This window comes from Xanthocytophaga agilis, from assembly GCF_030068605.1.
In the GTDB taxonomy this organism is placed as follows: Bacteria; Bacteroidota; Bacteroidia; order Cytophagales; family 172606-1; genus Xanthocytophaga; species Xanthocytophaga agilis.
The window spans coordinates 173015-230685 of record NZ_JASJOU010000006.1; the positions used below are offsets into that span (position 1 = coordinate 173015).

At 41.6% G+C, this 57671-nt stretch carries 62 protein-coding genes; 30 read left to right on the forward strand and 32 right to left on the reverse strand.

The genetic code is table 11. From position 1 onward, the window contains the following. Nucleotides 1–560: 560 nt before the first annotated feature. Nucleotides 561–761, forward strand: a complete 201-nt coding sequence (locus tag QNI22_RS18815) for a hypothetical protein (protein ID WP_314513008.1) — start codon at nt 561–563, stop codon at nt 759–761. 297 nt (nt 762–1058) lie between these two features. On the opposite strand, the gene QNI22_RS18820 is transcribed toward QNI22_RS18815, so the two are convergent. Continuing rightward, a complete protein-coding gene (locus tag QNI22_RS18820; RefSeq protein WP_314513010.1) occupies nt 1059–1232 on the reverse strand; it encodes a hypothetical protein in 174 nt (57 codons plus the stop codon). A gap of 175 nt (nt 1233–1407) precedes the next feature. Between QNI22_RS18820 and QNI22_RS18825 the strand changes: the two genes are divergently transcribed. Further along, complete coding sequence (locus QNI22_RS18825) at nt 1408–1692, forward strand: hypothetical protein (protein ID WP_314513012.1); 285 nt, start codon at nt 1408–1410, stop codon at nt 1690–1692. Here the strand turns inward: QNI22_RS18825 and QNI22_RS18830 are convergent, their stop codons facing one another. Then, complete coding sequence (locus QNI22_RS18830; RefSeq protein WP_314513013.1) at nt 1693–1824, reverse strand: hypothetical protein; 132 nt, start codon at nt 1822–1824, stop codon at nt 1693–1695. Nucleotides 1825–2336: 512 nt separating this feature from the next. On the opposite strand from QNI22_RS18830, the gene QNI22_RS18835 reads away from it, so the two are divergent. From QNI22_RS18835 to QNI22_RS18875, 9 genes are all read left to right on the forward strand, one after another. Beyond that, on the forward strand, nt 2337–2483 hold the full coding sequence (locus QNI22_RS18835; RefSeq protein ID WP_314513015.1) for a hypothetical protein: 147 nt from the start codon (nt 2337–2339) through the stop codon (nt 2481–2483). 74 nt (nt 2484–2557) lie between these two features. After that, entirely contained in the window at nt 2558–2917 is a 360-nt protein-coding gene (locus tag QNI22_RS18840) for a hypothetical protein (protein WP_314513017.1), read from the forward strand. Nucleotides 2918–2951: 34 nt separating this feature from the next. Continuing rightward, nucleotides 2952–3119, forward strand: a complete 168-nt coding sequence (locus QNI22_RS18845) for a hypothetical protein (protein ID WP_314513019.1) — start codon at nt 2952–2954, stop codon at nt 3117–3119. 319 nt (nt 3120–3438) lie between these two features. Continuing rightward, a complete protein-coding gene (locus QNI22_RS18850) occupies nt 3439–3768 on the forward strand; it encodes a hypothetical protein (protein ID WP_314513021.1) in 330 nt (109 codons plus the stop codon). Nucleotides 3769–3840: 72 nt separating this feature from the next. Then, nucleotides 3841–4164: a hypothetical protein gene (locus tag QNI22_RS18855; protein WP_314513023.1), complete on the forward strand. Its 324-nt coding sequence runs from the start codon at nt 3841–3843 to the stop codon at nt 4162–4164. 52 nt (nt 4165–4216) lie between these two features. After that, entirely contained in the window at nt 4217–4357 is a 141-nt protein-coding gene (locus tag QNI22_RS18860) for a hypothetical protein (protein WP_314513025.1), read from the forward strand. A gap of 27 nt (nt 4358–4384) precedes the next feature. Continuing rightward, nucleotides 4385–4714 carry a hypothetical protein gene (locus QNI22_RS18865; RefSeq protein ID WP_314513026.1) on the forward strand — a complete coding sequence of 110 codons (330 nt, stop codon included), beginning with the start codon at nt 4385–4387 and terminating at the stop codon, nt 4712–4714. 48 nt (nt 4715–4762) lie between these two features. After that, the gene (locus QNI22_RS18870) at nt 4763–5059 is read left to right on the forward strand and encodes a hypothetical protein (protein WP_314513028.1); all 297 of its coding nucleotides are present in this window, start codon (nt 4763–4765) and stop codon (nt 5057–5059) included. A 484-nt stretch (nt 5060–5543) separates the two neighbouring features. Beyond that, a complete protein-coding gene (locus QNI22_RS18875; RefSeq protein WP_314513029.1) occupies nt 5544–5909 on the forward strand; it encodes a hypothetical protein in 366 nt (121 codons plus the stop codon). 120 nt (nt 5910–6029) lie between these two features. On the opposite strand, the gene QNI22_RS18880 is transcribed toward QNI22_RS18875, so the two are convergent. The 3 genes from QNI22_RS18880 to mazG form a co-directional block, all read right to left on the reverse strand. Further along, nucleotides 6030–6563, reverse strand: a complete 534-nt coding sequence (locus QNI22_RS18880) for a DUF4385 domain-containing protein (RefSeq protein ID WP_314513031.1) — start codon at nt 6561–6563, stop codon at nt 6030–6032. Between the two features lie 125 nt (nt 6564–6688). Continuing rightward, nucleotides 6689–7159, reverse strand: a complete 471-nt coding sequence (locus QNI22_RS18885) for a 3-oxoacyl-ACP synthase (protein WP_314513033.1) — start codon at nt 7157–7159, stop codon at nt 6689–6691. Nucleotides 7160–7228: 69 nt separating this feature from the next. After that, a complete protein-coding gene (mazG, locus tag QNI22_RS18890; protein ID WP_314513034.1) occupies nt 7229–8029 on the reverse strand; it encodes a nucleoside triphosphate pyrophosphohydrolase in 801 nt (266 codons plus the stop codon). A 199-nt stretch (nt 8030–8228) separates the two neighbouring features. Between mazG and queG the strand changes: the two genes are divergently transcribed. Further along, nucleotides 8229–9170 carry a tRNA epoxyqueuosine(34) reductase QueG gene (gene queG / locus QNI22_RS18895; protein ID WP_314513036.1) on the forward strand — a complete coding sequence of 314 codons (942 nt, stop codon included), beginning with the start codon at nt 8229–8231 and terminating at the stop codon, nt 9168–9170. Nucleotides 9171–9296: 126 nt separating this feature from the next. On the opposite strand, the gene QNI22_RS18900 is transcribed toward queG, so the two are convergent. Next, a complete protein-coding gene (locus QNI22_RS18900; RefSeq protein ID WP_313981209.1) occupies nt 9297–10229 on the reverse strand; it encodes a DUF4097 family beta strand repeat-containing protein in 933 nt (310 codons plus the stop codon). A 151-nt stretch (nt 10230–10380) separates the two neighbouring features. Next, nucleotides 10381–12765: an ABC transporter permease gene (locus QNI22_RS18905; protein ID WP_314513039.1), complete on the reverse strand. Its 2385-nt coding sequence runs from the start codon at nt 12763–12765 to the stop codon at nt 10381–10383. Nucleotides 12766–13034: 269 nt separating this feature from the next. Here QNI22_RS18905 and QNI22_RS18910 point away from each other — a divergent pair, with 269 nt between their 5' ends. After that, nucleotides 13035–13862, forward strand: coding sequence for an RpnC/YadD family protein (locus QNI22_RS18910; protein WP_314513041.1), 828 nt, complete (start codon nt 13035–13037; stop codon nt 13860–13862). Between the two features lie 131 nt (nt 13863–13993). On the opposite strand, the gene QNI22_RS18915 is transcribed toward QNI22_RS18910, so the two are convergent. The 5 genes from QNI22_RS18915 to QNI22_RS18935 form a co-directional block, all read right to left on the reverse strand. Then, the gene (locus QNI22_RS18915; RefSeq protein WP_314513043.1) at nt 13994–15352 is read right to left on the reverse strand and encodes a glycine-rich domain-containing protein; all 1359 of its coding nucleotides are present in this window, start codon (nt 15350–15352) and stop codon (nt 13994–13996) included. 161 nt (nt 15353–15513) lie between these two features. Further along, the gene (locus QNI22_RS18920) at nt 15514–15735 is read right to left on the reverse strand and encodes a hypothetical protein (protein WP_313981201.1); all 222 of its coding nucleotides are present in this window, start codon (nt 15733–15735) and stop codon (nt 15514–15516) included. A gap of 121 nt (nt 15736–15856) precedes the next feature. After that, nucleotides 15857–16294, reverse strand: a complete 438-nt coding sequence (locus QNI22_RS18925; protein ID WP_313991977.1) for a DUF4259 domain-containing protein — start codon at nt 16292–16294, stop codon at nt 15857–15859. Between the two features lie 976 nt (nt 16295–17270). Continuing rightward, the gene (locus tag QNI22_RS18930; RefSeq protein ID WP_314513045.1) at nt 17271–19658 is read right to left on the reverse strand and encodes an ABC transporter permease; all 2388 of its coding nucleotides are present in this window, start codon (nt 19656–19658) and stop codon (nt 17271–17273) included. A gap of 555 nt (nt 19659–20213) precedes the next feature. Continuing rightward, the gene (locus tag QNI22_RS18935; protein WP_314513047.1) at nt 20214–20588 is read right to left on the reverse strand and encodes a DoxX family protein; all 375 of its coding nucleotides are present in this window, start codon (nt 20586–20588) and stop codon (nt 20214–20216) included. Between the two features lie 125 nt (nt 20589–20713). Between QNI22_RS18935 and QNI22_RS18940 the strand changes: the two genes are divergently transcribed. Continuing rightward, on the forward strand, nt 20714–21049 hold the full coding sequence (locus QNI22_RS18940) for a winged helix-turn-helix transcriptional regulator (RefSeq protein WP_313981188.1): 336 nt from the start codon (nt 20714–20716) through the stop codon (nt 21047–21049). Nucleotides 21050–21081: 32 nt separating this feature from the next. On the opposite strand, the gene QNI22_RS18945 is transcribed toward QNI22_RS18940, so the two are convergent. The 5 genes from QNI22_RS18945 to QNI22_RS18965 all read right to left on the reverse strand — a co-directional run bounded on the left by QNI22_RS18945 (nt 21082) and on the right by QNI22_RS18965 (nt 25194). Next, nucleotides 21082–21588 carry a hypothetical protein gene (locus QNI22_RS18945; RefSeq protein WP_314513048.1) on the reverse strand — a complete coding sequence of 169 codons (507 nt, stop codon included), beginning with the start codon at nt 21586–21588 and terminating at the stop codon, nt 21082–21084. A gap of 51 nt (nt 21589–21639) precedes the next feature. Continuing rightward, nucleotides 21640–22266: a class I SAM-dependent methyltransferase gene (locus QNI22_RS18950; protein WP_314513051.1), complete on the reverse strand. Its 627-nt coding sequence runs from the start codon at nt 22264–22266 to the stop codon at nt 21640–21642. Nucleotides 22267–22958: 692 nt separating this feature from the next. Further along, nucleotides 22959–23612, reverse strand: a complete 654-nt coding sequence (locus QNI22_RS18955) for a DUF5066 family protein (RefSeq protein WP_314513053.1) — start codon at nt 23610–23612, stop codon at nt 22959–22961. A gap of 143 nt (nt 23613–23755) precedes the next feature. Beyond that, nucleotides 23756–24559 carry a hypothetical protein gene (locus QNI22_RS18960; RefSeq protein WP_314513054.1) on the reverse strand — a complete coding sequence of 268 codons (804 nt, stop codon included), beginning with the start codon at nt 24557–24559 and terminating at the stop codon, nt 23756–23758. Nucleotides 24560–24582: 23 nt separating this feature from the next. Beyond that, the gene (locus tag QNI22_RS18965; protein WP_314513056.1) at nt 24583–25194 is read right to left on the reverse strand and encodes a transposase; all 612 of its coding nucleotides are present in this window, start codon (nt 25192–25194) and stop codon (nt 24583–24585) included. Between the two features lie 534 nt (nt 25195–25728). Between QNI22_RS18965 and QNI22_RS18970 the strand changes: the two genes are divergently transcribed. The 5 genes from QNI22_RS18970 to QNI22_RS18990 all read left to right on the forward strand — a co-directional run bounded on the left by QNI22_RS18970 (nt 25729) and on the right by QNI22_RS18990 (nt 32932). Next, nucleotides 25729–25977 (forward strand): hypothetical protein, encoded by a 249-nt coding sequence (locus QNI22_RS18970; RefSeq protein WP_314513058.1) that lies wholly within the window; start codon nt 25729–25731, stop codon nt 25975–25977. Between the two features lie 920 nt (nt 25978–26897). Then, nucleotides 26898–27248, forward strand: coding sequence for a helix-turn-helix domain-containing protein (locus QNI22_RS18975; protein WP_314513060.1), 351 nt, complete (start codon nt 26898–26900; stop codon nt 27246–27248). 3 nt (nt 27249–27251) lie between these two features. Further along, nucleotides 27252–28820 (forward strand): DEAD/DEAH box helicase, encoded by a 1569-nt coding sequence (locus QNI22_RS18980; protein ID WP_314513061.1) that lies wholly within the window; start codon nt 27252–27254, stop codon nt 28818–28820. Between the two features lie 460 nt (nt 28821–29280). Then, nucleotides 29281–31452, forward strand: coding sequence for a VapE domain-containing protein (locus tag QNI22_RS18985; RefSeq protein ID WP_314513064.1), 2172 nt, complete (start codon nt 29281–29283; stop codon nt 31450–31452). A 1246-nt stretch (nt 31453–32698) separates the two neighbouring features. Next, nucleotides 32699–32932, forward strand: a complete 234-nt coding sequence (locus QNI22_RS18990; protein ID WP_313991935.1) for a helix-turn-helix domain-containing protein — start codon at nt 32699–32701, stop codon at nt 32930–32932. A 61-nt stretch (nt 32933–32993) separates the two neighbouring features. Here QNI22_RS18990 and QNI22_RS18995 read toward each other — a convergent pair whose 3' ends face one another. Then, entirely contained in the window at nt 32994–33491 is a 498-nt protein-coding gene (locus QNI22_RS18995) for a CPCC family cysteine-rich protein (RefSeq protein WP_313981163.1), read from the reverse strand. Nucleotides 33492–33889: 398 nt separating this feature from the next. Between QNI22_RS18995 and QNI22_RS19000 the strand changes: the two genes are divergently transcribed. The 4 genes from QNI22_RS19000 to QNI22_RS19015 all read left to right on the forward strand — a co-directional run bounded on the left by QNI22_RS19000 (nt 33890) and on the right by QNI22_RS19015 (nt 35816). Then, nucleotides 33890–34306, forward strand: coding sequence for a hypothetical protein (locus QNI22_RS19000; RefSeq protein ID WP_313991929.1), 417 nt, complete (start codon nt 33890–33892; stop codon nt 34304–34306). 136 nt (nt 34307–34442) lie between these two features. Then, on the forward strand, nt 34443–34697 hold the full coding sequence (locus QNI22_RS19005) for a hypothetical protein (protein WP_314513067.1): 255 nt from the start codon (nt 34443–34445) through the stop codon (nt 34695–34697). Nucleotides 34698–35076: 379 nt separating this feature from the next. Continuing rightward, complete coding sequence (locus tag QNI22_RS19010; RefSeq protein ID WP_313981155.1) at nt 35077–35262, forward strand: hypothetical protein; 186 nt, start codon at nt 35077–35079, stop codon at nt 35260–35262. 62 nt (nt 35263–35324) lie between these two features. Then, complete coding sequence (locus tag QNI22_RS19015; protein ID WP_314513068.1) at nt 35325–35816, forward strand: N-acetylmuramoyl-L-alanine amidase; 492 nt, start codon at nt 35325–35327, stop codon at nt 35814–35816. Between the two features lie 32 nt (nt 35817–35848). Here QNI22_RS19015 and QNI22_RS19020 read toward each other — a convergent pair whose 3' ends face one another. Further along, on the reverse strand, nt 35849–36817 hold the full coding sequence (locus QNI22_RS19020; RefSeq protein ID WP_314513070.1) for an aldo/keto reductase: 969 nt from the start codon (nt 36815–36817) through the stop codon (nt 35849–35851). Between the two features lie 109 nt (nt 36818–36926). Here QNI22_RS19020 and QNI22_RS19025 point away from each other — a divergent pair, with 109 nt between their 5' ends. Both QNI22_RS19025 and QNI22_RS19030 read left to right on the forward strand, forming a co-directional pair. Then, nucleotides 36927–37286 (forward strand): winged helix-turn-helix transcriptional regulator, encoded by a 360-nt coding sequence (locus QNI22_RS19025; RefSeq protein WP_314513072.1) that lies wholly within the window; start codon nt 36927–36929, stop codon nt 37284–37286. Between the two features lie 51 nt (nt 37287–37337). Beyond that, nucleotides 37338–38144, forward strand: a complete 807-nt coding sequence (locus tag QNI22_RS19030; RefSeq protein WP_314513074.1) for an alpha/beta fold hydrolase — start codon at nt 37338–37340, stop codon at nt 38142–38144. A 452-nt stretch (nt 38145–38596) separates the two neighbouring features. Here QNI22_RS19030 and QNI22_RS19035 read toward each other — a convergent pair whose 3' ends face one another. The 5 genes from QNI22_RS19035 to nudC form a co-directional block, all read right to left on the reverse strand. Next, complete coding sequence (locus tag QNI22_RS19035; RefSeq protein WP_313991910.1) at nt 38597–39319, reverse strand: hypothetical protein; 723 nt, start codon at nt 39317–39319, stop codon at nt 38597–38599. Nucleotides 39320–39502: 183 nt separating this feature from the next. Continuing rightward, a complete protein-coding gene (locus QNI22_RS19040) occupies nt 39503–40057 on the reverse strand; it encodes an SUKH-4 family immunity protein (protein ID WP_314513077.1) in 555 nt (184 codons plus the stop codon). Nucleotides 40058–40130: 73 nt separating this feature from the next. Next, complete coding sequence (locus tag QNI22_RS19045; protein WP_314513079.1) at nt 40131–40481, reverse strand: element excision factor XisI family protein; 351 nt, start codon at nt 40479–40481, stop codon at nt 40131–40133. Beyond that, entirely contained in the window at nt 40469–40879 is a 411-nt protein-coding gene (locus tag QNI22_RS19050; protein WP_314513081.1) for an element excision factor XisH family protein, read from the reverse strand. The genes QNI22_RS19045 and QNI22_RS19050 overlap by 13 nt, the downstream gene beginning before the upstream one ends. Before the next feature lie 475 nt (nt 40880–41354). Continuing rightward, nucleotides 41355–42311, reverse strand: a complete 957-nt coding sequence (nudC, locus tag QNI22_RS19055; protein WP_314513083.1) for an NAD(+) diphosphatase — start codon at nt 42309–42311, stop codon at nt 41355–41357. 467 nt (nt 42312–42778) lie between these two features. On the opposite strand from nudC, the gene QNI22_RS19060 reads away from it, so the two are divergent. From QNI22_RS19060 to QNI22_RS19070, 3 genes are all read left to right on the forward strand, one after another. Next, nucleotides 42779–43348: a Crp/Fnr family transcriptional regulator gene (locus QNI22_RS19060; RefSeq protein ID WP_314513085.1), complete on the forward strand. Its 570-nt coding sequence runs from the start codon at nt 42779–42781 to the stop codon at nt 43346–43348. Between the two features lie 95 nt (nt 43349–43443). After that, entirely contained in the window at nt 43444–44238 is a 795-nt protein-coding gene (locus QNI22_RS19065; protein WP_314513087.1) for an SDR family NAD(P)-dependent oxidoreductase, read from the forward strand. 81 nt (nt 44239–44319) lie between these two features. Then, a complete protein-coding gene (locus QNI22_RS19070) occupies nt 44320–44625 on the forward strand; it encodes a putative quinol monooxygenase (protein ID WP_314513089.1) in 306 nt (101 codons plus the stop codon). Between the two features lie 67 nt (nt 44626–44692). Here the strand turns inward: QNI22_RS19070 and QNI22_RS19075 are convergent, their stop codons facing one another. The 8 genes from QNI22_RS19075 to QNI22_RS19105 form a co-directional block, all read right to left on the reverse strand. After that, complete coding sequence (locus QNI22_RS19075) at nt 44693–45676, reverse strand: DMT family transporter (RefSeq protein WP_314513091.1); 984 nt, start codon at nt 45674–45676, stop codon at nt 44693–44695. Between the two features lie 58 nt (nt 45677–45734). Next, nucleotides 45735–46604, reverse strand: a complete 870-nt coding sequence (locus QNI22_RS19080; RefSeq protein ID WP_314513092.1) for a helix-turn-helix domain-containing protein — start codon at nt 46602–46604, stop codon at nt 45735–45737. A 793-nt stretch (nt 46605–47397) separates the two neighbouring features. Then, a complete protein-coding gene (locus QNI22_RS19085; protein WP_314513094.1) occupies nt 47398–49716 on the reverse strand; it encodes a TonB-dependent receptor in 2319 nt (772 codons plus the stop codon). Nucleotides 49717–49938: 222 nt separating this feature from the next. Beyond that, nucleotides 49939–50148, reverse strand: coding sequence for a cysteine-rich CWC family protein (locus QNI22_RS40305; protein ID WP_419836234.1), 210 nt, complete (start codon nt 50146–50148; stop codon nt 49939–49941). Between the two features lie 87 nt (nt 50149–50235). After that, nucleotides 50236–52305, reverse strand: a complete 2070-nt coding sequence (locus QNI22_RS19090; RefSeq protein WP_314513096.1) for a heavy metal translocating P-type ATPase — start codon at nt 52303–52305, stop codon at nt 50236–50238. Between the two features lie 81 nt (nt 52306–52386). Continuing rightward, complete coding sequence (locus QNI22_RS19095; protein WP_313981074.1) at nt 52387–52995, reverse strand: hypothetical protein; 609 nt, start codon at nt 52993–52995, stop codon at nt 52387–52389. A 206-nt stretch (nt 52996–53201) separates the two neighbouring features. Continuing rightward, nucleotides 53202–53528 (reverse strand): hypothetical protein, encoded by a 327-nt coding sequence (locus QNI22_RS19100; RefSeq protein ID WP_314513099.1) that lies wholly within the window; start codon nt 53526–53528, stop codon nt 53202–53204. Between the two features lie 335 nt (nt 53529–53863). Next, the gene (locus QNI22_RS19105; RefSeq protein WP_314513101.1) at nt 53864–54187 is read right to left on the reverse strand and encodes a hypothetical protein; all 324 of its coding nucleotides are present in this window, start codon (nt 54185–54187) and stop codon (nt 53864–53866) included. 205 nt (nt 54188–54392) lie between these two features. Between QNI22_RS19105 and QNI22_RS19110 the strand changes: the two genes are divergently transcribed. Further along, nucleotides 54393–56774: a TonB-dependent receptor gene (locus tag QNI22_RS19110; protein WP_314513102.1), complete on the forward strand. Its 2382-nt coding sequence runs from the start codon at nt 54393–54395 to the stop codon at nt 56772–56774. After that, a complete protein-coding gene (locus QNI22_RS19115; RefSeq protein WP_314513104.1) occupies nt 56771–57637 on the forward strand; it encodes a DUF4249 family protein in 867 nt (288 codons plus the stop codon). The genes QNI22_RS19110 and QNI22_RS19115 overlap by 4 nt, the downstream gene beginning before the upstream one ends. The last annotated feature ends 34 nt before the right edge of the window (nt 57638–57671 follow it).

Here is a 57671-nt window from a genome sequence, read left to right on the forward strand (position 1 = left end):
GAGCTTGTTATTTGGGAATGCGTTGATGGCGACAACTCGTCTTTAAACGGCATTCAATAGTTGATTTGCTTGTAATTCAAGCATGATAATTTTGTTTTCTGCTTCAGGAGCAGTAATTTTGCTTCGCATTTGGATAAGGGTTTTGAGATAACAATGAACTAAATGCATAGAGGGGGCTGCTCGAACAGCTTCTCTCACCTACTTCAACTTAACATATAGCTGCTTTTTAGATTGGTAGTCCGGGAAGCAGTCAAAGAATCTACTGAGACCCTGGTTATGCCAGGGTTTTTGTATTTATCAGGCTTTCCATAGCAGGTAAAAGGATACAATGCCAAGCATGATTGATACAAACAGAGCCTATGATGACTCTGAAGTGATAGGCATACAAGGCTTGGGGTTGTAAAAAAGCATACTGTTTTTCATAAAAGATTTACTCGTTTCAGCGTTTGGATTTTTTCTTCTCTTTTTGGTAACATGCTGATAATCTGGCTTATTTGCTTGCGTTTGTCTGCATTTTTTCGTATATTGTAGACTTATTCTTATTTTAAACTACTTAGCCTATGACCGAAAAAGTAATTACCGTCCAGATCAATGAAATTAATTATGGGGACTACCCAGGTCGTATACCCCCAGTGGAACTGATCCCACATCCAGAACTAAATACAGCCCTTAGGGATGGGTATAAAGTTGTAGAGATTGTTGATGCAACTCCTAAAGACATCAATCATTCCATTATAATATTCCATTTAGAAAAGGGCTAAGCAATCATTTGGGAGTTCCAGCTAAAGCCGAATATCTATGCAATGGGACTCCCAATAATATAATTACCTTCCAAATATCCTTCCAGACTATAATCTCGCCTATAGAGCAACTACTTGTCATACTCTTTGTAGTCTAGGATGCCCGATGCATTTTCATGCTCTTAAAGACAGAAGTGGTTTTCGGATCTTTCCCTTTTTTGTGGATTTAGACGTTTTTTTCTCATTAGGTGGGACAACAAACACCCATAAGATCTCAGGCGTTTTGTCCTTTGCCTAGCGCATCTTGGGGCGAGCCACCTAATGCTCTACACCTCTGAGAGCAAGTATCATATCGCTCATTGGGATAGGCTCTGATAGTAGCAGAAATTGCTCTACATACCGACGGATATAATCTGTAGTAAACAGATTCTTGGATGGATTAGAAGAAAATAGCGTTTTGACTGTTTCCTGAATTTGTTCAATTGATATCATAGAAAAAAGTACTAAGTATGAGTTAAATAAATGTCTGTATATCTGTTTGTTGTCGACTAAGTGGTATTATTTTTTATGTCTTGTAGTATTGTACTGTCTGCCTGTCTGCAAAAAATGCTATACTGTAATGCGTCAAAATCTACTAGACATAATTCTATTAAATTCTATCAAATTCATGATTAAGGATCGGGAGATCTACTCTCTCTTTTGTGACTATCTCCGCAAATCGCTTGCTTGCCATAAAATTGCTCAATTACCTATTTCACTTTCACAGATTCGTAAACTGCATAAGGCAAAAGAAGAACTAGAGATAAGCCGTGAGTTGTTAGACGTTACCCTTCAGTTTAATGCTAATCTCAGATCTTACGCTCCTTTTATCATACAGTTGGAAACCCTGCCAGCTAATGAGCTGGAAAGATTACTGGAGATATACGATGACAAGAACACATCTGCTTCTTAATCAATCTGTAGCCTCTTCCGTTGGTATAGTCCCTATAAAGTTCTCTGGTTGGTATTCATTGAGCATTCCATTCTCTTTTGCCCAGTTCTCAAGCCAGTCAATCTGTTGATTACTAAAGAAAGATCCTGGCAAACGAGTCTTTGCAGTTTTATTAAAAAAGGTCTGCTCTGGTATCTTAAAATGATTACAAAAGCCTAATCTCCTATGCTGTTTCTCCCCTACATCGAAATAGGAAAGAATCCTGTTGACTCAGTCACTATTTGGCTTTATGGTGTATTTAAGTTTGTGGTTTATTGATTTTTATTTAGATTTATAAAGCGGAGCTAAACGAAAGTTCGATATGAAGCAAAAGTTTAGTGACTAAAATTTAGGTTTTACTATACTTTCTTCTTTAAGCTCTTGAATTACAGCCGTATAAAAGAACTGGCTCAATCAAAAATATTACTATTTTGACTATCTGTAAGCAAATTGATATGTCGGAACAGGGTTTCTATAGAGCTATAAAGAATGAGTCTTTGAAAGTAAGGACTATAGAAGAAATTGCTAGCGTACTAAATGATTAGTTCAACAATTTTTTTGAGGATTCTGGCAGTCCCAATAATATTCAGAATGCAACTCATACAATTGGAGATGTAAGCAAGAAAATGCATGTAGGAAAGCTTACTAATTTTAGAGATTGTGAAAAGGAGTTAGAAAAAGCACTTCAACGAATTGTAGATCTGGAAGCCAGAATAGCCGATAAGGACGAACTAATTGCTGTTTTAAAGGAAAGATTGATAGAGAGGGCTTAAAGAAGTCTTTTAAACGCCACCACTATACTAGCTCATTCAATTCAGAATTTTTATAACTTCTAATTGAATGGTGAATGAAGGATGAACAGATGGCAGGACAATTGTATGAGCGATTCATTACCTGGGTATATGAAAAGAATAAACATGCAAATCCATATATAGAGGGGCAGGATGTGAAGGCATCAGACATGATAGATCTGCTTAGAGCAGAACATACACATGCAAGCCCAGAACTGATAAATAACCTGAGACAGGTTGTTGCCAATCAAATGCTTTTGGCTCTTTCAATGTTGTATAAAATGAAAGAGTATGAATTAAGAAAGAATTGGATCGCCGACTTAATTGCAAAGACAGTCAATGCAGAGTCCTCGGATAGTCTATTGTATATCATCAATCAAATCGTTGCTGAGATATATTTCGGACAAGCAGAATAATAGCAGGAAGTAGTCACAGTTTACTTAATCAAAAATGAAGGTAAGAAAAAAGCGATTTGAAAGTAGCCCACCCATTTATAACCAGGACGGACAATCCGAATATTCCAAAATTAGAAATATTATTAAAGGTTCTGTAGATAATAAAGGCCGCAAAAAGAAAGACCCTAATGAAGACGAAAGTCTACATACCAGTACCAATTAACCACTTTTTTAGTTACGCATGTCATAAGCCATCAACATTAAGAATCTAAGTAAATTAAATTTTCAAAACGCTGAAACACTAGGTAACATTCAACCGGAGATACGAGAAGAGGTGGAATTGCCTGGAAACAATGTAGAGACAAAAAAAGAACTAAAAATTAACATCAGTATACGGATTGCGAATATTTTATTTTTTAAATTGTTAAGATATACCTGAAAGTAGGTAATTATATAAGTTACCGCCTACCTATTTTTGATGAGAAACCACCTCGAACAAATAAGATGCAAGTCTATTACTTACCATTTTATCATAGTTCAGTATGGATACAGAAGATAGAGAAATGCTTACAAATCTTAGAAGTAGGATGGATGAAATGATGCGATATCCTACAGAGGTGTATACTCATGATGATCTGCACCAATTTATTGAAGTTGCTTTACACGCAATTGATATCTATGAGGATAATGAGAAAGACCTTACCTCGATCAAGTATGTAGCAACAGAGCTGCTGCAAAGATCGAGGCACTTGGTTCACGAAGATGTCAGTACCAGAGGGAAAGGCCAAATGGAAGAAAGTCTGACATCTGCAGAAATGCTTACCTGTATATATGGAGCAATAGACTATTTTCTTGAGAGAACTAAAACCTAATCCTAAGAGATAGCGTAGTGATGACAATTTATTGATTAAAGGAGTAGCCCTTCTTATTTAAGTATAGAGTAAATGAGCACAGAGAAAATAGAAATATTAAAAGAGTTGATAAATAATATTAATTATATAGTCAAGCGTAGAGATGAAGAGTATGCCCATATTGATCTACAAAAACACCTCAAGACTGCTCTGGCTGTAGTTGAGTCTTATGAGAGTAATCTAGCAGGTATAGGTGAGATCAAAAAGAAGACAAGGGAACTGCTCCTTAAATCGGAAGAACTGACTGAAAAGTATTACGATGAAGAAGAAAGAAAAGGAGATAGCTTAATTTTTACAAAGATGACTACGTTAGCTTTCAGTGCAATCGACTATTTTCTTAATGCTACCGAGTCCTGAACAAAAATGCATTGATTGTACACAAAGCTATAGATTTCGCTATTGTGACATTATGGATAAGAACAAATTTAAACCTGACTATGAGGATGTAGAGTTGATGGGAGAAACCCTTACAAGGTTGTTTCAAGGTATCTTGTATTTGCTGACATTCTTCTGTGATGAAAGTACATTATTACAAGCAATGTCTAAATAAATACCCAAGAGCCACCTTTAACTTCTTATGTCAACAATTGAATCTCTACATCAATACAAGTCAGAGCTTTATCACTTATCAAATAGGGTCCAATTGCTAATAAAAAGGAAGGATGATTTTTTTGATTATAGTGTATTGCAAGACATTGTAATGCGTATAGTAGAGATACTTGAAAGTGCCAATCCTGAAAAAGGGACGCTTGTTGCCATTATGAAAGAGAAAGTATACTTCTCATTAGCACAAGTTCTGGAAAGAACAAGTGAAATGGAGCAAGATCAAAATGAAGATATATTGATTCGATTCGACTTGCTGGCAAAAACACAGGCTAGTATTCAGAGCTTGATACAAGTTTTATAGATATGATTTTATTTTATTAAGTACCTCATAGAGAGCAGATACATAGGCATGACCCAAGTTAGTAATAGCCATGATTCGGAAATAAATTTCTTACTAAAGAACGTTGATTTATTAACTGTACGTCAATGTAATTCTGAGTCTTATGATGAGTTACAAGCTATTTTAACCAAGGTAATAGAAATAGTTTCCAATGCGAATGCTGAAGAAGAAATTCTTTTGTCTTTGTCCGCTGTACTACACAGATTGAAAGAGTTGTTGCCAGAACAAGAAAAAGATATGGTAATCTGGCTTGATCTGTTATCAGAAACACATACATCTATTGAGCGCTTTAAACAAAGCTTATAGGCTTCATTCAGTCGATCAAAAAATAAGGTAACTCGAATCTATTTTATTTTTATAAAATTAAAGATTTTGCACATTCAAAAAGTGCAAATAAGGCGAGTGAGCGAGTGCTGTAAACTATCACAGTTTTATCACAAGAGCATCCGATTTTTAAACAACCATGTCAATAGAAAAGGTCTTCTCTGCTTCAGAATGGCCTTTTTTGCCTTGTCAAAACAACGTCTGGTTGTCCTTTTTTATTTTTTTATCAATTTAAAATCACATACCTCAAACAAGTACTAATATTTAGATCAACTGATGAGGGAGACAATCGAAGTAAATTTCTTTTTGAAGAAATAAGAGAATCTAACCAGAATGAAAAAGATAATAGGTTATATTGCTTGAAAAAAAGTAAGAAGTTATAATAAAACCATACTCTATAACCACTATATTTTACTAACCCACTCATTTTATATAATACGTCTTATTTATCTAAAATGATGGATTCATGAACAAGGATGAAGTCTATGCACAATTTTATGAGATAGTTGTTAAATGGGCATTCTCAAATGCTAAAATCATAAATGAAAACAATCAATTAGAAAATATTCCGGTTAGTTCCAATCAGATGCTGGATTTAATATATGCAGAAGATGGAGTGGGTGATGGCGATTTTCATGAACTATTACTGTTAGTGAAGGAGAATATTATTCTGGCAGTGGATCAGTTATGCAAAGATGAGATGTATAGCTGGAGAAAAAGAATAATACGACTCTCACTTATAAAAGCTTATAATGCAACTAGTTCTAAAGACTTGATAGAAGTGCTTAATGAGATATCCTCTCTTGTGTATTCCATGAAGATATCTGACTGAATTACTATAGAGCTAATAGAAGGCTGGATATATTCTGGACCTCCTATCTTGTATGTATTTACAGGATTAAAATATGGTAGGATCCATAATTACTTATTCTGAGAAATAGATTAGGTTGTTTCAGATATACTTTTGAAGAAAGGTATCTCGTAAGTGAAGATATTCCGGATTGTTTTTGGCCTTTGTCCAGTATTCTTTGAATATAGCAGCAGCTTGAGCTTTTTCATTTGTATCAGCATCACTCTGACGAGTGTTAATAGGATTGCCTTTATATTGGCTCTCACTAGAGTAAGGATAAGGAAGGGTTGATGTGTCTTTACCTTTTGTCTGCGAATATTTGCGTCCCCCTTTATAATTAGCATATCTGCGTGCTCTGGTAAAGCCCATCTGAAGAAATTTCCGGGCCATATCAGCTCCTACAAAGTCTTGTTGAACCAGATACTGTTGAAATAATTCAAAAATCTTCTTGGCAGAGATTTCTGCAATTGCTGGCGTTTTAAATCGCCAATGAGGTAATATCTCTGACTTATAAGGTTCTACCAGCAGAACTCCCTGTTCCCCTACCCCTGGGCGGTACAATTCCGGATGTTGCCGAAAATCAGTCTTCTTAAAATCAAGGCTATAATCAAATGCTTGCGTTTTTCTTTTTTCCATTTTAATCATGCTAAGGTTAGATCTGATATCTTACCCAGATAGTATAGAAAAAAATATACCTCTGTCTTTCCGCATGACAGAGGTATATTTTTTAGCCTTAATAGGTAATAAGTAGAGAAGAATACTTAAATAACTTCTTTAATCTGAATAGCTCGGTTTTGAAAGCGAAATTCACTACCAGCTTTTAAGTTAAGAAGCTGGGCTCCAATAGGCGAATTAAGGGAAACGGCAAAATAGTCTATCTTGTTAAGCGTAATCTTGCCAGCACTAATAGAGAGAAAAAAACGGTTTTGATCAGTAATAACCAGACTACCAGCCTGTGCTTTATCATATTGCTTGTCTACATTCAGAGACTCTAACTCCTTTTTAAGTTTAAGAGCCTCTGCCAGTTGAGCTGCATGGCGGTCCCGCTCAATCTGCATCATAGCACGGGTAGTTTCATATTTATCACCTGCGCTACTCTTAGATTCTTCATTGGCAGCGGTCTGGGCTGCTTCCATTGCCTGTTTTGCTGTATCTATACGTTGGGTTACATACTCCAGGCAATGAGCATATAATTGTTTTTTGAGTTCTATGGGATTGTTCAAGGAATGCATATTTAAAACTCTGATGACACATTAACCACTACCATGTATATAAGTGGCGTTTCAGAAAGTAGCAGAAAGTTATTCCTGTTTCTTTGCTTCTTCCCAGAATACATCCATTTCGGCAAGAGTCATATCCTGTAGACTTTTTCCTAGTTTCTTTGCCTCTGCTTCCAGATAGTTGAATCGTTTGATAAACTTCTTGTTAGTGCGTTCCAGTGCAGTTTCAGGATTAATATCTATAAAGCGGGCATAGTTGACAAGTGAAAACAGCAAGTCTCCAAATTCTTTCTCAGCGGCTTCAGACGGAACATCACCACTTTCATTAAAAGCAGTTTTAAATTCCTGCATTTCTTCTTCTACCTTTTCCCAAACCTGATGTTTTTCTTCCCAGTCAAATCCGGCACTTCGTGCTTTTTCCTGAACGCGCATGGCTTTCACCAGAGCTGGTAATGAGCCAGGTACTCCTGCCAGTACAGATTTATTACCTTCTTTTAGCTTCAACTGTTCCCAGTTTTGTTTTACCTGTTCTTCATTGTCTGCTTTTACATCTCCATAAATATGTGGGTGACGTGAAATCAGTTTTTCACAGACAGAGTTGAGTACATCTGCAATGTCGAAAGCCTGGGTTTCAGAGGCAATTTTTGCATAAAAAACAATATGGAGAGCAATATCACCCAACTCTTTCTTTATCTCTGTAAGATCATTCTCGAGTATAGAATCTGACAATTCATACGTTTCTTCGATGGTCAGATGTCTGAGACTTTCCATGGTTTGTTTGCGATCCCAGGGACAACCCTCTCGTAATTCATCCATAATAGTCAGCAAGCGGTCAAAGGCTTGGAGTTGTTCCTGGCGGCGAGGTGAAAGATTTTCAAACATAAGTAGTATAGTAAGGAAATAACATTCTTCAATGAATGATAAAAGTACAGGATTGTACAGCGTGAAAAAAGCCTTTATTCTCCTTTTTAAAAGAAGTGTGTACAATCATTTTTATATGAAAATGTAACAGGAAGAGATTTCTTTTTGTTCAGCCTTTACAACCAGTAAACTATCTTTGTGAAATCTTTTCTTTGTAACTATGTTTTCTTCTTCCAAAATACGACATACCCAATTAATCAAACAAAAGGCCAGTGAACTGGGATTTGCTTTTTGTGGTGTGTCTAAAGCAGATTTTCTGGAAGAAGAGGCTCCCCGTCTCGAACAGTGGCTTAATCAGAACAAACATGGACAGATGGCATATATGGCCAACTACTTTGACAAACGACTAGACCCTCGTTTGCTGGTAGAGGATGCCAGGTCGGTAATCTCTCTTGCCTTTAATTACTTCCCGGAAAAGGAATTGTTTACTGATACCGACGATCTGAAAGTATCTAAGTATGCGTATGGGACAGATTACCATTATGTAGTGAAAGACAAATTGAAAGCGCTTATTCAGTTTATTGAAGAGGAAATTGGTGAAGTAAATGGACGGGCATTTGTGGATTCTGCTCCTGTGTTAGAAAAGGCATGGGCAAAAAAATCAGGGTTGGGATGGGTTGGAAAGCACTCTAACCTGCTCAATCGGCAGATGGGAAGTTTTTTCTTTCTAGGCGAATTAATTCTGGATTTGGAACTGGAAGAAGACGGACCTGTTAAAGATTATTGTGGTACCTGTACCCGATGCATAGATGCTTGCCCTACTGACGCTATTACAGAGCCTTATGTAGTAGATGGCAGTAAATGCATTTCCTATTTCACGATTGAACTAAAAGAACAGATTCCTGCAGATGTAAAAGGCAAATTTGAAAACTGGATATTTGGTTGTGACATTTGTCAGGATGTTTGTCCCTGGAATCGATTTGCAAAACCCAATCAGGAATCACAGTTCCAGCCATCGGAGGCCTTGCAACATATGAAAAGAGCAGATTGGGAGGAGATCACAGAAGAGGTATTTAAAGTATTATTCAAAGACTCACCTGTAAAACGTACTAAGCTGGCTGGTCTTAAGCGGAACATTGATTTTGTAAAAAAATCCTGTTAGCTCAATGCTGGTTTTCTTTGATAAGAGTTAGTTGTAACCTATAGAACTTGAATATAAATGCCATAAAAAAGCCTCTTCTTATTCTTGGAAGAGGCTTTTTTATGGCATTTATATATAAACCAGGGATTAGTTTATTCGTACATTTCCACCAGATGTAGAGATTCTGACAGGGATACCACCACCATTTAACTTACCCTTCACACGGTCATCTTTGATTGTTCCATCAAAGTTTTGCATGGCTACAGATACCCGGTCGCCGGAAAGATCCAGATCCATTCCTTTATCCATTGGCATCTTTACAGTAATATTGCCACCACTGGTTGACAGTGTAAGATATTTTTCCAGACTAGAAATATCGGCTGTTACATTACCACCACTGGTATGTGCATCCAGGCTTCCTGATACCTGTGCAATACGGATGTTACCGCCAGAAGTACCAATTTTCAGAGAGCCTTTTGAATCAGCTACTTTTACATTACCACCACTGGTCTGAGCATCTATTGTGCCATTAAATCTATCTATGTCAATATTGCCACCAGAAGTTTCCGCATCTACTATTCCTTTTATGGTGCTAAGAGAGATATTGCCACCGCTGGTTTTTGCGTCCTGATTACCAGAAAGGTTTGACAAGTGGATGTTTCCGCCACTGGTTCTGAGGTTAGAGGTAATATTGTTGGGAACATAAATCTTAAAGGAGATGCTCAAGCCATCTTTCCATCCCCATTTCCATCCTGATTCAAGAGGTTTGGCAATAGCAGTTAACGTGTTGGCATCTTTGTCGATCTGAATCGTATATTTTTCAAGACGTTCTTTGATTTCGCTATCAGATAGTTTTTGATTCCAGTTGTTGGCACGAATATAGACTTCTATACGGGCATCTCCGGAATTTTGTCCGTATACAGATACGTTGCCACCACTGGTTTCAGTTTTGATGCTAGTTAGTCCGGCAGGAGAAAAGGTTTTGGTCAGATAGGGTTTATCTGTATCGTTTTGTGCCTGAATGGTGGTAAGACTAACGAATGCCATCAAAAAAGCTGTGAGTATTTGTCTCGTTTTCATAGCAAAGAAAAGTATTAGGTTGATATTTTAGAAAAGAAGTTGTGTATAAGATGTAAAATAAACTAGTGAGGTTGCATGAAGCTGAAAGAAATTTTGCAAACAGAGATTCAACTCAACTAATCAGATTATCTCTGTTTGCAACTCTTTTTGATCACTCACTTCGCAGACTTTTGACTGGATTGGCAAAAGCAGCTTTGAGAGACTGAAAACTAATGGTAAGAAGGGTAATGAGTAATGCTCCTAATCCTGTTACCACAAATACCCACCAGGAAATTTCAGTACGGTATTCGTACTTCTGGAGCCATTGATTCATAAAGTACCAGGCTGTAGGAATGGCAAACAGAAAAGAGACAAACACCAGTCGTACAAAATCTTTTGACAGCAGACTCCACAGATTCAGAACGCTGGCTCCGAGAACTTTCCGGATACCGATTTCCTTGGTGCGTTGCTCAGCTACAAATGAAGAGAGTCCGAATATGCCCAAGCAGGAAATCAGGATGGCTAGCCCTGCAAAGACTGCTGCCAGTGTACCGATTCGTTCTTCATCGCCAAATTTCTGAGCATATTCTTCATCTACGAACTTGTATTCAAAAGGCGTTGCCGGACTGTATTTTTTAAATACGGCTTCTACTTTACTCAGTGCGTCTCTGGCACTTAGTTTGGGATTCAGCTTAATAATAACCACACTTTCCTGCTCTTTCGAAATATGGAAGAATGCTGCCCGTATGGGTTGATAAGGTGACTGCACCACCATATTTTTGATAACTCCTACTATCGTGTAGGGCTTGTTATTCCACTTGACAGTCTCCCCTATCGGGTGTTCGAATCCCAGGAATTTTACTGCCGCTTCATTGATCACAAATGCCATCGAATCGGTAGCGTATTCCCGTGAAAAATCTCGTCCTTCTTTAAATTGCCAGCCTACTGTTTTGCCATAATCGTGGGTAACACCATTGTTAGGGAAGTCAACTGCCAGTTCCGGGTCTTTGCCTTTCCAGTCGAAACCTCCATTGGTATTCCATACAGACGTAGTAGGGCTGGTAGATTCTGTCATATCTACAATGGCACCTGAGCTTTTGAGTTCGTTGCGTACTGCCTCCAGGTGGTTGTGAATATCAGGAGTAGTGAGCAGCATACTAATTAGTCCATTGCGGTCATAGCCGATAGGTCTGTCTTTGGCATGTTGTATCTGACGAAACACTACTATGGTCCCGATAATCAGGGTAACGGAAACGGCAAACTGCATCACTACCAGAATACGGCGGGGTAATGCCGCATAACGTCCTACCCTGAAAGTGCCTTTGAGTACTTTGACGGGTTGAAACGAAGACAAATAGAGTGCAGGATAGCTGCCGGCAATGAGACCTGTAACAACAGAGAAAGAAAGTCCCAGCAGCCAGAATACAGGACTTAGATAAGGAACACTCATCTTTTTGTCTGCTACTTCATTAAAGAAAGGCAAACTCAGTTGTACCAAGAAAATGGCTGTCAAAAAGCCAAACATAACTACCAGCAATGACTCACTGAAGAACTGTGCTATCAGCTGACCACGTATAGAGCCTACTGTTTTACGAATGCCTACTTCTTTGGCTCTTTTTTCACTGCGAGCTGTAGCCAGATTCATAAAGTTGATACAGGCCAGCAGCAATACAAATATGCCAATGATACTGAAAAGCCATACATTTTCGATTCGCCCTCCTGCATTTACGCCATCTTTCCAGTCTGAATACAGACGCCATTTGGTCATTGGATGAAGAAATACTTCAGGCTTGTATTTTCTGTCAAAGGAACTTACGCGATTGAATTTTACATTTTTGATCTGGGCAGACACTTTCTCTATATCTGTGTTTGCAGCCATCTGGGCAAACGTTTGGGTAAAGTTGCTATCCCAGGGATCTTCCATTTTCTTGATCCACGGATTCATGATCAGATAAAGTTCCCAAGGTAAGATATAGGTCATTTCGCGGAAGTCAGAATTATACGGCAGATCTTCATATACTCCTGTCACCTTCACATCCGTATTGTTGTCAATCCGCATGATTTTGCCTATTGGGTCTTCATTGCCGAAGTAGATTTGAGCTATAGACTCTGATAAAAGTATGGAATGAGGTTCTTTCAGGCCTGTCCGTGTACCTTTAAGCATATTCAGTGAAAGCATTTCAGTCACTTGAGGCTCAAAATAGTTGCCTGTCTTGGTAGCCTTCTTCTCTCCATAGGTAAGCACATGCCCTGATGTCCAGGATGATTGTAACACATAGGTAAAGCTACTTCCATATTTGCTCCGAATCTCCTCTGCCATTACATAGGGATTGGATGTCTGGGTTTCTCTTTTCCCATTGTACAGGTTATGTTGCATCACCTGTACAATACGTTCATAGTTCTGATGGTAGGTATTATAGGTGATTTCATCCCATATCCAAAGACCTATCAGTATGGCTACTGCCATTCCAACTGCCAGCCCTCCAATATTGATAAAGGAGTATACCTTGTTCTTAAGCAGATTTCGTAGAGCGACTTTTAAATAGTTTCGTAGCATAAGACGACGTGTTAAGTGTCAGGAAAGAATACTTGCGTATATGCCAATATAAAGCCAGAATACTAAAATGTCCTTTTTCAGTGAACAGAGGCAGATTTATCAGCTATAAGAAAATAAAAGTGTCCGTTTATGGACACTCTCTGTTCACTGACGAACAATGTTAATTACAGAATAAGATCTGAGTCTAATTCGTTATAATTTTATATTGAATAGATAGGTTATTAAGTCAGCTTGTTACTTTTGCCTTCCGTTTCATTTTTTATGCTTATATGAGTAACAAGAAAGAAGGCAATCAATATGATAAAATATTCAAAGAAAATCTGGAGTCTGTTACTCTGGCATTAATTGAAAAAGTACTTCAGATTCAGGTCGTTTCTTATGAGAAAATAAAGGACGACTTGCAACGAACCATAGAGCGAAAGCCCGATCAGCTCTTAAAAATCACCGATCAGAGTGGAATTACATTTTTGCTGCATCTGGAATTTCAGCTGATAAACGAACCCCGTATGGTATACCGGATGCTGGAATACAGAGGCATGCTGGAACGTAAATACGAACTGGATGTGCTACAATATGTGATCTTCCTTTCAGATCAGAAACCAGATATGGTTACACATCTTGTCAAGCGGGATTTGTCCTTTAAGTTCAACATTGCACCTTTATCTTCCATTAAGTACGAATTATTTCTCTCTTCAGGTAAAGGAGATGAAATAGTATTCGCTATTTTAGGTGACTTTGGTAATACAAGCCCACAACAGGCTGCCAGACAGATTTATGAACGATTACGAGACACATCCACTAGTCAACTGGAGCTTGACAGGCACTTGCAACAATTACGGGTATTGGCTAACTTGCGTAAACTAACTGACTACATTGAGACGATGATTGACTCTATTTCTAAATACATAAAAGAAGAAGATGACATTCTCTTCAAAAGAGGAGAACGAAAAGGCAAACTGGAAGGTGAGCAGAAAGGTAAAACAGAGGCTATTCTCAAATTCCTTAAAGATGGTATTCTGACTACTCAGCAATTAGCTACCTATTTTGATGTCACTGAGGAGTTTGTTGAAGATCTTCGTAAAAGTTTGAATACATAACTTTTCTGAATCACAGATGTAAAGAGCATGTACCTAGTGCGATCTCTTTATATCTGTGATTCAAGATAATTTAAATGATAGGAAGTAACTCGTTGGGGAATAATACCAGCGATAGAAGTACACATATACTATCAATCTCCACCTCCACAGCCACCACAGCTACTACAGGATCCACCATCTGATCCACAGGAAGATCCTCCTCCGTCTGATGAACTTCCACTTCCATCGGCATGACTTGCGATAGGAGTAAATGTAGTGGTATAAACCGCTGATCCAAGTAAGAAATATTGCCATTCCCAGCCATCAGAAGGCATGTGAACGTGTAACTCCTGCTTGCGATAGAGATCTGGAATGGTGTGCGAAAACAGATAGTTTCTGAGATAGATGAGAAAGAAGATGCTTACTAAAAGCAGTAGTATAAGAAAAGTTCCAATAAGCTCTACCGGTTTGTCGCGTGCTATACCTGTAGCCATGCGGATGGTGCCGAGCAGAAGGAGAAATGAAAGAATGCCAAAGTTTAGGAAGAATAACTTGCCAAATACGTGTGATTTGGCGAAATGCTTCTTAAAAGCCTCCATGCTGGTTTCTATAGTGGTAAATATGGGTTTTGTCTGAAGCTGTTTCAGTAAAGCTGGATAAAAGGCTTTTTCCATACCACTTAAGGTTTCGATGATAGTATATTCTTCTACCGTCTCAGGTTTGGTATGAGTGGCAACCTCTAAAGAATTATCCTCATTAACGATAATCTTATTTTCCTTGACTAACTGATTCATAAAACCATGGATCACCTCTGATACCTTTTGTGTTTTCAGATAGACTAGTTCTATTGGATGGAATCGAAATACAAAGGCAGACTTGTCAAACCCGTTTACCGTTTCCCGTAACTGAGTTCTATTATACCTGGTAAGTGTCAAAAATGTATATACTGTCAGAAGTAGATACCCAAATAAAAAATAAGGATTGTCAATATGGATATAGAGGCCCTCTAAGGCAAAGTAGAAAGGAAAAAGTAATACTATCCATAGACATATACCCACTATAATTCCACTCCAGAGTTCATACTTTCCATGGGATAGTTGCAGAGGTGCATAAATAGTTGACGCATCCCATATCTCTGAAGGTTGTGGTCCAAAAGCTTCTGTATATAACTTTTGCGTCCGTTCCTTCGCCTGTCTGAATTTTGCCTCGTCACTTCTGTTGTGTGTGGACGGAATATGGTGAACATTCTTACCTATTATCTCACAAAAATCAGTATAGGATTGAGTAAAGAGTAAATGCAGGTGCCATACCTCATCTACAATTGGCGAAGGCGAAACCATCATATCAGAGGTGGCCGCCAGATACATAAACTTTTTGTATTCCAGAATAGCGGCTTCTGTAAAATGCCTGGTCCAGTTGTTTTCCTTTGCCAGCCGGGTTGAAAATCCATATTCTGAAACAGGGAGATCAAAATCGAAAGCTAATATTTTTGACCAGAGTTCTTGATTCATGTAGAGTTCTGATTTTTATATCCTTTTCATGTAATTACGTAATAAAGGGAATTTTCTGCAAGTGTTTTTGCAGAGGGATCTTACACATAGAAGTAACACAGAAGATCCCTGAATCCTAAACGATTTGGCTATTTACATCACGAGAGATGGAAGAGAAGTACTTATTTTCGTATCCACTCAATGAATCGGTATATAGCCAGAAAGAGCCATGCCAGGATTAATTTTGCGGCGCATGGTATAAAGATAACCCAGGAGCCTAATGCGTAAGATAACCGATTTTGGGGTGTATCTTCCTCTCCTGTCAGATTATCTGAAAGCTTCATGATATAATAGGCAGGAGCAATGCCTGCCAAATAGATTGCGAGGCTTAAAAGAAATACCATACGGATAGATTTTAGCCTAAGTATACTAGTTAACCAGTTGATTTACAATGGCTATATACTATCTGTAGCAAGATCTGGGTTGGGGTAAACATATGGTAAGATAATTCTCGTATATGACCTCTTAGGGTATTGCTGCTTTTAATCTGGCTAGTAATTCCTGCATGTGTTCTTTCCAGCCTTCGACCTCTCTGTATAGTTCGGCATATTCCCGTATTCCATCTTCATCAGGCTTTTCGTTAAGGATATCTTCCAGAAAACGGATCAGATACAGAATCGCCTCCTGCGTACCTGTAAAGGACGTAATGTTTAGTTTCTCTTCACCAAACTCTAATTCCGGATATTGCTGGTAATCAGTAAAAAGCTCTGCCAGAGCAATGGCCGTTTTGTCATACAGATAGTCTATGTCAGTAGTATCGGCAGGCAGGAATCCTTCGGCTATATAGAAGTCGATGAGTTCTCCTAAGTGTATGTCAGAATGACTCTCGGTATATTCTGTAAAAAAATCCAGAATGTCGAGTCCTTCGTCACTTTCTAATGCTTTGATTCCCCAGCTTCCCATAGTGTGTTATGTATTGGTTTAGTGCAATGAACATAATTATATAAAATCTTTTCGAAAACCAATAAAAGTTAAAAGAGTAAATGGAGTATCAGGCAGTGTGGAAAATATCAGAACTCTGTTCATTTACCTAGTTATGACATATAGGTAACGATTGCTGGTCATTTTTGTTTTTGACCAGAATACCGATCATTTCTCTCTTTGACCTGAGTTCCGTTCATTTTGAAAAATTATTCGAATAATGGTCAATTTTAGGTTTGACCTAAACTCTGTTCATTTTTGAGTTTGACCGGAGTTTAGGTCAATGGGAAGAAATATCGGAATTCCGATACTATTCCAGTGTTATCAGAATTCTGATTTTGTATTGTCATCATCAGATTTCTGATAAGATAAGAAGATTGACAGAATTTTCCTGCCCTCTCTTTGTCCTCCTTCCTTTTTACCTTCGTAGAAGCCCCTCCTCTCGCTGTCCTCCTGAAAGGAACTTCCCGCCCTTGTCGGGACAGGCGTGACAAATAGAGTGATCTGTGTTTTGTGAGAGAAAAAATAAACTCCAGTCGGAAAAGCCGCCGGTTTTGTCACGAGTTCCTTTCAGGAGGACATGAGGGGGTGTTTTTCCAGAAGAACAAAAATAGATGAGTGTCCCTTTCACTAGGACAGAGAAGAATAACCCTTTCAGGAGGAGTGTACGCTTTTCAAGAAGGAATCATGCAAAGGGAGAACAGGGAGGAAATGATTCTTTATCTACAGACATCCTTCCCTGAAAATATATGGGACAGGATAATAGCATTATCCCGAAAGTAAAAAACAGAGGAGGTCTTTCTATCCAGGATAATCCTACGGATAATTAGGATAATGGCCTCAGACGTTGACAGAGGGATTTTTTGTGCTACTGGTTTTGTTGGTACTGTTTACTGGCTAAAAAACAAAGAGTGACCATATGCAGTCACCCTCTGTTTACAATCGAACAATCTTACGGTTACTCTGTACGTAAGGACTTAATGGGATTGACACGGGCAGCGCTGATAGCCTGTATACTGATGGTACAGACTGCCAGGACAATGGCACCTATACCTGCCAGCGCAAATACTATCCATGAAATCTCAATACGGTAGGCAAACTCCTGCAGCCATTGATTGGTGACATACCAGGCTATCGGAGTGGCAAGAATAATGGCGAAAACAACCAGACGGATAAAGTCCTGGCATAGCAGTAACACAATGCTGGATACCGAAGCTCCCAATACTTTCCGGATGCCTATTTCTTTGGTACGCATTTCGGCCACGAAGGCGATCAGTCCAAACAGCCCCAGACAGGCTATAAAGATGGCTACTCCCGTAAATGCTTTCATCATAGCTGCCAGACGATGTTCGGATTTATACATCTTGTCAAAAGCGTCGTCCAGAAACTGATACTCAAAAGGCTTTTTGGTCTGATATGTAGTATACAGATGCTCTATCTGTGCCAGAGTTTTGGGGAGGTTGGCTTTAGGATCTACGCGTACAAACAGATGGCCTCCCTGGCTGGCAAGGATTTGTGAGGTGTCTTTTACTACCTTTAGTGCCAGGTCATTTATTTCATATTTAAGTGAACTAAAGTTAAAGTTTTTGACCACGCCGGCTATTTCCTTGGCCCCATCCCATTCGAGTTGCTTCCCAATTGGGTTGCCTTTCAGGTTTAGTTTGGCAATAGCCTTTTGGTTGATAATGATTTTATCATTGAGGCTAATCTGACTTTCGATAGCTGGAGGAATAGCCCATTCGATTTCCAGTGTTTTCAGAAATTCCTCGTCGACAATCATGTAATTTATTGAAATATCCTGCTGACCATCTGGCGTTTTTGTGAAGATCACATTCCATCCACCTGAGAAGAGCGGAGAGCCGGCAGCGGCCACAGAACGTACGCCTGTCTGCTGACGGATATCGTTTCGAAAACGGATATAGTTGTTTTTGAATTCTTTGTCCAGCGGTATCATCAGCACCTGCTCTTTGTTCATGCCTATTTTCTGATTGCGGATAAAGGCGATTTGTTGCTGAATAAAGATGCTGCCTGCTATAAGAACCATAGACACGGCAAACTGAAACACGATAAATCCTTTGCGAACGGCGGTACCTGTCATGCTTACTTTGCCTTTGAGAGCCTGAATAGGGCTAAAGCCAGACAGAACCAGTGACGGATAACTTCCTGCAATAAGAATGGTTACGATGAGCAGACCTGTAAGGACCATAACAAATAACGGACTAAACAGGAAGTCGGTGTCTATCTTGAGCTGTAGGGTGTTAAGAAAAACAGGCTTCAGGAATTGCAGCAAAACCAGTCCCAGCACAAATGAGACAAGGCTGATCAGCATAGATTCCATATAAAACTGTCCGGCTATACGCTTACGGTCAGCTCCCATTACCTTGCGTACACCTACTTCTTTGGCACGTTTGGTGGCACGGGCTGTAGACAGACTCATGTAGTTAAACAGTGCCAGGAACAGGATCAGCACAGCCACTCCCATAAATATCCAGACATACTGGAGGTTTGAAGAGTCGCCAAAGTTGTTTCCAAAGTGAATATTCAGCAGAGGGTCCAGCACATACTGGAACTGTAACACTGAACCTTCTTCTTTGGTTACTACTGACGGAATAGCTTTCTGTACCAGAGGCAGATCAGATCCGTCTTTCAGTAAAAAGTACGTTTCATAGGCTCCCGGGCCGATTTTAGCATTCTGAGAGGCATAATAGTCGGGTCCTTCCTGCTTTTGAATAGCGTCATAGCTGGGCAGAGAGGCAATAAAGTCGTAGGTGAGTGTAGAGTTGGAGGGGGCATCTTTGACAACACCTGTGATCTCAAAAAGGTGTTTTTCGTCGTAAGTCAGTGTTTGTCCGACCGGATCTTTGTCTCCGAAATATTTGTGTGCAATCTGTTCACTTATCACGACCGAAAACGGCTTTTTGAGCACATGTTGGACATTGCCTTTTAGAAGAGGGAATGAAAAAACGGTAAATACGGAAGGATCTGCGAAAAGGAATTTTTCTTCATAAAACTTCTGATCGTCGTCTGTCTTTATAACAACCCGGTTAGATGTCCGCATGCGCACGAAGTCTTCTACATGGGCACTGTTTTGTTTGACAGCTGGCCCAAAGGGCATTGAGAATAGATTCATTTGTATGAAATTCTCTCCCATTTTGGCTCTATAGATAGTGCGTACGATCTTCCCGGAATGAGTATGAAAGTGATCATAGCTATACTCATGTACTACATAGAGCATGATCAGCATACTGACTGCCAGGCCAAGTGCTAATCCTCCTATATTAATGGCCGAGTAGAGCTTATTACGCCATAGGTTGCGAATGGCAATAAGAAGATAGTTTTTAAGCATAAAATTGGAAATAGTAGTTTGATGGCTAAAAACAAAAAATCACATAGAGGCTTCTTAGTTTTCTGGATAAAGAAACGTTCAATTATAAAGCCAAAATCGTAAAGAGGCATTTTTTCGCTGATAAATGAAGATTTATTGGAATAAAGAGCCACCGACTGTCCGAAAATGAACACACCTTGTTCAGCGACGAACAGGGTGTAGAAAAGCAGAGTAGATTAGTTTATGCTATAAATAATAACGCAGGGCCAGTCTTTGGGACTTATCATGTCCCAAAGCTTTTTCATTTTTGAATGTTTTAGAGAAAGTTCTCTTTTTCTGCCCTCTCACTCCCTTTCCTGTCCTCCTGAAAGGAACTCGTGGCAAGACCGGCGGTCTTTGGTTTCTGAGAATATTTTTTTCTCTCCAAAACCAAACGCGGCTCTATTTGTCACAAGATTCTTTCAGAAGGACACCGAAGAGAGGTCCTTTCGGGAGGACAGGTATAGTGTTATTTTCTTTATTTCCAGACCTCTTTTCCAGAAAGGTCTGGGACACGATAATCCCTTTGGGATTATATCATTGATGGTTTTCAGTAGAGGGCAAAAACATTTCTTTGTTTTTAAGAAACATCGCGATCCAGATCAGCACCAGAAACATAAGAGAGGCGGGTGGTGCACCTGCAGATATTTCCAGGGATAAGGCTCCGCTTAAATAACAGCTTGTTAGCAGAAATCCTATCTTGTTGGTTTTAGGATACAGCAAAAGGCCTGCTATACCTAATTCTGTAATTCCAAGAACCGGCATAAGGTGTCCGAATCCGGCGTGAGTCAGAAACTGTACCACCGATTCGGGTTCGGCTCCGAGCAGTTTCAGCACTCCACCCACTATAAGCATCAGGGCAGTAAGGGCCACCAGTACAATGGCCGTAATACGTTTGGTTTTAGATAACATAGGCTTTTTAATTATGAATCAAAAGTATGTAACTTTGGTAGCCAGTTGTGGCTACTAACCTGGTGGTTAGCGCTAACCGCCAGGTTAGTGAAACGAAGACTTAACCCTACAAAACGCCAAAAGAGATGCTAACACAGGATGGTGGATGCCCCAAGAGTATACTGGCTATCAAGGATGCCATAGAAACAATGGATGGAAGATGGAAGCTTCCGATTCTAATCTCTCTATCGGCAGGTACTAAGCGATTTAAGGAGATTGCGAAAGATGTAAGCGGCATCTCTGACAAGATGCTGTCAAAAGAGCTAAAAGAACTGGAGCTAAATAAGTTGATTACAAGAGAGGTTTCCGAGCTGTCGGTAGTGGAATATTCGATCACCGAACATGGCAAGTCTCTTGAAAAAGTGATGAAGGAGCTCTATGATTGGGGATTGGAACACAGAAGGCAGATTATAGGAAAATAAGCTCTCTGCATCTGCCTCATTATAATGACCTGCTATCCTATCATACGCTTTACATCTTCCTGTCTGTACCAGCAGATGGCACATATGACTACAATTAAAAGCAGATGATTGATCGTGGATACATTGCAGTCTCCAGTATAGATTGAACCTGAATAAGCATGCCAGTGCCAGGGAAAGATTTTAGGGAAAACAGGTAAGTTCAATCCTACTTGTTTATTCATAATGGCAGGTGATAAATCTGCTATATCAGGAAATATACAGCCTAAAAAAGATGCCCCGACGATTATCCGGTATCGTTTATGTGTCAGCCAGGTAACCACTAAGATCATAACCAGGCCAATGGCAACATCGATTTTGGAATTAATAGGATAACAGTGTGGAATATAATCCAGTGCACCATGTGAAATCGCTCCTACTGTAAATGCCACTATTCCTGTTGTTATTCGATTTGTAAGAGAATTTGCCTTTTCAAGTTGATTTGTGTTTGTTAATAAAACGGCTACACCAATGGCAGTTGTTGTATGAAAAAGTACATTCATAGCTTTCGTTTCTTCTAGCTAGTCTGTATAAGTAAACGTTGAAGGTGGTACTTAGTTACCGTTTTTTTGGCATGTAATTAAAAAGAACGGGAAGTTCTCGCTTACTTCTGTGATTTCGACTAAGCCAGCCTGGCCAAACTCTGCCTGGATGGATTCTCTGTCATAAAAGAACATGTTGACTCCGTCGAATATTTCGTACCGATCCTTGCTGATAAACTTGCCTTTGCCATAGGTATGAGCCTCTTTTGTGATAGCTGTAAACACCATATAACCATTCTCTGTCAGCTGGTTATAGCAGTCCAGGATGAGTTTTTCTCTCTCGCTGCTGTCTAATAAATGAATTAATGCATAGCAGAATATGCCATCATAGTGGTTGTTGTCAAAGGGCATATCTGTTACAGAACCATGGTAGATAGTCATGTCTGTGCCATAATGCTTTCTTGCCATCTCGATAGCCGTTTTTGAGATCTCGATCCCTGTTACGGTTATTCCGTTGTCTCTGAAAACCTGTGCATTTCGTCCGTAGCCAATGCCAGGAATAAGGATGTTTTTTACAGATTTTTCGACAAAAAAATCTTTTGTTATTAAGGCAGACTTTGATGGCTCAAAGCCCCACATTTCTTTCTTTTCGATAAAGTTCTTTTCCCAGAATTCGGGTTTGTCTGTTTGGTCTGGCATGTTCTCCTGTAAGGCTATGATTCCGTAATGTAATTGGCTGGAACAGTCTGGTATGAGTAGAGGAACACGATTTTAGTAGTTCTGGTTCTTTGGAGTTTGCTTTGTGGCGTTATTTAGAAATTCGATGTTTGAACTACCAGAAAATATGCATCTGCTTGTGGCTTTCCTTAGAGTCCAGGCAGGTTAACCACCCCGCTTTCGGGTATGCCTTCTTATAGAATCCTGAAAAGAACCTTCTTCCCTTCTCTGTTCGACTGAAAAGATTATTCCTTTTTTCTGTCCCTCAGTATTTTGGCTTTATAGACTTTCTGTCCCCTTTTTGCGATGCTGGAAAGAACACCCTCTCCTGTCCTCCTGAAAGGCTTATCCCCCTCTCCTGTCCTCCTGAAAGGACCTCGTGACAAATAGAGTGATCTGTGTTTTGTGAGAGAAAAAATAAACTCCAGTCGGAAAAGCCACCGGTCTTGTCACGAGTTCCTTTCAGGAGGACAGGGAGGAGAAATGGAGATCCTTTCAGGAGGACAGAAAGAGTATAATCCTTTCAACAGGAAGAAGACAGACCCTTCTCTGAACAACAGCGATGGGAATGTTTCTTTCAGAAGCACAAAAAGAAAGTAGTGATTTTTTCAGGGGTGTCCTTTCACGAAGAGGGAGTTATCTTTTCACGAAGACCGGGAAAGGACTCCTTCCCTTTAATCACTCAGCGCATTAAAATAAGGAGTGAGTTCAGGGTTTTGGCTGAAGGCTTCCTGCTTCACAAACGCTTTGTATTTGGTTGATAGTGCCTTTTTCTTCTTCTCAAAATCAGCTTTCTGTATATCGGATGCCTTGCCTGTTACAGACAACACATAGTCGATAAGGGAAGACTGACTTATCCATACACAGGGTTCATTGTCAAACCGGGCAATCGGGTATTCGCCTTCCTTTGTTAGCTTGGTAATGTAAAGCATCACGATCTGGTCGCCAAAGTGCGTTACAGGCAGCAGTGCTGGCATCTCAGGGGTATCGTGCCAGATGTAAAGCGACTCCGGAATGAGGTTCAGACCTACACCGATAAGGGAATCCTGCCGGATGAGTTGGGTGATGGTTACCGAAGGCACACGATAGTTTGCATCCAGCGACGTGAGCAGGTAGTTGAGTAGTGGCGGATAGTTTTTGGCTATTTTAAAATGCCTGTCATACCGAAGAATAGCTTTTACACTTTCAGGCAAAGGCATCAAAGCTCCACTGCCATCCCTGAATTGAGAAATACGTATCCGTTCGATTTCTTCCTCCGGCATAGGAGCCAGCGTTTCATTGAGGTTAATCACAGGTAGTTGAGAAACGAAGTAGGCGAGTAATTCCATGCAGTAAGCTTGTGTAGTTTTGTGTGTCTGTTTGGGTAAGTAGGTGCTTGTACGGGAAGGTACGCTGAAAGTTTTAGTATAGTTCTTTACCTAGATAATGTCAATCTCATAATGTTCAGCAGATGACTATACGACCTTTATCATCACTTAAGTTGTTTCAATATTAACCTCCCTATTTCGAGTACTTTTTCTGACTGCCCGGACTCGCTAAGCTCTTTCATGATTTTGGCAAGATCTTTTATTGAAATGTCTTCTTTGAGATCCAGTACCTCTTTGGCGATTATAAGGATTCCATCAAATTCATGCTTTTTTTGCTCAAATTCCTGTTTCCTTTTAAGCATATTCTCGTCTGAAATCAGTAGTTCTCTGGCTTCCTGGATTGACGAAACGGCTTCTTCCTGATCCTTCGGGTTTTCCAGTTTATGCACCACCTTTTCTACTGCATCTATTACCCGATGACTTTTGAGCTGGTCGGTAATTTCAAGTAACAGTTCTACTATTTCTAATAAAAATGTCTGATCTTCGGTTTGCTCTATCCGTGCGATAAGTTTATCTTCTCCTTGTGCGCACAGTTCATCCAGTCGTTTTATATGATAAACAAAGCTTAGTTCATCTGCTGTAAGCGTCTTCTTCTGAGCTTCCACTATATCCAGTGTCAGAAGATACATTTCGTCCTTGCCAAGATAGGAAAACCGACGAGGGAGTTTTTCAATGGCGTCGATAAAGCGTGTACTTTGAAACTCAACAGCCAGGTTCTCGAAGAATGGCGAGAGTTGAAACAGAAGTTGGGTATCTGTAAGCTGGTCTATAAAGTCAATTACCTCTTTCTTTCTTGTTTGCAGATAGTCCAATACCTTTTGGCAATGCACCATATAGGCAGGGTCTTTGGGATCTATTGCAGACTTTTGAATCAGCAAGTCTGTTATTTCTTTGTGTGTATCTGTCATAAAGTGTAGCTGTTATCAGGGAGCTATCGTTGATAGAGCGAATCCTGTTCCCATTTCTGAGGATTGGCGAGAATATAATCTGTAATTTTTTCATAGGCAGGTTGATTGCGGATGATGTGTTCATGGTAGTTGCGCTGCCATAATTTGCCCATAGTTTCGTTTCTGGATTTGAAGATTGCCAAACATTCTTTATACACCAATGATTTGTAGACGCCAATCACCGCAGAGACTGTAGGGGCAGGGCTTGCCCCTGCCCGACCGTTCCCATCGGTATGTTCGGATATGGGCGTAGATGGCACCTCGTCTGGCTGGGCAGGGGCAAGCCCTGCCCCTACATTTTCGTGTGGGATAGTTTCATTCAGAACCAGAATGGCATGTATGTGATTAGGCATGACGATAAAGGCATCTAAACTAATTGTAGGAAAACGCTCTGGTAAGGTATGCCAAACACGATAGGCGATATCTCCTAAAGGATTCAACACCATCTCCCCAGTAATCACCTCGCCAAAAACACACTGCCTTTCATGGGTGCAGATGGTAATAAAATACAACCCTGCCTGGCTATAGTCGTATCCGTTCAGTCGGATAGACCGCCGATGATGCAGATCGGGATGAAAGTAAAAATATAAAGACATACTATAATCCGGAGAATGTTATTCAGGAATTATTGATTGATTTTACATTGAAATACTCATCCCTCCCCTCTTCTATCGGGTTCCACATATTTTATAAAATTTCTGGAAGCGATGGCTGAAAATGGTGAAATGTTCTTGTTTTAGAAGTAGCAATCTGGTGAAAATATACGTTAAAAAGACAGAGTATTTTGTAATAAAAAACATCAAATATGTAAGCTATTGATAATCAGTCTGTCATCTGAGTACTCTCTCAAAATTGTGTTTTTCCGGTCTTGTTTCTAGTGAGGCTTTCAGAACGCATTAGAAGCGATTAGAGCGATTTAATTCTGTTTTGACACTCTTAAATCGACTTGTGGCAGATAATGGCTTATAAACGATCTTTCGAGGCTTATATCGCATTTCTGAGCCAAATCGCGCAGACCTCTAAAATAACATACAACCTGAACCGCGCCAGAATCGCGTATTTGCGGGAATTTCTGACCTGGAGGGTATATACGCCATTGTCAGGCGGTTTAGAAACCGGGATTTTGTGTAATGATGGTTCTAAATGAAACTATCCCACACGAAAATGTAGGGGCGGGGTTCACCCCCGCCCGACCATTCCCCACCGACCGATTGGATTTATCAGACATAATTGTACAGGGTCTGTGGGAACCAGGGCGACCGCCAGTCGCCACTACAGTATGTCTGTTTATTGCAGGCCTGTATGCCCGTATCACCTATCGGCAGGTCCATTCTCTTTCTCCTACGCATTTAGAACGCATTAGAGCGATTCTGAGGTAAAATCCATCTCCATATCGTCTTCGTGAAGATTTTAGGTTATAGAGCTTCTGCGAGGCCTTAAATCAAGTTTTTCACATAGATTGCTCACCGCTTTCTTTTATGGGTTGTTTTGTGCAGGAAAATTATACATTACCAGAATATTTACCTTTTAATACACCGAGATTTCTATCTGTGTTTGTTATTGCCTGTTAATCAGTAAAATGCAAAATTCTGTTTTATATTATTGTGTGAGTAAATATAGATAACGTCTGTAATCCTATTATTATTTTTCACAAAACAGGAAAAATCTTATGTATTTTACTTGTATTATAAAGACAGAACTAATACCTTCGCGACATATTATTAAAGAATAGTCACAAACAACACACTAAAACAGCAGCATTCGAAAACAAACCGGCAGTATGACTTCTTACAATCAAAAAACAATGAAAAACTAAAGGATAATTTAGAAGCTTTAATCGGAAGATTCTGATATAAAGGCAAAAAAAGAGCCCGTTACGAGAACGAGCCCCTGATACCAAAGGATGTTTAGGCCTAGGAAACTTGACCATCCCTTGGCGGAATAAACCTCTCTTCTGCGCTAACAGAAAAGTGTTTTTATTTTTATCACTTACAAACAGATTAAATAACCAACTACTGCTGTAACTGGTTCGATAGGGTAAGGAGATTCTTGGAAAAAGTTATTGGAAAACAGATAACTGACAGGAAAACAAAACCCTCGGAACACATCGTGCAGCAGCGGTATACAAAGGTAGTGAAAAGTTTAGAAAAGCAAGTTTTGTGCTTGTATTTTTTTGTATCGTTCTGCCTGGATTACGATACATATATATACTGTTACTATTACGTATTTTTTTGTTTGTTTTTATTCGTTCTCTCAGCGGGTTTCTGGTCGTTTTTTTCACCACTAACCCCACACTCTCATGCACACTTCTTACGAAGAAGTAATTTGCCGCCTGACGCGGATCGAAACCCTTTTGTCTGAACTGACTGCTGATTACACGCAGGCTCCTGACCGTACCCTGGAAAATGATCGCCTGGGTGGTATTGAACTCGCCATGGAAATCACCGGGCTGGCTAAATCTACTATCTATACTATGGCTTCCGAAGGATTGATTCCCTTTATGAAACAGCGTAAAAAGCTCTACTTCAGCTCCCGTGATCTCTACCAGTGGATCAAAGATGGTAAGCACAAAACGCTTCAGGAAATGGAGCAGGAAATCCAACGCCATCTGTCACAGAAGTCTGTTCCGGTAGCCACTCCAAACCGCTAATCCATGACACATACGGACTTTTTGGACCACGTTTCGGGCGTGGATGGCGAAGCTTTGCCCAACATCACGCCTGCCTTGCAGCTGCGTGACTATCAGGAATATAGTATTACGGAACTTATGAAACGGCACCAGTCTGGTATTCGGCGGGTAATCCTATGCCTGCCTACAGGAGCCGGAAAGACGGTCACCTTTGCAGAGCTGACACGGCGTACGTTAGCGAGTACGCCACATGCCCGTGTGCTAATCCTGACAGATCGCATAGAGCTGTTGTATCAGGCGGCAGCTACGCTGGAAAGAGCGGGTATGCAGGCAGGTATATTGCGTGCAGGCTGTAAATCCATGCCCGATCAGCGGGTGATTGTGGCGATGGTAGAAACCTATCACCGCAGACTGGAAAAAGGCTGGAGCATTCCGGATCTGCACCTTATTATTATAGACGAAGCACACAAAGGTAACTTCCGGAAGGTTCTGGAGTTTCATGAGCATACACCTATGGTAGGTGCTACGGCTACTCCGCTGTCGTCGAGTAAGCAGGCTCCGTTGAATACCTACTTTGAGGACATTGTGGTAGGTACCTATATCCTTTCCTTAATTGAAGCAGGCTACCTGGCTCTGCCCAGATACTTTGCTGTACCTGTTCAGCTACAGGCTGGCAAAGGACTGGATGGGGACTATAATACCAGCGAGCTCTATGCCGACTTTAATAAACCCGCCCTTTATAAAGGTTGTGTAGCCAACTGGTATAAACATGCGCTGGGTAAAAAGACGCTGATCTTTTGTGTGAATATTCTGCATACACTTCGCACAGCGCAGGCCTTTGCAGAAGTACATGAACAGGTGCGTTTTGTGAATTCGGACACACCGGAAGAAGAACGAAAAGCTATCCTGCAGTGGTTTGCGCTTACACCCGATGCGATTCTGGTCAACTGCGGCATTCTGACTACAGGCTTCGACGAGCCTACGGTAGAGTGTATTGTCTTAAACCGTGCTACCCGTTCATTACCTCTGTATTTGCAAATGTGCGGACGGGGCTCTCGTACTACAGCCACAAAGAAGGAATTCATCATCATTGACATGGGCAATAACATCCGGGAACTAGGCTTCTGGCATGATCCCAGGGACTGGAAATGCATCTTCCTGAATAGCAAGGAAGCTAACCTGGAAGTGGCCCCTGTCAAGACTTGTCCCGCATGCGAATCGTTGATTGCACTCACTACAGCGCAGTGTCCGTATTGCGGATATGTATTTGAGCAGGCTTCCGGTGAGGTGAAGGTCTCGCATCAGGAAGCTGTAACGCAGGAGATTGTCATTGACTGGAGTTATCTGATGCAGAAGCCCTGGGATCAGATGAATGTCACTGAACTGCTTATGCGGGCACAGATGGGTAACCCTGGCACACAGAAGCAGTCTTATAAAGTGAGCTGGATCATTAACTGCATTCTGAACCACGACAATCCACGGCCCATGCTCGAAGAGTTTGCCCGCCTGCGAGGCTATCACCCTCGCTGGGTAGACCACCGCCTCGCCGAACACAAAGCGAAACAGGAAAGCATGGAGCATGGAGGGTTTTGAGGTGGAGGGCAGTGGTTCGAACGTCCGTTCGGACCCGATTTAGCACCTTATCACCCACTCTGTCCTCCTGAAAGAATGTCTCTCTTCCTGTCCTTCTGAAAGAATCTTGTGACAAGACCGGCGGCCGTACCGACTGGAGAATATCTTTTTCTCTCAGAACCCAGACAAGGCACTATTTGTCACAAGATTCTTTCAGAAGGACAAAAGGGGGAATGGTTTCCTTTTAGGGAGACAAAAGAAGAAAGAGTTTTTCAAGAGGACAAAAAAGGGAATAAGAGGACAGAAAAGAAAAATTCTCTTTTCAGGATTCCAGAAGAAAACAGAATAGGTTTTCCCTTCAGAAGAACAGCAAAGATAGCGACCCTTTGGGAGGGGTATAGCACACATAAATCATGGGTAATAGACACAATTAAATTCAACTTTCACCTAACCATACATTTTTCACTCTAATCACAAACACATGAAATCAACACCGATCACTTTGTTTACAAACGCGTATGATAAAAAAGGACAGGCTTATTCATTGGATATATTTCTGGAAAACATCCGGCAAGGACTCTGGCAGGATGAAGTATTGGCATTGCGTACCTGTAAAGAAGAAGCTGCCCGTAAGAAACGTAAAAACGCTCTGCCTGCCGTAACCATTGCCGGCGTGTTTGAAGGAGGAAAAAGTGATCGTAACCTGAAAGTACATTCAGACCATATTGCTATTGACCTGGATCATATTGATAATCTGCCTCAGGTGAAAGCCTGTCTGGAAGCTGATCCGTATACACGGGCGGTGTTTGTAAGCTGTGGAGGCCAGGGGTTGTGTGTGGTTGTGCCTATTGATGGCAAGCGGCACGAACAGGCCTTTGACGGATTGCGTCAGTATTACTTCCAGACCTATAATCTGATTGTGGACCCCAGTGGCCGTAACCTCGGACGCCTGCGCTTTGTGAGCTTTGATCCGGATATGATCCAGAACCCTGATGCTCAGGCGTTCAGAATCTATCCCGAAAGAGAAAAACGCAAACCAGATACCCGTCAGATCTTCTTTGGCCGCCATGACCTGGACCACGTGTTTGACCAGATTCATAGTCGCCAGATTGACATCACAGGCAATTACCTCCAGTGGTGTGCCATTGGCTTTGCCCTGGCCGACTACTATGGCGAAGCAGGCCGTGAGCGGTTTATGTCTATTAGTTCGTATTCTGCCTTGTATGATCCCAGAGTAGCCGAAGAGCAGTTTACAGCCTGCCTGAAACACAATGCCCACGCTACCCGCAAGGTGACCATTGCCAGCTTTCTGTGGCATTGCCGACAGCATGATATCAGCATTACGACCGATAAAACCAGAGCCATTGTTGCCTCAGCTACGATGGGCCGTAATGGACACAATACGGTAGAAGGAACCGTAAAGGCGTTACAGGATTTTGACGGCATTGATCCGGAAATGTCACGGCCTATCGTGGAGCAGGTCTATGCTTCTAAGGACGCCAGCGAGGAAAAGGTGCCACTGGTGGTGCGTCTGGAAAAGTACTGGAAAGAATACCAGGCTACTGTGCGCCGTAATGTGATTAATAAGAAGTGTTACAAGGGTGCCGAACCTCTTACCGAAAAAAGTCTGATGGACATCTATATGGATGCCTCTAAAAAACTACATACGAATGTCCCTAAAGATATGGTAGCCGATGTGCTGAAATCTTCGCTGGTACCTGAGTTTAACCCTATCCGTGAATTCTTTGAAGGCATGGCCCACCCTACGGCTGGTCATATCCGTCACCTGGCCGAATGCCTTAACTGCAAACAGGGTGTTGACTATGCGGATCATATTCTGACGAAATGGCTGATAGGCTGTGTGGCTTCTGCTTTCGGAAAGCCTAGCTCGGTGATGCTGACCTTGTGCGGCGAACAGGGTAAAGGAAAGAGCCACTTCTTCCTGAATCTGTTGCCGGAGTCGTTTACTTTCCGCGATGAACTGGTGAGTGAAGATTGCTTTAAAAAGGCCGATTCTCATAATAATAAGCTGATGATGATCACCCGCTGGATTGCCATTGATGAGGAATTTAACTCGATTGAGAACATCGGCGAAAATGCCCTGAAGTCGCACATCACCCAGAAGAATGTGACCATCCGCTATGCCTATGAACGCGTACCCGACACGCTGCCTCGCCTGTGTAACTTTGTAGGTACTACCAACGAACAGACGTTCCTGAAAGACCAGACCGGCAACCGCCGCTTCCCGATCATTGAAACGGATCTGATAGATCAGGAAAAGTACAATGCCATAGACAAGTACGAACTCTGGAAGGAAGCCTATTTTATCTATCTGCAAAATCCGGATGTCACTTTTGATGCCAATGACTTTGTACTCATCAACACAGTAGCCGAAAACTATATTCAGCGCACACCCGAACAGGAACTGCTGCTGAAATTCTATGAAGAAGCCGATGAAGCCACAGGCATATTCCGCAGCACCAGTGAGATACTAAACACCATACAAGGCGCTACCCACATTCGCAACCTGAATACGATCAATCTCGGCAAAGCGATATCCGCTCTGAAGTGGAAGAAAACGACTCTGGGTCATGGGAAACAAAAGCGACATGGGTATTATGTTCACGAATGTCTGCAACAGGCTGTTGCTTAATACCAGCAGCTAAGGGGTCAGAAGGGTCGGATGCGGGTCAGTTGCGGGCAAGATCTAAGTGATTGATAATCAATGCGGGTAAGAAGGGTAAGATGTTTAGGGCTAAACGGTAGCAGAAGAATAGGAACAGAAAGGGTTAGTATATGCTATATTTAGTATTTTCTTTTTATATTATATATATAACACACGTAGACTAGAAAATATTCTTACCCCTTCTTACCCTACCTGATTATCAGGCTTTTACATCTGACCCGCATCCTACCCGCTTCTTACCCTTCTGACCCGCATGTAATAGCCTCATTTTCAGAAAATTAATCCTACACACATATGCAACCAAGATATTACCCTAACCCAATGAACCTCGTTTGCCACATTCCGATACCGTGTTTGATGCAGACCCGATGTGGATTCATCTGAAATGGTTATTTCATAAACCTGGTCTCTCGGTTGGGAATGTGGGCGGGGGTAAACCCCGCCCCTACATCGGGTCGGCATCATCCTAATCGTTCGGAGGGGAATCGCCCCTACAGAATCCGATTAATACAAACATGGTTTGTGGGAATCCGAACCCATGTAGGGGCAGGGCTTGCCCCTGCCCTGTTTCCCAACGCGAACGTTTGTGATATTACGGCAATGTAGGGGCGAACCCATGTGTTCGCCCTGGTTCCCACAAACCCTGCCTGGGATTTGTAAACCATCATTGTGAAATGTAGGGGCGACTGGCGGTCGCCCACGTTCCCACAGATCGCGTTTGGGACAATCCGAAAGGTTTGTTTGATAAATCGAATCATTCACGTGGGGAATGTGGGCGAACCCACGGGTTCGCCCCTGCAATATCCGATTCTCACAGACCCTGTCTGGGATTCATCTGAAATGGTTATTTCATAAATCTGGCCGTTCGGTGGGGAACGGTCGGGCGGGGGTAAACCCCGCCCCTACATTTTCGGAATATCACAAACGCGGTTTGCGACAATCAGGGCGAATCACGGCACGATATCAATACACATTCTGAACTATAAACAGGTCAATCAAACCATATCACACAGACAAATGAAAGAACAACGCATCAGACACCAAACCGAACAGCATACCGTTCACTACAACCCGTGACCAGTATGCTGTTCACAAAAACAAATGAACCCTACACCGTTCACGATACCAAATGAACAGCATAGGGTTCAACAAAACAATTCACCATCCTTTACTACAAAAACAGATATACCATCATTTAAACACAAATCAACACATGGACTTACAAAACATCGGAACCCGCATTTACCACCTTCGCACCGAAATCCTGCAACTATCCCAACGCGACTTTTCCCATCTGCTGGGCATGGGCCAGGGCAACATCTCCAAAGTCGAAAAAGGACAATCCCTCCCCAGCTGCTTCTTCCTCTGGAGCCTGTACAACACCTACCAGATCAACGTAAACTGGGTGCTATCCGGCGAGGGAGAGGTGAAGGTGAGTGAGGGGTAAGCATTCTTAGATAATCCAAACGCTGGTCAGTAATAAGGCCAGCGTTTGGATTTAGTAAGGTTTAGTATGATTTTTTCTCATATTTATCAATTTCACTAAAAGCTAATTTTACAGTTTTAGAAGAGGGATACATAGAACCATATGTAAGAAAGTTAGCCCTCCCCTCTTTTAGAAGCATATGATTTGGACCACTATAATGCATTAGATCATCATTTCCATCATCCTCCCAGGAACACATGTCACATATATCATAGTCTCCCCGAGAGGTCAAAGTTTTATATTGACAACAGGGACATGCATATAAATCATCAGGAATACCTTCAATAGTAATAGAATAGGCAAGCTGAAGCCTTTTCGTAATGACAGCAGCAATAAATTGATTTCTTACGCCTCTATACCTCTCTTCTATAACAGAAATAACCTCATTACTATACACAGGGTCAGTTAAGTTCTCATCATATTCTATCTCATTATAGCTCAAAATTTCGTGCATTAGATCAATTCGTTTTTCTTCTGGCATATCCAGAAAATCAAGTTGAGCGACTAATTTGATAGCCATATCTCTAACTAAATAAACGCTCATTATAGTAGTTTCGATTTTGCGTTAACATTATTCAACTCTAAATAAAAAGCTTTCCTCCCTCTAACCAAAGAAACAAAATGCAGGAAAGATGTCAAAAGCTACGCATAAAAATCTGCTTTTTGTCCTATCCGAATACCACTATCACCTCCAAATATTCCTATGTGAATATTCGGCTGAACTGAGTTTTCATTATTCCAACAACGGTTGGACTGGCATTTGCATAATGCCGATCTTTGTATCACGAAATCGGTCAGAAAAGGGGCTTACAATCCCTGCCTGCAAGTGATCCAGGACTCTTGTCAGCAGCCCAACCAACGCCCCACTCTACCGACCCTTTGTACGCTACTATTTCCACATCAAACCAAACAAAACCAATGGCATTAACATTAGCATTACTCACCTCACGCACAGACTGCGACAAAGTCCTTGACGAATTAAGCGACCTGAAAAGCGATCTGGAGTACAAGCAAATCTCCCTGACACGCAGCCGCGGAAACGCTGCTGACCGGGCCTCCGACATCGAAGCCACCCTGGCATCCGCTGAAGCCGAAGTAGACTCCCTGACTTCTATCATCGCCGTATTGCCGGAAGGCTCTACCAAAACCGAGATGGAAAACCGCAAGGTGAAAGCGGAATACAAGCTGTTCACAGCCCAACAACGTAAACTGCAATATGGTACTACAGCGGTGGTTTTATACGAATCGGAACTGGATGAGGTAGAACAACGCCTGTCGGTTATAGATGGCTCGATGTCTACCATCACTAACCACAAGGCAACGCTACCAGCCTAATAATCGGAAGCATAGGTCCTACATAGTAGAAGGTTTAGGTGAGAAGCAGTAGACTTTTAGTCTGCTGTTTCTTTTTTCAAAGAGCCATTTGCCCTGACTGCTTTATCTCGCTCACTTATTTCACTAACACTATAGCATGCCACTACGACTTTTACTAAGCGCCCTGTGTTTCGTCTTCGGTCTGGCTACCGGGATCTTTACCGAGCACAGACTCAACCCTGCAGAGGTATACGAATGTGAGACAATAGACTACGCACAGATAGAGTCCATCGTAGCCAGACAGGTAGCAGCTCACCCGATTCAACCTCTGGACGTAGAGAAGATCAAACATGTGAAGAATTTCACCTATGCACCTGTATTCCAGATCCGGGACACCTGTAAAGGACCGTAGATGATTTCTGTAGGGGCGAACGTTTGTGATATTACGGCAATGTAGGGGCGATTGGCAGATCGCCCAGACGTTTCCCACCCGAATGATTAGGTTTATGTCGACCCAATGTAGGGGCGGGGTTTACCCCGGCCCACATTCCCAACACGCATGTTTGTGATATTCCGACAATCCATTTATCTCATTCCTGTCTATGACAAATTCAGAATCGTGTTTCTAAAACCTAATAGATCGGGTAGGAATGTGGGCGGGGGTAAACCCCGCCCCTACAATATCGGAAATGTACAAACGCGGTTTGCAACAACCAGGGCGAATCACGCCAGGTCGTGACAGGCACATAGGTTCGCCCCTACACATTCTAATAACCTAACCACAAAACCACATGGCAAAATCGATATACGACTACATCCAGTTCGTCTTAGACAACTGGAAAACCTCAACCCTGGGTTTATTCACATTTTCAGGATACATTCTCTGGCTGATGAATCGCATCGACACACAATCGTTCGTTTCGCTGCTAGCCTTTATTTCAACAGTCGGTTTCTTCTCCATGAGAGACCCTAAATAACACAACAGGACGGATTCACAACCCGTCTTGTCCACGTTCAATAAACCACACATAACAAACCCATGCAATTCCAATACCTGATCATCCACTGCACTGCAACCCCCGCCGGACGCTGGGTTTCCCCAGAAGACGTTAAACGCTGGCATACTGCCCACAAACCCTACGGCAACGGCTGGAAACAAGTAGGCTACTCCGACCTGATCTTACTGGACGGCTCCCGTCACCAGTTCGTCAAGCATAACAATGACCAGATCATAGACTCGTTCGAGATCACCAACGGAGTAGCAGGCATCAACTCCATCTCGCGCCACCTATGCTACGTAGGCGGACTGGACAAAACCTTCCACAAAGCCCAGGACACCCGCACGCCTCAACAAATCGAAACCATGCTAACGATCATCCAGGAAGTGCTCGCCTATGCTCCCAATGTAAAAATTGCCGGACATAATCAATTCGCTAGTAAAGCTTGTCCCAGCTTCTTCGTGCCCGAATGGCTTAGGATGGTAGGTATCGCGGAACGGAATATAGAGGGACGTAAATCAGTGAAAATCTGATGCTAAACACTATCTGCTGCTTATAAATGATCTCACCATTTTTTCTGTACCGTAGCAAGCAAATCATGCGGATAGCCCATCGCAATGGCACTAATCTCGTCCAGGCGTCTTATCTGGTCAGCCTCCAGGCGAATAGCTACCGCCGTCAAACCCGCTTCAAGATGCCCCAGTGTCCGAGCCCCAATGATTGGAAATACCTCTTTACTCAACACCCATGCCAATGCTATCTGTCCCGGAGTAGCGTTCAACTCTCTGGCAATCAGTTCCAGTTCATCAATTACAGTTTTCGTTCGTTCATCTTCCTGGTAACCATCTGCTGCAGAGAGTGTCAGTCGCCCGGAGGCTCCCTGCCGGTATTTCCCAGTCAATAATCCACCTGCCAACGGAGAATAACACATCATACCCAAGCCAAAGTGTTTTGCCATGGCAGTCAACTCACGTTCTGGTGCTCTTTGCAAGAGGTTATATTCGATCTGCATGGCTGTGAGTGGTATCACAGCCGCAATAGCCGCTGCTTTCCAGGCAGGGAAGTTTGCCAGGCCTGTGTACAAAACTTTACCAGAGGCAACCAGATCTTCCAGACCACGGGCAATCTCTTCCAATGGTGTTATGCCATCATCAAAATGGGGTATGTAAATGTCTATGTAGTCTGTTCTCAAGCGTTTTAAGCTGCCCTCTATTGCCTGACGCATGGCTTTGCGATGGTTACCCATATTAGCCAGTGACGGCTCGGGGTGACTGCTTCGGGTGTACTTAGAGCATAGAATAAAATCGTGTCGTTTATGCTCCGTAAATCTGCCAACAATCTCTTCTGCTTCGCCAAACTGATAAGTATCAGAGACATCGATAAAGTTTCCTCCGGCATCGACATAGGCCGAGAGTATCTGAAGTGCGTCTTGTGGAGTAGAGCCATAACCCCGGCGATTGCCCAGGTTTGAGCCTCCCATAATAAGTTCACTAGCTGGTAAACCTGTCTGTGTTCCGAATAATTTATGTTTCATGAAGCAAAGGAATACAGCAGGCAAAGCATAATCAAGTATGGCTAAATTCAGCCGTATCAAATAAATCTGCAGATAACGTATATTTGTCTACCAACTTATAGTTACTAGAATGTACGAGAGAAAATTACCTGTTGAAACAGAATGTGGCCTTCACCTGTTTATGGAAGTGATGAACGGAAAATGGAAGATTAACCTCATCTGGTGCATTCACTCAGGCATCAGACGACCCGGCGAACTGCAGCGCAAAATTCCCAAAGCATCACGGAGATTATTAGATACGCAATTAACCCAACTGGTAGAGCATGGCATCCTTTCCAAAACCAGTTTTGATCAATTGCCTTTAAAGGTAGAATATAATCTCACCCCACTGGGTGAAACATTAGTACCCATCATTGAGCTGACAGCAAAATGGGGTGAAGACCATCGCAGTGTACTAGAACCACTATTTATCAACGAGAACTTAAAATAGCCTAACATACATACTGATTTATTACCAACAACTGAGCAGACTACCCATACCATGACAACTACAAGAACCGACACCCTGACCTTCAAAAGCGATTATTCGGATGTAAATGGCCTGAAAATGTATTATGAAATATATGGAGAAGGCAAGCCACTGGTACTTATTCATGGGGGCGGATCTACTATTCAGACTACCTTTGGCCGCGTTATTCCTCTGCTGGCACCACACCGAAAACTTATCGCGGTAGAGCTACAAGCCCATGGACGTACAAGCGACCGTGAAAACGAGCTTTCGTTTGAACAGGACGCGGATGATGTGGCTCTTCTGTTACAAAATCTGAACATTCCAAAGGCCGACATCTTTGGCTTTAGCAATGGGGGTACAACTGCCCTGCAAATCGCTATTCGTCACCCCGAACAAGTCGATAAAGTCATAGCAGCCTCTGCACTCAGCAAACGAAGTGGGGTACCTTCTGCATTCTGGGATTTTATGAGCCAGGCCCGGCTCGACAACATGCCACAACAGCTACAGCAAGCCTACAGAGAGGTGGCTTCAGATCCTGAGGGGCTACAAACCATGCACGACAAGGACGCCAGACGGATGGTTACTTTTAAAGATATTCCTGATGCACAAATCCAATCCATTAAAGCTCCTACCCTACTCATAATCGGCGACAACGATGTGATTACTCCTGAACACGCCACAGAAATGCATCGATTAATCCCCAACTCGCAGCTAGCCATAATCCCCGGCGGACACGGTGAATACATAGGAGAGATAACCACACTTAAACCAGATACCCAGGACAGTGACTTCGTGATTCCGCTGATCGAGAATTTCCTTCAAAAAGAAAACGGATAACCATACGAAGCTTTTAAGTAGATCTTGCCCCTATTTTGTTTATGAAAATCATTGAGAAAGTAAGAACAAATGTCACAAAGAGAGTAAAGTTGACTTCAATCGTGAGAGGAAGTGTAGGTGCGTAGGGATAAAGATTCCGCGAGCCTAGCGTTGGCCCTGTGGGGCGAAGCTTTGGAATTTTTTGTCCTTTTTTGCTTCATTTTTTGGACAAGCAAAAAAGAACCATGGTAGGATGGGAGAAGAAAGAGACAATAAACCAATCTAGGAAAAGACAAGCAAAAAATGAAGAAGCCACAAGTAGAGTGACGAAGGAGACAATAAACAAACTCAAGAAGATAGATTTTTCAAAAATTGCCCAAGCCCACACTTTTCAAAAACATAGGCTTGGGTTTTTCTCATATTCAATATTCGGGATGAATCCTGTTATATTTATAGCAGAAGTATACAAACACCTACTTGTTAGGTATCTTGTCAATATTCTCCAAATCCTCTTCTGTTAGTCCTGTGCCATCTGTAATGCTCCACAACGCATCCTGCACATAGCTTTCTGTTTCATAAAACTTTGTCTTATCAGAATAGGCACTATACAGAATCTTTTTATCAGAGAGTTTATCCAGTAAATCTTTTATCAAGGCAGAAGAGGTAACAGGACCTAGTATAAACTCTGCCTCACTGTTGGCCGGATCTTTCATGATATTCAGACAGGATAGCATAAGAGTAGCCTGGCATTGTCCATTGCTGCTACCCCCATTATCCGAAGTACCTGATTTCGCAGGAATGGTTACAATAACCTTTTCAAGTAATATGCCATGCTGGTAATCTCCAGACAAAGAGATGATGATCAAGCCAGCCGGAAACTCAATGGTGATAGGTACAGTCGTTGTGTTTTCAAGCGGAAGGCTTACCGTCACATAATGACCCGCACCATCGACAATACAGCTCTCACCGTCATAAATGTAATCGTCGCCTACAATAGGGCCTGTTAGCTTTATGCCGGCAGGCAGTTTAAATTCTGTTCCTTCGGGTATGCCCTCTTCCTCTCCTAAACCGGGTATGTGGCCAGGTCGCTCCTGCTGAGAAGGCGCAGGTTCGCTGGTGTTATCTTTTTTACAGGCTGATAAACAGAATACGATCAGGCAAAATAGAATAGAAGTGGTCCGTTGTATAGTTTTCATAGTAGCTTTACTAAAAAGTGTGATAGTTTTCCAAACATACGGCAGGCATGCTGGACAGACTACACAGAGCTGTTGAAATGCTACATACGATCACTGAAATGGAACTTTACCCAACTGAGTTGTGTGGCTAGGAGCCAAGTGTGAGGAGGTGGCCTTTATTAGAATGAAGCTTCTGACAACATACTAATTAGGGTTATAATTTCTTTTTATAGCATCAATAAACAAAGTCCAGAAGTTTTCCGGGCTCGACAGTGCCAGAGGATCAATGGCATTAAATCTTGCTACTAGCCAATCTGCTGGATTTTGCATGCTTATTTCATTGTCACTCATATCTATATATAGAATAATCTGCTGTAGGTAAATTGTAACAAAGTTAACAAAGGCAAAAAAATCAGCGTTGGCAAATAGTACTTTCTCAGTGGAATAAGGATCATCTATCATCACAACTCTGGTCTTTAGATTAAGATATACCTGCAATCCGAAATCACAATAGAAGTGAGTCAACTTGCCTACTATCAAAAAGGCAGTTTCCCTATTTTCGCCTGTGATAATTGTATTTTCTTCACTATAAGGTGTAAAAGATAATGCATCAAATGCTACAACTGATGGTAAGCCAATCTTTTCCAGATAAACTCTTATATCTATCGGAATAAAAGAAAGATATTCACTGTTGAAAGAATATTTTTTCACTTCATATGAAATCTCTTCGTGATACATTTCCACTTTCTGTAAAGGCATAGTCTGTAGTTGAGAAAAAGTAGATTTGGGTTTGTACTAGTTTTCCATAAAAAAAGCCTGATGCTAATCAGGCTTAACTATAAAACAATAAGTTAGTATTCGTTATCTCCTCTCTTTTGATGCCCTTCTTTACCAAGTCCTCAGTAATTTCTTCATCACTGTTATTCTCCATAATTAGTATAATGCCATCAGTAAGAATCTCTACATGACAAAATATATCATTAATTCTTTGACCCTCCTTATCTAAACCTTGTACCATTACCAGGTAACGACTCCTTTCATCGTCAAATACTGCTACATTTTTTAGATCTTTTGTATTTCCATAGCCACCTTTTGTATAGGAAGTTAAGACCTCCTTTATCGTCTTCTGTTTTGCTTCCAGCTTAGACTTTACACCCTTTTTTTCTTTTTCTAGTGTAGCCATTGTGTAATTTGGTTTTTATCATTAAACAAAATTAACCCTATACCATCTTTCTGTCTGATTTTATCAATGAATGGAATTGTCCAATTCTTTTTATAAACTAATTCGGGTAGAGCGACATACAATTTTACATGGGCATATTCAGTTATATCTAAAACATCCCGATAAGTAAGATATTGTCCACGAACATGATAAAAATCTGTGATAAATGATTCTTTCAAAAATGACTTTATTTCTACTGCAATTTCTTCCGTTTTTCCATCTCCATTCCTTCTGCAAGCAAGATCTATCTGAAAAAAAAGCTTTTCTATTTTCAAACGTAGTGGATCTTCAAATATCGTCCAGCCTGCCGCTTCTAAAGCTGCTTTTACAATAGTGTAATAGTAGTCATCTCTACTCATAAAAGTAATTAAAATCCAAAAACAAAGTATAAAATCCTCATAGTATAGATTACATAAAATAACTATAAGTAACTAGAAAGCCAATCGGGTTCACATTTCTAAATGAGAAATGAAAGTCTCTAAGAAAAGCACATCCCCAATATAAAACCACCACTTATCAAAAGATGTAATATCAGTGATGGTACACGCGTTTTTTGGCCATAGGCTACCTGAAAAAAATTTTTGATACAGAGCACTACACTTCCAATAATACCAAATAGAATAGCCATAAAATCCGCTCCGGGTCCACAAACGCTACTAGGGGCTGAGTTGTGTCCTAAAAATACAAGCCCTAGTACAAGCACATAAAAAAAGAGACTGAAAGTGAGTCTGATAAGCATTTTTCGGGTAATGTCTGTCATAGATATTTATGCTAAAATCTTCTCAAGATAACATCCTGCCCTATTCAATACAAATAGCAAAGCGTAGTCTTTTCTCACTTAATCTGAGACAGTTTGCCTTTATTCTTCTTTCGAAACCAGTCGTCAATCAGCCGATAGGAGATAGATACCGGACGGGGTAGCTTAATGGATTTGTCTTTTATTTTTTCGATCAGCTCCTGTCGGGTAAGCCAGCAAGCCTTTTCAATTTCGCGCTGGTCGAGAGTATACTCCATACTGGTAGCTTCTGCTGTAAAGCCAACCATAATAGACGCTGGAAAAGGCCAGGGCTGTGAGGAGTGGTATTTGATGTTTGTCAGAGTCAAGCCTGTTTCTTCCTTCACCTCTCTGGCTACTGCATCTTCCAGACTTTCACCTGGTTCCAAAAAACCTGCAACTGTAGCATACATTCCCTCCGGCCAGATAGGCTGCCGTACCAGCAAACACCGATCCTGATAGGTAATGCGCACAATAATAGCTGAATCCGTTCGTGGAAAATGCTTCAGATCACAAGCCGGATTCGTACACTGTCGCACATGACCTGCTTCAATGCTGATGGTTTTATTACCACACCGGCCACAATACTGATGTGTATGATGCCAGTGTATCATGGCCCGTGCATAAGCAAGCAGATTACCTTCTTCCTGCCCGAGCAAGGCACCTGTTTCGCGCAAGTCCTTAAATGCCCGGCTGTCCCCAAAAAGCTCTTCTGTCACAATCGTATCAGGCAGGGCAAACGCAAAATAAGGAATCTCTTCCAGCATACCCAGAAACACAAACTCTGCTCCTTCGTTTAGCAATCGGTCTGTTTCTTCTTTTGACAAAAAAGCAGGCTGCAATGGATCTGTTATAGCAAATAGATTCTGGTTTTTCCAGAGTGGAATAAACCGGGCGGTGGGAGCTGTCAGAATAGTATGGATGTGCTCTTCATCCAGTCGGGATTCTGAAAACCGGTGTAACGTACCGGTAGAAAACATATTTTTAATAGATCCGGAAGTGCGGTTGCCTGACATAGTATAAAGCTAACCGAGAGACGCTTTAAAAAGTTTATATGTGAGGAAAGCTATGAAGTAGGAAGAAAGAACACACTCTCTTTTTCCATCTCCTCTCACCCTGTCTTTTTGGAAGGGTCTCTCCCCTCGCTGTCCTTCTGAAAGAATCTTGTGATAAGGTTAGCGGCCTTTCCGACTGGAACGTAATTCTCTCAGAAAGGAAACAGCACTCTATTTGTCACAAGTTTCTTTCAGAAGGACAGTGGAGGGAGATAGATATAGATCCTTAGGAAGACAGAGGGGGTCTTTCAGGCCAGAAAGAGGGCTTCTTTAACAGAATCAAAGACTGTCCTCATTCCAGCTACTCCCACCCCAGACACTTGGCAGGGCTATTTTTTTTACCTATTTTTAGCTACTACTTGTTGTAGGCTCTTTCTGACTTATTCTTTTTCACCCAACAAAACCACATTCCAGTAGCTTACGTATTCATGGACAAACTACGCCAACACATTGAAGAAGTGATATCTGTTACCGATGAAGAATTCGAACATATTAAAACCTTTTTCACTCCAAGAAGGGTAAAAAAACACCAGTATCTCATTCAGGATGGAGATCAGGCAAACTTCGAATACCTGATCATGGCAGGCATTTTCAGAATGTTTTACCTGGATGATGATGGGAAAGAACACATCGTACAATTTGCAGGCGAAAACTGGTGGATGTCAGATTACCAGGCCTACTTTTATCAGAAACAGGCCCGGTTAAATATCGTTTGTATGGAAGACGGAGAAGTTCTGTGTATGAAGCTCCAGGGCAGGGAAACACTATCTGCCGACCTTCATAAGATGGAACATTTTTTCAGAGTAAAGCTGACCAGAGGGTATGTTGCCCAGCAACAACGCATTATATCCCTACTCTCCAGCACCCCTCAGCAACGATACGAAGAGTTCAATCATCTATATCCGCATATGACACAAAAAATCCCTAAAAAATATATAGCCGAATATCTCGGTGTGAGTCGCGAAACGCTAAGCCGGCTTTATTCTACCCATAAATGAAGTGTGATTCTCGTCACACTTTTTTTGTGATTTGCCTCCTGTGTCTGCGTATCGCTATGTACTAATTTTGGTATATAAATTAAAACACAGCGATCATGGATCTCTTACTCAAAAACAAAACTGCTTTCGTATCTGGCTCTACTGCCGGTATCGGGTATGCAATCGCCAAAGGATTTGCCAAAGAGGGTGCCATTGTGTATATAAATGGTCGGGATGCCAGTAAAGTTGACATTGCCAAACGCCGTATAGAAAACGAAGTACCTGACGCCAGAGTGTATGGTGTCGTTGCAGATCTGGCCACAGAAGAAGGATATCTGCAAATGACTCAACAGTTGCCTGAAGTAGATATTCTTGTAAATAATCTTGGCATCTTTGAGCCAGTTCCTTTCTTCGAATCAAAAGATGAAGACTGGCTTAAGCTATTTTCCATCAATGTCCTGACCGGGGTGCGGACAACCCGTTTTTATATGCCTAAAATGCTCGAAAAAAACTGGGGGAGGGTTATCTTTATTTCCAGCGAGTCTGCTATACAGATTCCTACAGAGATGATTCACTATGGTATGTCCAAAACAGCCCAGCTTTCGATAGCCAATGGTCTGGCTCAGTTAACCAAAGGCACAGGCGTGACTGTTAACTCCGTTTTACCAGGTCCTACCTATTCAGATGGGGTAGAACGATTTATCGGAGAACTTGCCCAGCAGCGAAACAGTACTACCAAAGAAGTAGAACAACAATACTTCACAGAAACACGACCACTTAGTCTGTTGCAACGATTTATCTCTCCAGAGGAAGTAGCTGCTACTGTTCTGTATGTGTCAAGCGAACTGGCAGCTGCTACCAATGGTGCCGCTATCAGAGTAGACGGAGGTATCCTGAAAGGTATTCACTAAGTGTAAGCAGGATCACCGCATATAATTCAAACAAATTCAACACTTCTCAAACAAGGCATATCTGCCACAAAATATAAAATTATGGAACCTATCTATGTATTTGCCAAATGGAAAGTTAAAGAAGGCCAACTGGAGACTGTACTAGGCTTACTTCCGGATGTTGTAAAGAAAAGTACCGAAGAAGAAGGCAATCTTTTATATAAGATCCATCAAAGCAACTCCGATCCAAACACCCTCGTATTGTTTGAAGGTTACAAAGATGAGGCCGCCTTAAATGAACACCGGAATTCAACCCATTTTCAGACTCTGGTGGTCGGAAAAATCGTGCCACTGCTGGAAGGGCGTGAAGTTACTTTAACAACCTACCTGCCGTTAGACCAGCAGTAAAATAAACTTCAGGATGCATTGGTTTAAGCATTCATTCAATGTTGTCAACTGAAAAGAGCTTCTACTTTCAGTTGACAACATTGAGCGGGCGCATGGAGAGATTTCGGCTATGGTTCAGTGTATTCCAGAAGTGAAATACCATACCCGACAATACAATGAAAAGTCCCATCTGTCCATAGAAACCTGGAAAAGGAGTCCCTTTAAGAACCATCTCTCCCAACAGTGTGAAGAGTATCTCAAACACCTGAGTAGCTTCAATGGTAGCAAGTGCAACAGGATTCTTATTGACAATCTGTGTAGCCTGATAAAAACTGACTCCTCCCAGGAAACCCGAAAACAAAGCAGAATAAAAAGATGCCTGACACTGAGTCAGCGAAGGAAGGCCTGCATTCGCAAATCCTATTACACTTATCAAAATAAGCAACGGCAGACAGCCAATACTCATTCCTAACACACGTTGCAGGGCATTCAGATGTAATCCCTTTTGTTCGAGGTCTACCAATAACTTGCGATTACCCAGAGGCCAGACAACGGCTCCCAGCAAAACAATAAAAAAGCTCAGGAGTACACTACCAGCCGAATTCAACTCACCCATTTTATCAAACTGCATCACAAAAACACCAAAGATGATAAAGACTGATAAGAGCAGGGCTTTTCGTGGAATATGCCTCCGATGGTCAGGATAGATAAAGGGAGCTAGTAACATGCCTGCCAGAATATTTATCTGAAAGGTAGCTGCAACCATCCAGCCTGGCGACCACAAAGAGGCAACAGCAAGTAATGTATACAAAACCCCAAATCCAATAGTACCCCACTTGATAAAAATGAATGGATACTGCCTGATCGCTGTAAGAAGTGGCTGAAGCTGTTTGGCAAAAAACACAACAAGCCCTAAAATAGGAATAAGAAAAAGACTCCGTAAAGCGGCTGTCCATGCCCAATACCCACCCGAACCAGCTAGTAAGCTGTTGATGATAAATGTGGAGGATAAGAAAAAAGAGGCTACTACACCCCATATCATTGCTTTTACTGCTTTGCTATGTTCTGTCATAGGGCAAAGGTAGGGCAATGCCAGTTCTGTTTCTGGTACTTTTCGGGTAATCTCTGGTTTATATCATCCGCCTGTTTCTGAATTCAGCAGGAGTAATGCCTGTATGTTTCTTAAAGAATCGACCAAAAAAAGCAGGGTCATTAAAACCCAGGTCATAACTTATCTCTTTTACTGACCCTGTCGAAGTCTGTAGACGAATCTTGCTTTCTGTAACCAGACGCTCCTGCAAAAGCTCAAAAACGGTGAGCCCAGTAGCTTCCCGGCAGATTTTATTTAGCTTTTTTATATCCGTATGTAATGTCTCTGCATAAAAAGCGGCAAGGTGCTGCTGCCTGTAATGCTGCTCAATAAGCAGCTTGAGCCGATGGAAGAGCTGCTTATTTACTAAGGGCAGTGGCTCTTTCGGATGCTGGACTATTTGCGCTTTATTGGCATACAACAACAGCAGCGATACGTAATGTAAACTAATGTCAACATCCGGCTTTTTAGCTGAAAGTTCGGTTTGCAACTGGTCAATAAGCAGAATAAAGGTTCCTTTAAGCTTTTCGTCCAGATCGACATACGGATGTGGAGTATAGGAATCCAGCAGGCCGTGTTCATCTTCATGTGTATGAATAGTCAGAAACCGCTTAAACAGCTCTTCTCCAAACAATATCAGCCAGCCATCACGTTCAAAGCTTTCAATCAAATGCACTTGTCCCGGATGCAGAAAATAGAGTCTGTCAGGCTTAATATCATAGGATTTAAAGTTAATAGAATGCCTGCCCTCCCCTTCTGTTACCAGCATCAGCTCATAATGATCATGTCGGTGTGGCACAACTGACAGGCTATTCAGATCCTTATGCAGGCGGGTTATCCGCACATATTCATTTTCAAGCAAAGCCTGTATTGGCAGGTTTTCTGTATTCTTTGAATTCCGATTCCTCATTAGCAGGTAAACACCTTTGTATATCAACTACCTGCAATATAAAACCAAACTGTTCAATGTCACAGTTGTCGTTTGTTTTGAAAATCACTTTTCCTTCATTTGTTCATAGTCTCTTCATCATTCTTTCATGGGCTTCTTCACTTTTTTTATAGTCCAGAACATATCTCTTCCTACCACCTGTCACTTTTTTGCTTGCCCAAAATAGGGGCACCAAATGAGAATTTGGTGAGCCAGATTTGTGTGTTTGTAAAAAAAGGCACTTTCTGCCGATCCTCCCACCCGCAAAGCCAGGGGCTTTCCTCGCGGCAGAAAGATTGCCAACGCACAGCTACAACGGTTCGCGTTGAAAGGAATTTGTACCAAAAATGATTCTATTCTAATCTTACCTCTACACTCAAATAACACATGGCTCAAACAGCACATGATACAAAGATAAGGGTAGTCACTTCAATCGTGTGTGGTAGTATAGGTGCGTTGGCCTTCCTTTTCCCGCGAGGTTGGCCTTTGGCCTTGCGGGCGGAAGGATCGGGAAAAGGTGCCTTTTTTTACAAACACACAAATCTGGCTCACCAAATTCTCATTTGGTGCCCCTATTTTGGGCAAGCAAAAAAGTGACAGGTGGTAGGAAGAGATATGTTCTGGACTATAAAAAAATGAAGAAAGAGTGAACTCTAAATGCTATATATGGAGCAGTGTTCGTGAGTCTGAAATAACTCAGGAAGAGATCTTCTCAAAAAGCACCAGGGCCTATACTCTTCTCAAAAAGCATAGGCCCTAAAAATCCAACAAACAATTATTTCAGAAAATAAGTCAGACTCAGACGAGCAAAGAAAGGTGTACCAGGCGTAAAATGAATCTCATCTACAGAGGTAGCTTCTCCTTTGAGACGACTTTCAGTCGCAAACTGTGTTTCTTTCCAACGGGTATTAAACAGGTTCTGAACCGATAAGCCAACAGCATACGTAGGTTTGGTATAGTTCGCTTGCAAATCCGTTACAAAATATCCTTTCGCTACAATAGAGTTATCCTCATTGGCAGGACGATTTCCCATATACCGATACCGCAATGATCCGCTAAAACCCTTCTGACCTGTTAACGACAAGCCACCCGTAGTCGTAAATGTAGGAGCCAAAGGCAAATAATTCTGACCTGCTAGCTCTCCAATAGCTCTCGGACGAGCCGTATTCAGATCTACATCGGCATACAGACTACGTGTAAGCTGATAACGTACCGATACATCAATACCTTGTCTGCGCGATTTGCCACTTGGTTCTATTACACCTTCATCACCCACATACACAAACTCCTGATCCAGCCACAGATACCATAAGGCCGCATTGATCAATAACTTAGGGAAAGGCTTCACAATCATCCCAAGATCCGATCCATAGGCAGCAGGCAAAATCTGTTTACCGTTCTGTGGCACTACTACCCGTGTATCATTGGAGTGAAAGCCTTTGCCTGTATTGAGATAAAATTGAAAACGGGAATTAGGTGTGTAGTAAAAATTAAGCTTAGGAGAAACGATAGTTCCATTTGCCTGTTTAGTAGTCACCGGGTTTTGTAGTAAGTCGGTATACTGGTCACGGAAATAATCTATCCGAACCCCTGCATTCACTGTCCACTTAGGTGAAATATGAACCAATTCATCAATATATAGACCTGCGTTTAGTTCATTCACATCTCCATACTGAAGTCTTTCCAGCGTTTCCGTTCTGTTTTTAGTATGAGACAATTCCGAATTCTGAGTCAGATCCTGTCTGTAGCTGGCTCCAAGAGTAGAAATCCACTGAGTAGATCCCAGGTAGTAAGTTTTCTGAAAGCTGCCGTTATATCCAAACAGATTACGTCCCTCCTTCTGACGGATCTGGTCTCCGTTTACAGTATCTTTCAGGAAGAAAGTAAAGTTAGAATAGAGCTCAAAATTATAATTGCTGTAAAAGAACTGATTTTTAATCAGACTGCCACCAGGAGTAGCTGTCGTGAACTCAGCATTGATATTGGTTCGGCTAGTCTCACCACCTTCTGTAGGGTCAATAGAACCATAAAAGTCAATTAATCCGGAAGCCACTGCCCGGTCCGGGATCTGTCCGGAGTGGTTCCATTTGCTGTAAAACGTAGAAGCCGTAACTGTCAGTTGAGTAGCTTCACTTAGTTTGCCCTGATACTTGCCCAACAGATTAAAGCGTTTAAAATGTTGTGGATTATCAAAATACGAATCAGAGTAGGAATATTCCGAAGCCAGATAGGCTGAGTGTCCTTGCTCACGCATTTTTTGCCCTAACATATTAAAAGCCCCTACAGCCCTGTATGTATTGTATTGTCCAACTTCCAGCTTCACCAGACTTTTTTCCAGTACATTCTGTGTATGAAAATCTACCCAGCCTGCTGTAGTAAAATTTCCTTTGGAAGTATGGTAAGGCCCTTTCTTAAAATCTACATTTTCTACCAGTTCCGGAATCACAAAATGCAGATCGGCATATCCTTGCCCGTGAGCATGAGAAACCATATTGACAGGCATACCATCTACAGTTAAGCGAATGTCAGTGCCATGATCCAGATCAAAACCCCGTAAAAAAATCTGTTCAGCTTTGCCTCCTCCGGCATGTTGCCCGATAAATAAACCTGGCACCATACGCAAAATCTCCTGAGAGTTAGTGATAGGACGTAGTTTAATATCCAGTGAAGAGATAATCTGCTGATCATGTGCATGTATAGAAGAGACCGTAACCTCGCTGAGCTGTACAGGAGCCGCCTGTAAGGCAATCGAAAGGGGCTGATTATGGATAGTAGAGGGAACAGATATATTCAGCGATTGACTGACAAAACCTACATAACTCACAGATAGTGTATAGCTTCCGTCTGGAATGTTCAGAAAGGTAAACTGCCCCAGTTCATTCGTTTTTGTCATCTTGGAGAAAGCCTTTGGGTCAGATTCTCCACTGGAGGGATTGGCTTTGGTGGTAATCGTAATTGTAGCATTGCTTACATAGTCTCTGGTCATCTGATCCATTACAATTCCTTTTAAAGGATGTATCTGTCGGCTCTGGGAATACGATACAGTGGTGAAGCAAAGAAGCAACAAAAGAATGATACAAACTGAAAATTTCATATAATGGCTATAACTATTTGCGTCTTCGGTAAAATACTCTCTTTTCCAACTAACAACCCAGTCCCAACGAACTACTGTCTGGCGAAGGCGTATCCGGATGAAAAGGCATTTTGTCTCGGTAGATGACTACCATTTTATTTTCGTAGGATAAATGAGGGCTTAAAGGTAATATTTTATTCAGGGATCTCTTCAAAAAATATTTTGAATGGCCCATAAGCTATCTTATTCAGAGGAGTGCTGATGGTATGCTTTTTTGAGCTCCATCAGACAGTTCATACACAGGCAGGTACCTGATTCTGTATTCTCACGGATGTATTGCAACTCCAGCGGAGTGAGGTCGACATACATACAATCACATTTTGAAACAGAGTTTACCTTACAGGCAAATGAAGTGCCGCATCGCGGACACTCAACAGGATAATGCTTTTCCATAAAGAATAATATAACTGCTCTGTCTTTACAACAGAGCAGTTTGCAGTTTATAGGATAACAAGCAAACAAAAATAAAGTTTTATACCATTAAAGCTTCATCTGCTGTATTCGTACTGCATTCAGAATAGCCAGTAATGCAACTCCTACATCGGCAATTACAGCTTCCCACAGGTTGGCAACACCTCCGGCTCCCAGGATTAATACGCCTACCTTTACAATCATAGCCAGACTGATATTCTGCCAGACTATACGTTTAGTCAGCTTACCTGCTTTAATGGCAGAAACAATTCGGGAAGGCTGATCATTCTGAATCACAACATCCGCCGTTTCGATAGCTGCATCGCTACCCAATCCACCCATGGCAATGCCTACATCAGCCAGTGCAATAACCGGAGCATCATTTACTCCATCTCCTACAAAGGCAATCTGCTTGCCTGCATTTTTTAAGGCTTGTACCTTTTCTACCTTTCCTTCCGGCAGTAAATCTCCATATGCCTGATCGATACCTAGTTGTCGGGCTACAGCATCTGCTACAGTCTGTTTGTCGCCAGAGAGCATTATCGTTTCCAGCCCCAATGCATGCATAGCTTTTATTGCCTGCGCTGCATCCTCTTTGATCTGATCTGCAATGGTAATATAACCAGTATAATTACCATTAACGGCAACTACCACAATGGTATCCACAAGGCTATGTAGATCTTCCGGATAAGTTATGTTATACTTTTTCAGAAGTTTTGTATTTCCTGCCAGCACCTCTTTTCCCTCAATTATTCCCTTGAGGCCATGACCAGAGATTTCCTCTACCCTTTCTACCTTTAGGTTTTGATCAGATTGACTTTCTGCATATTCTGCAATAGCTTTGGCGATAGGATGCGTAGATTGACTTTCGAGGGCTGCCACAAGCTGAATAAATTCTGTCTTATCCGACTGGTCTGTGACTACCTGTTGTACTTTGAATACGCCATGAGTCAGCGTTCCGGTTTTATCCATCACAATACTGGTCACCTGAGTCATAACGTCCAGGTAGTTAGAACCTTTAAACAGAATGCCATTCCGTGACCCTAAGCCAATACCCCCAAAATACCCCAATGGAATCGAAACAACCAATGCACAAGGGCAACTGATAACCAGAAATACGAGTGAACGATACAACCAGTCCGTAAATACATAAGTATCTACGAAGAAATAGGGAATCAAACAAACGGCTAACGCCAGGAAGAAAACAATCGGTGTATATACTTTGGCAAAGCGGGAAATAAATAACTGCGTCTGCGATTTGCGGGCTGTTGCGTCCTGTACCATCTCCAGAATACGGCTCAGCTTGCTGTCCTTAAACAGGGATGTTACTTTGATCTCACTGACGGTATTGAGATTAATCATTCCGGCAAATACTTTTTCTCCTGTCCGTTTGGCGTCCGGCTTGCTTTCTCCTGTCAAAGCAGCCGTATTAAATGAGGCCTGTTCGGAAAGCAATTCACCATCAAGAGCTACCTTCTCCCCTGCCTTAACCTGGATGGTTTCGTTCAGCTGTACGTCTTTGGGATTAACTACCAACGTCTGACCATTTCTAAATACAGTAACCTCATCAGGACGAATATCCAGCAAGGCTTTGATGCTTCGTTTAGCCCGACTCACCGCCACATCCTGAAACCACTCGCCAATCGAATAAAACACCATTACAGCCACTCCCTCACTATAAGAACCAATCGAAAAGGCACCCAGAGTAGCTATACTCATCAGAAAAAACTCATTGAAAATATCCAACCGCTTCAGTTTTCGGAAAGCCAATGACAATACATTATAACCCGCCAGCAAATAGGCTACACCAAAAATGATCAGGTCGACTGGAAAGGGTGGTTTAATAGTAAATCCATACTCCAGCACCAGCATACCCACCAGAACCGCCAGCGACAAAAGCAATGGCCACTGGCTTAGCCAACCAGCAGAATCATTTCCATGTGAGTGCCCATCATGCGAGTGATCATGGTCATGATCGTGTGAATGTCCATCTTCTGCACTGTGAGAATGCTCTTTCGTGTGATTATGATCATGGGTATCATGACCACAGCAATGATCATGATGTGATGCCGGAACTGGCCTGATGAGAGACAGTCGGTTTTTAGAAGAAATATTTTTAGGTTTTGTTGGATCTTGCATAAGTTAATAATTGAATAGTAACTTCATGTACATATAAATACAGATACTGTTGTCAATGCGACTGCTCCCTGACAATTATTTCTAGTGTACGTAAAAAGAGATGATCCCTGTCAGAATCAAGGTTACTCCTGTAATAATGCCTGCATTATGTTCTATCTTATGCCAGTTTATCTTAAGTATACCCGAATACGCAACCCGTACCCAACTGATCATACCCAGAATAGTCACCACCATATACACAAACGTAAGAAGCACAAGAAAGCCTGTTCCATAAGATCCCGCCATCAGAAAATAGCCTTCTATCTCCAGACAAGGAGAGAAAAACATCGCGACTACCAGTGATAAAATTATTTTTCTTTTATTCTGTCGGCCTGGTGCATCAATATGAAAATGTTTGTGATGGTGATGCTGATAGATAAAGAAAATGCCAAGCAGAACAAGTATAACAGGAGCCACAATATGCGTAAACTGGTTAACAGTCTCTGACAACTGAAATCCGATCAGACCTAAAACCCATCCTAATAAAACTGTACTGACAGCATGTGAAAGACCGGCTATAAAGGTAATGCGGGTAGTGTATGATAAAGTCCATCCTTCTTTCCTGCCAATCGCAATAACGGGTAACCAGTGATTCGGTATCAGTGCATGCAACAGACTTAATACCAGACTCCCTGTAAGAATTGTAATCATTGTGTGGTTTGTTAAAATCTATGGAATAGGTATCCCTCTTATTTTGCCTGAGAAGATACCCTAAGCCTCTGACTGCTGTTAAGTGCAACCAGTTGGCAATAAAATAGCCTGTGAGTGAATACTCTCCGGATGTTAAACAACAAGGTAAAGGAAAATATCTCTCTATGGATCAATTTGTTTGGTAACAGCCAGAATAAAGTGTTATCCTAACCGATTTTGGGAGGCTGCCAGAATGAGAAATACGCATATACAGGTTTGGCTACCCAGCTCTTAAACGACTGGCTATCCTGATACATAAGCGCAGGCATGGAAAAATCAACCTGTAGTGGCGAAATCAGAGAAATTCCACAACAGCTACATACACACAATGGTGAACAGAGATCTGCTGAAGAAGAGGGGTCTGCCTGACAAGATGAAGTAAGCACCGCAATTTCTGCAACTGATTCCTCAAAGAGCATGGTTAGTTCATCTCTGCATGGTATACATGAGATGCACCAAAGCCATAATCCCCAAAAAACAATCAAACGTTGCATAGACCAAAGGTATAGAAAACACCATTCAATTGTGTTGCAAAAGGAAAATTTGCGAACTCTATATCTTTTTCTCTATAAACAAAAATTCCCAGAAGGAAACCTTCTGGGAATTTCAGTAACAAACCACTTACAACCTAAATTTTATTTTTATATCTAAACCAGACGTTTTGTCTGAGGATATGTCTGCTTGACTTACACTACAAAGGTACTACAACTTTACTTTTTATAAAGTCGTAATCTGCTCATTATCATACATGTATGCCTTCTTTTAGATTTTTAGGGAATTAGCGTTTCAGAGCTGCTGAGCTCTGTATGTCAGTAGGTTCGAGTATTGCTTAAGGGCGTTTTCCTTCCCGTTTTTTAATCAGGAATGTTCGCCAGTCATAACAGAGTTTCAGAAATTCTTTTGTATCAAATTCTTCTTTTTCGATACAAGGCCCATGCATCACTAGCTCTACTATTTTAGATCTTACACTACCCCATAAAAACCCCTGAACGATAATAGCACCCGGCAATGAAAAATCAGGGATTTGTTCGGCAATAATCTCTTCCAGCCATTCAATGAATTCATCCAGATCCTGATAAGGTTCATTTACAAGAAACACATCAACAATTCTGTCTTTGGAAAGGGTGTATTTTTCTATGTGATAAGTAATCATAATGGATACGTATTCAAGTCTTCACACTAAGATTTTTTCTTTGTTCTTAAATAGGATCTATCTGCTGATGTTAAAGTATCTTAAATAAAGTTAAAAAAGTGCTAAAAGCTACATTCTTAATTGTCTTCCTGTCCTTCTTTCTCTACTATTACCTAATAAATACGTAAACCGTTGCCTTGGTTTATCAACTATCTTCTCAACGACTATGAGGATAATCTCTACTTTTTCATACCTATTGCTTGTCTGTGCCTGTCTATCATTTTCAGGAGCCTATTCTATAGAAGGGCATTCATATCAGCAGCAAAAGCGTTACACCATTTCAGGGTATGTTCGGGACTCTACTTCTGGAGAAGTACTGGCAGGAGCCACTATCTCTACCAGAGATCCTTCTCACCAAGTAACATCAAATACCTATGGTTTCTATTCTTTTTCCCTGCCGGAAGGCTCCTATACACTCTACTATTCCTATGTAGGCTATCACACTACCAGCCATACAATTACACTAACAGCTGACCAGCAAATAGATGTGCAACTACCCATACAATCCATTGGGCTGGAGGAGGTAGTAGTTACCGAAACACAACCATCTGCTACGCCTGATGCAATGGGGTCGCATCAACTCTCCATGCAAATGGTACGACAGATTCCCGCACTGGGTGGTGCAAGCGATATTATCAAATCATTGCAACTATTACCAGCTGTAACTACTATTGGAGAGGGTTCAACAGGCTTTTTTGTCAGAGGTGGTGGTTCAGATCAGAACCTGATTTTACTGGATGATGCTCCACTGTATAATGCATCCCACCTGCTGGGTTTTCTTTCGGTATTCAATGAAGATGCTATCAAAAATATAACACTCTACAAAGGCTATTTCCCGATACGGTATGGAGGGCGTTTATCGTCTGTATTAGATCTGCGCATGAAAGAAGGAAATACCAAAATCTTTCGGGCTGCTGGTGGTGCAAGCCTGCTGGGTGGAGCACGGTTGGTAGCTGAAGGCCCTCTCCTGAAAGGAAAAGGCTCATTTATGGTAGCCGGACGGCGCACGTTTGCCGAGCCTCTGCTGTGGTTAGCTACCACAGACTCTACTAACCGTGTACAGTTTAAAGGTACCCGCCTTTACTTTTATGACCTGAACGGAAAGATGAATTATACTTTCAACGAACGGAACAGCCTGTTTCTTTCGGCATACATAGGTAGAGATGTAAACAAACTTTCCATTCTGGACTATGCCATTAACTGGGGCAATGTCACCGGATCACTTCGATGGAATCATATTTTTAACCCCAGGCTTTTCTCCCATTTCTCGCTTATCTACAGCAACTATGATTACAATCTGAATACACCTTCTGCTGGAAACCTGTTTGACTGGCGGTCTAGAATCAAAGACTGGAATGCCAAAGCAGATTTTTCGTATATCAAAAATGAATCCCTCTCATTTACTTTCGGTCTTAATACCATCAGCCATACCCTGCGTCCAGGGTATAACCAAGTCAGTAGTACATACGATATTCCCAGCCGGAATGCACTCGAAACTGCTATCTATGGAGGACTGGAAGGAAAGATAAATGAGAAACTATCCATAGAACTGGGGCTTCGATATTCTCTCTTTCAGAATATTGGAAAAACAACCATTTATTCCTTCAATCAAGGCACTGTCACAGATTCTGTCCACTATTCCAAAGGCAAGATTTTCCATACCTCACAGGGATTTGAACCCCGGTTTCAGTTCAGTTACCGGATCAATCAACAAAGTTCTCTAAAGGCCAGCTATATGCGTAGTACCCAGTACCTGCAGATGTTATCCAACTCCTCTCTTTCCTTTACAGCTTTTGACATCTGGTATCCCAGTGGCCCTCATCTCAACCCATTGCGTTCCAATCAGTATTCTATAGGGTACTTCAGAGAGTTACCTAACTATGCTATGCGATTTTCGGTAGAGGCTTATTACAAAACCGTCGCTAATCAGACCGATTTCAGAGATAATGCCCAACTGGTATTTAACCCCTATATAGAAGGCGAATTACTGTTTGGAAAGGGGCAGTCCTATGGAATTGAATTTCTACTTCAGAAGAGTACAGGACGTTTTACTGGGATGCTCTCCTATACCTTTTCCAGAGCCAAAAAACAGATCAAAGGTATCAACAATGGCAATCCCTATCCTGCCCTGTATGATCAGCCCAATAAAATTGCTTTTACAGGGCACTATGAACTTTCCAGTCGGCTTTCGGTATCTGCCAGCTGGATTTACACTACTGGCAATCCCGTCAATCTACCTACCGAAAGTTTTCAGTATGAGGGACAAACCATTCCTGTGTATGGTAGCCGCAATGCAAGTCGCTTACCTGATTACCACCGCCTGGATCTTTCGGCTACACTGAAAGGCAAAGATAAACCTGCCAGCAAGTTTAGTCACTACTTTGTCTTTTCGATCTATAATGCCTATGCCCGCAAGAATCCGATGACCATTTACATCGGAGAAGATCTTTCAGCTACAAGAGACCGAAACAATCCTAAAACAGTAGCTAACCGGATTTATCTGTTTTCCATTGTACCTACTATATCCTATACTATTGTACTAAAATGAATGCATTTAGAAACTATTGTCTTCTTATTACACTTCTGTGCATGCTGCTGGCTACATCCTGTGTAGAACAAATGGATTTGCATGAAATAAACGGTAATGTTACAGGCAGGATCGTAGTGGAAGGACTAATCACCAATGAGAAGAAAGCACATCTGATCCGGATAAGCCGGACAGATGTACCAATCCCTCAATCACCGCAGGCAGGTGTATCACAGGCTAATGTTTCTATTTCAGAAGGAGCACATACCTATCTGCTACATCCATTAGATACTCTCCCCGGCATATATGCCACTGAGGATACTGTACAGGGTGAGGTAGGTAAGACCTACACATTACATATAGAAATAGATGGACAGGTATACACGGCTTCCTCTACCATGGAACCTGTCACGCCATTTACACCTGAAAAGGAAATATTCCGGACGCCCAATCGGATCGAAAATCCATTGCCGGATAACTTTGCTATTTATCAGCTGGAATTTCCAAAAGTACGATATGGTGTAGCCAAACCCGCAAAGGTGGTCTATCTGGCAAAAGACCCGATAACTCAGGATATGCTCAATGCTTTTCACTATGAATTTCCTGGTGTAGATCCACAAGGATTTCTGTTAAACTTTCAGGGGCATAATGCACAACTGATGCTGGAAGAGGGAACCGTGATACAACAATACAAATACTCACTATCACAGGAAAACTACGAATTCACACGGGCAGTATACGCACAGACAGCCTTCAAAGGAGGATTATTTGACCGGGTTGTGGCAAATGTTCCTACCAATATGAGCAATGGTGCCCTAGGCTTTTTTGGTGCTTCAGAATTCATCTCCCGCTCGTTTGTCTTCCGCAAAGACCTATTGCAGTAATGGGTTTAGAAGTAGAATTGAGACTTAGAGTTAT

Coding starts and splice junctions, on each gene's coding strand:
- QNI22_RS18815 (WP_314513008.1), top strand. CDS start 561: ATGACCGAAAAAGTAATTACCGTCCAGATCAATGAAATTAATTATGGG.
- QNI22_RS18820 (WP_314513010.1), bottom strand. CDS start 1,232: ATGATATCAATTGAACAAATTCAGGAAACAGTCAAAACGCTATTTTCT.
- QNI22_RS18825 (WP_314513012.1), top strand. CDS start 1,408: ATGATTAAGGATCGGGAGATCTACTCTCTCTTTTGTGACTATCTCCGC.
- QNI22_RS18835 (WP_314513015.1), top strand. CDS start 2,337: ATGCATGTAGGAAAGCTTACTAATTTTAGAGATTGTGAAAAGGAGTTA.
- QNI22_RS18840 (WP_314513017.1), top strand. CDS start 2,558: ATGAAGGATGAACAGATGGCAGGACAATTGTATGAGCGATTCATTACC.
- QNI22_RS18845 (WP_314513019.1), top strand. CDS start 2,952: ATGAAGGTAAGAAAAAAGCGATTTGAAAGTAGCCCACCCATTTATAAC.
- QNI22_RS18850 (WP_314513021.1), top strand. CDS start 3,439: ATGGATACAGAAGATAGAGAAATGCTTACAAATCTTAGAAGTAGGATG.
- QNI22_RS18855 (WP_314513023.1), top strand. CDS start 3,841: ATGAGCACAGAGAAAATAGAAATATTAAAAGAGTTGATAAATAATATT.
- QNI22_RS18860 (WP_314513025.1), top strand. CDS start 4,217: ATGGATAAGAACAAATTTAAACCTGACTATGAGGATGTAGAGTTGATG.
- QNI22_RS18865 (WP_314513026.1), top strand. CDS start 4,385: ATGTCAACAATTGAATCTCTACATCAATACAAGTCAGAGCTTTATCAC.
- QNI22_RS18870 (WP_314513028.1), top strand. CDS start 4,763: ATGACCCAAGTTAGTAATAGCCATGATTCGGAAATAAATTTCTTACTA.
- QNI22_RS18875 (WP_314513029.1), top strand. CDS start 5,544: ATGAACAAGGATGAAGTCTATGCACAATTTTATGAGATAGTTGTTAAA.
- QNI22_RS18880 (WP_314513031.1), bottom strand. CDS start 6,563: ATGGAAAAAAGAAAAACGCAAGCATTTGATTATAGCCTTGATTTTAAG.
- QNI22_RS18885 (WP_314513033.1), bottom strand. CDS start 7,159: ATGCATTCCTTGAACAATCCCATAGAACTCAAAAAACAATTATATGCT.
- mazG (WP_314513034.1), bottom strand. CDS start 8,029: ATGTTTGAAAATCTTTCACCTCGCCGCCAGGAACAACTCCAAGCCTTT.
- queG (WP_314513036.1), top strand. CDS start 8,229: ATGTTTTCTTCTTCCAAAATACGACATACCCAATTAATCAAACAAAAG.
- QNI22_RS18900 (WP_313981209.1), bottom strand. CDS start 10,229: ATGAAAACGAGACAAATACTCACAGCTTTTTTGATGGCATTCGTTAGT.
- QNI22_RS18905 (WP_314513039.1), bottom strand. CDS start 12,765: ATGCTACGAAACTATTTAAAAGTCGCTCTACGAAATCTGCTTAAGAAC.
- QNI22_RS18910 (WP_314513041.1), top strand. CDS start 13,035: ATGAGTAACAAGAAAGAAGGCAATCAATATGATAAAATATTCAAAGAA.
- QNI22_RS18915 (WP_314513043.1), bottom strand. CDS start 15,352: ATGAATCAAGAACTCTGGTCAAAAATATTAGCTTTCGATTTTGATCTC.
- QNI22_RS18920 (WP_313981201.1), bottom strand. CDS start 15,735: ATGGTATTTCTTTTAAGCCTCGCAATCTATTTGGCAGGCATTGCTCCT.
- QNI22_RS18925 (WP_313991977.1), bottom strand. CDS start 16,294: ATGGGAAGCTGGGGAATCAAAGCATTAGAAAGTGACGAAGGACTCGAC.
- QNI22_RS18930 (WP_314513045.1), bottom strand. CDS start 19,658: ATGCTTAAAAACTATCTTCTTATTGCCATTCGCAACCTATGGCGTAAT.
- QNI22_RS18935 (WP_314513047.1), bottom strand. CDS start 20,588: ATGTTATCTAAAACCAAACGTATTACGGCCATTGTACTGGTGGCCCTT.
- QNI22_RS18940 (WP_313981188.1), top strand. CDS start 20,714: ATGCTAACACAGGATGGTGGATGCCCCAAGAGTATACTGGCTATCAAG.
- QNI22_RS18945 (WP_314513048.1), bottom strand. CDS start 21,588: ATGAATGTACTTTTTCATACAACAACTGCCATTGGTGTAGCCGTTTTA.
- QNI22_RS18950 (WP_314513051.1), bottom strand. CDS start 22,266: ATGCCAGACCAAACAGACAAACCCGAATTCTGGGAAAAGAACTTTATC.
- QNI22_RS18955 (WP_314513053.1), bottom strand. CDS start 23,612: ATGGAATTACTCGCCTACTTCGTTTCTCAACTACCTGTGATTAACCTC.
- QNI22_RS18960 (WP_314513054.1), bottom strand. CDS start 24,559: ATGACAGATACACACAAAGAAATAACAGACTTGCTGATTCAAAAGTCT.
- QNI22_RS18965 (WP_314513056.1), bottom strand. CDS start 25,194: ATGTCTTTATATTTTTACTTTCATCCCGATCTGCATCATCGGCGGTCT.
- QNI22_RS18970 (WP_314513058.1), top strand. CDS start 25,729: ATGATGGTTCTAAATGAAACTATCCCACACGAAAATGTAGGGGCGGGG.
- QNI22_RS18975 (WP_314513060.1), top strand. CDS start 26,898: ATGCACACTTCTTACGAAGAAGTAATTTGCCGCCTGACGCGGATCGAA.
- QNI22_RS18980 (WP_314513061.1), top strand. CDS start 27,252: ATGACACATACGGACTTTTTGGACCACGTTTCGGGCGTGGATGGCGAA.
- QNI22_RS18985 (WP_314513064.1), top strand. CDS start 29,281: ATGAAATCAACACCGATCACTTTGTTTACAAACGCGTATGATAAAAAA.
- QNI22_RS18990 (WP_313991935.1), top strand. CDS start 32,699: ATGGACTTACAAAACATCGGAACCCGCATTTACCACCTTCGCACCGAA.
- QNI22_RS18995 (WP_313981163.1), bottom strand. CDS start 33,491: ATGGCTATCAAATTAGTCGCTCAACTTGATTTTCTGGATATGCCAGAA.
- QNI22_RS19000 (WP_313991929.1), top strand. CDS start 33,890: ATGGCATTAACATTAGCATTACTCACCTCACGCACAGACTGCGACAAA.
- QNI22_RS19005 (WP_314513067.1), top strand. CDS start 34,443: ATGCCACTACGACTTTTACTAAGCGCCCTGTGTTTCGTCTTCGGTCTG.
- QNI22_RS19010 (WP_313981155.1), top strand. CDS start 35,077: ATGGCAAAATCGATATACGACTACATCCAGTTCGTCTTAGACAACTGG.
- QNI22_RS19015 (WP_314513068.1), top strand. CDS start 35,325: ATGCAATTCCAATACCTGATCATCCACTGCACTGCAACCCCCGCCGGA.
- QNI22_RS19020 (WP_314513070.1), bottom strand. CDS start 36,817: ATGAAACATAAATTATTCGGAACACAGACAGGTTTACCAGCTAGTGAA.
- QNI22_RS19025 (WP_314513072.1), top strand. CDS start 36,927: ATGTACGAGAGAAAATTACCTGTTGAAACAGAATGTGGCCTTCACCTG.
- QNI22_RS19030 (WP_314513074.1), top strand. CDS start 37,338: ATGACAACTACAAGAACCGACACCCTGACCTTCAAAAGCGATTATTCG.
- QNI22_RS19035 (WP_313991910.1), bottom strand. CDS start 39,319: ATGAAAACTATACAACGGACCACTTCTATTCTATTTTGCCTGATCGTA.
- QNI22_RS19040 (WP_314513077.1), bottom strand. CDS start 40,057: ATGCCTTTACAGAAAGTGGAAATGTATCACGAAGAGATTTCATATGAA.
- QNI22_RS19045 (WP_314513079.1), bottom strand. CDS start 40,481: ATGGCTACACTAGAAAAAGAAAAAAAGGGTGTAAAGTCTAAGCTGGAA.
- QNI22_RS19050 (WP_314513081.1), bottom strand. CDS start 40,879: ATGAGTAGAGATGACTACTATTACACTATTGTAAAAGCAGCTTTAGAA.
- nudC (WP_314513083.1), bottom strand. CDS start 42,311: ATGTCAGGCAACCGCACTTCCGGATCTATTAAAAATATGTTTTCTACC.
- QNI22_RS19060 (WP_314513085.1), top strand. CDS start 42,779: ATGGACAAACTACGCCAACACATTGAAGAAGTGATATCTGTTACCGAT.
- QNI22_RS19065 (WP_314513087.1), top strand. CDS start 43,444: ATGGATCTCTTACTCAAAAACAAAACTGCTTTCGTATCTGGCTCTACT.
- QNI22_RS19070 (WP_314513089.1), top strand. CDS start 44,320: ATGGAACCTATCTATGTATTTGCCAAATGGAAAGTTAAAGAAGGCCAA.
- QNI22_RS19075 (WP_314513091.1), bottom strand. CDS start 45,676: ATGACAGAACATAGCAAAGCAGTAAAAGCAATGATATGGGGTGTAGTA.
- QNI22_RS19080 (WP_314513092.1), bottom strand. CDS start 46,604: ATGAGGAATCGGAATTCAAAGAATACAGAAAACCTGCCAATACAGGCT.
- QNI22_RS19085 (WP_314513094.1), bottom strand. CDS start 49,716: ATGAAATTTTCAGTTTGTATCATTCTTTTGTTGCTTCTTTGCTTCACC.
- QNI22_RS40305 (WP_419836234.1), bottom strand. CDS start 50,148: ATGGAAAAGCATTATCCTGTTGAGTGTCCGCGATGCGGCACTTCATTT.
- QNI22_RS19090 (WP_314513096.1), bottom strand. CDS start 52,305: ATGCAAGATCCAACAAAACCTAAAAATATTTCTTCTAAAAACCGACTG.
- QNI22_RS19095 (WP_313981074.1), bottom strand. CDS start 52,995: ATGATTACAATTCTTACAGGGAGTCTGGTATTAAGTCTGTTGCATGCA.
- QNI22_RS19100 (WP_314513099.1), bottom strand. CDS start 53,528: ATGCAACGTTTGATTGTTTTTTGGGGATTATGGCTTTGGTGCATCTCA.
- QNI22_RS19105 (WP_314513101.1), bottom strand. CDS start 54,187: ATGATTACTTATCACATAGAAAAATACACCCTTTCCAAAGACAGAATT.
- QNI22_RS19110 (WP_314513102.1), top strand. CDS start 54,393: ATGAGGATAATCTCTACTTTTTCATACCTATTGCTTGTCTGTGCCTGT.
- QNI22_RS19115 (WP_314513104.1), top strand. CDS start 56,771: ATGAATGCATTTAGAAACTATTGTCTTCTTATTACACTTCTGTGCATG.